Raw genomic sequence first — 57,671 nt, forward strand, 5'->3', positions numbered from 1 at the left:
GGTTTCCCGGGGTTATCCCAAAGCCTGGGGCAGGTTGCTCACGTGTTACTCACCCGTTCGCCGCTCGAGTACCCCGAAGGGCCTTTCCGCTCGACTTGCATGTGTTAAGCACGCCGCCAGCGTTCGTCCTGAGCCAGGATCAAACTCTCCAACAAAAACTTGTCGAACAGCAATCAACCTGACAACAAAAGTGTTGCCAAAGGAATCCCAACCAGCAACCATCCCAAAGAACAGCCACCAGTCCGGGGTATAAAACAATTGGCACTGGCTTTACAAGCACCCTGTTGAGTTCTCAAAGAACAACCACACACCAACCGCAAGCCCCACACCGTGGAACCCCGACCGGGGCATTTCGTCCGCTCACCCGCCGCTCTCGCGCCGGGCACTTTTACTACGTTACCGCACCGTCTCCGCCGTGTCAAACCGTGTGTCCCGGTCTGTCATGCTTCGTACGGGTTGGCGCCGATGAGCACGCGCAGCAGTCACCCGTCGCGCTTGATCATCGGATTTGGCAGGCCGGCCGCTGCGGTTTCCCGCCAGCTCGCCCGGTGCCCTGCCGGTCGACAACCTTACCCGGTCGGTTCCGCTCCGCCAAATCCGCCCTGCGGCGTTTCGGCGAGCCCCACCCGGACCGCGTCCTTCAAGACCTGAAGCCTTGGTCGGACCCGACACCAGCCCTGCTCGGCGCTCCCGGTCTTTCGTCCCGTTTGCCCCGTTCCGCGCTGGCAGAGAGAAAGTTACGCGTCCCCAGGTTTGATCGTCAAATCGACGGGTGGCGGCGCGCGTCACACCCGTCCCGCCGCGCGTCGACCAAGGAGTTGACCAAGGAGGTGACGTCCCGATCCGGGGCCCTCGGGGACACAAACTCCTTGATCACCGGAGCGAGGGCCGCGGCGGTGAGGGCGCGGGAGGGCTGGAAGGGCGGCGGGCGACGCGGTAGGCCCTGATGCCCAGGACTCCCACCGTCGTGCCGATGGCCAGGGACGCCGCGATCAGCAGGGCGTGTACCCACAGGAAGCCGGTCGGGCTGCCCTCGCCGACGGCACCGGCCGACCAGGCGCGCTCGTCGTTCCAGATGGCGACCGCGAACCTCGGCCAGATCGCCCACGTCCAGGCGCCGACGGCGACCAGGAACAGCGACCAACCACGTGACAGAACCATGGTCGGCCAGTATGCCAGCGCGCCGACCGCCCAGGTCAGGCCCGCGCTCCACGCGGCGCACGTTTCCGTTCCCGCCCCCGGGGCACTTTCCTGTCGAGCCGACTCGACGGAGGTGCCACCGATGCAGCCGTTCAACCCGTGGACCTGGCGGGATCCGTCCGCCCTGGCCGGTGGGTACGACCAGACCCGGCCGGGAGACGTGCCGGAACAGCGCACCGGCGAGGCGGACGACGGCCCGGACGCCCCCGGCCCGGGTACGCCGATCGACCTCACCGGCTACCGGGTGGAGGCGACGGACGGCCGGATCGGCTCCATCGACGAGGCGAGCGACGACGCCGACGCGCGGTACCTGGTGGTGGACACCGGCCCGTGGATCTTCGGCAAGAAGGTGCTGCTGCCGGCCGGGACGGTGGCCCAGGTCGACCACCTGGAGCGCGTGGTGCACGTGGACCGCACCCGCGAGCAGGTGAAGGAGTCCCCCGCGTTCGACAGCGACCACTTCGCGCACCCCGACTACCGGGAGCGGGTCGGCAGCTACTACACCGAAAGCTATCGACAGTAGTGAGTCCGGCAGGAGGCAGCGACGCGGGCCGGTGAGCGGATACCGTGTGAGCCATGGTCCGGCCGCGCAGCTGCCTCCCGGAGACCCGCAGCGGTCTCCCGGGCCACGCTGTCGACGGCCGGGAGCAGATCCTCGACGTACTCCGTGCCGGCGGACTCCGTTTCCGCGTCGGCGGGCGATGGCGGCGCTCGTTCTGACGAGCCCGCTCCACCGACCCGGGCGACCCTCGAAAGCCGCTGGTGACGGCGCTCGACCGGTTCCTGGACCCGATCCGGGAGCGCCGGGCCCGCTTCGAGGCGCAGCCCGGCCTGGTCGACGAACTGATCGTCACCGGCACCGAGCGGACCCGCGCCGAGGTGCGTCGCACGCTCGTCGAGGTGCGCCGGGCGATGGGTCTGAGCAGCGCGTACACCCAGGTGCGGCGCCGGGCCGAGCGCTACCGAAAGGCCGTCGCCACCTCGGCCCGACGGCGAACCGGTCCGGGGTACGCGCTTGCGCCGACCCCGGACCGGCCGGTTACGCTGACGACATGGCCAGCTCGCACGCGTACCCGATGACGTCCTCCGACGTCCGGCTCGGCGCGCTGCGACGCCGGCGGTCCCGCGACCGCCTGCGCTGAGCCTTCCCTCCTGCGACCGGCGGATCGAGCCGCCGGTCGTCATCGATCGTCCTCGCTCCGCCGTCGCGTTCCCGTCAGGTGATCCGCGCGGCGGATCCACAGCGAGATCGGCGTACTCATGGATCTTGAAAGGTTGCTTGCCGACCGGCTGGCGCCCGCGTTCGCGGCGGTGGCCGGCGGGCCGGTGGACCCGGCCGTGCGGCGCTCGCAGCACGCGGACTTCCAGTCGGACGCGGCGCTGGGGCTGGCTCGTCGGCTCGGCCGGCCACCGCGGGAGATCGCCGCGGAGGTACGGGAGCGCGCGTCGCTGGCCGACGTCTGCGCGGCGGTCGAGGTGTCCGGTCCGGGTTTCCTGAACCTGACGGTGGCCGGGCACGCGCTCGGCGGGCTGGTGTCCGCACTGGCCGCCGATCCGCGGCTCGGTGTGCCGGTGGTGGCCGAGCCGGAGACGGTGGTGGTCGACTACTCGGGGCCGAACGTGGCGAAGGAGATGCACGTCGGGCACCTGCGGTCGACTGTGATCGGGGACGCGGCGGCGCGGACGCTGGAGTGGCTCGGGCACCGGGTGCTGCGCGCGAACCACCTCGGCGACTGGGGCACTCCGTTCGGCATGCTGATCGAGCACCTGCTCGACCTGGGCGAAGCCGGGGCGGCGCAGGAGCTGTCGATGGGTGACCTGGACGGGTTCTACCGGGCGGCGCGGGCGAAGTTCGACGACGACCCGGCGTTCCAGGAACGGTCGCGGCAGCGGGTGGTGGCGTTGCAGGGCGGCGACCCGGCGACGCTGCGGCTGTGGCGGCTGCTGGTGACGCAGTCGGAGAGCTATTTCCTGACTGTGTACGACCTGCTCGACGTGACGCTGACCGGCGACGACTTCCGGGGTGAGAGCAGCTACCACGACCAGCTCGCGCCGACTGTCGAGGAGCTGGACCGGCTCGGGCTGCTGCGGCGAAGCGACGGCGCGGACTGCGTGTTCCCGCCCGGCTCGGTGGGGCGGGACGGCGAGCCGTTGCCGCTGATCGTGCGCAAGTCCGACGGCGGGTACGGCTATCCGGCCACCGATCTGGCCGCGCTGCGGCACCGGACCGGCGCGCTCGGCGCCACCCGGCTGCTCTACGTGGTGGGGCTGCCGCAGCGGCGGCACTTCGAGATGGTGTTCGCGGTCGGCGCGCAGGCCGGCTGGCTGGCCGCGCCGGTGCGGGCCGAGCACGTCGGGTTCGGTTCGATCCTCGGTCCGGACGGGCGGATGCTGCGCAGCCGGGCCGGCGGGTCGGTGAAGCTGGTCGGGCTGCTGACCGAGGCGGTCCAGCGGGCCACCGCGCTGGCCCGGGAGCGCAACCCGGAGCTGGGCGTGGCCGAGGCCGCCGCTGTGGGGCGCGCGGTGGGCATCGGCGCGGTCCTGTACGCCGACCTGTCCGGGGACCGGCACAAGGACTACGTGCTGGACTGGGAGCGGATGCTGTCGCTGGACGGGAACACCGCGCCGTACCTCCAGTACGCGTACTCCCGGGTCCGGTCGATCTTCCGGCGGGCCGGCGCGGCGGCGCGGCCGGACGCGGAGGTCTCGCTCGCCGAGCCGGCCGAGCGGGCGCTCGCGATGGAGCTGGTCGGCTTCGCCGCTGTGGTCGAGGAGGTGGCGGGCAGCCTGGAGTTCCACCGCCTGACCGCCTACCTGCACCGGCTGGCGGTCGCGTTCAGCGCGTTCTACGAGCGCTGCCCGGTGCTGCGGGCGGAGGGACCGGTGCGGGAGAGCCGGCTCGTGTTGTGCGAGCTGACCGGGCAGGTGCTGCGGCAGGGCCTGGACCTACTCGGCATCCGTACCCCGGAACGGCTCTGAGGCCGAGGGGTCACCGGAAAACCGTGCAGCGGCTAGCGTGACGCATCGACCGAACGAGAGGGAGGCGACGATGGCGGATCGGCGCGCGGTACTCGCTCGGCCGAGGCGCTCGGGCGGGTCTGCACGGCGGTGGAGGAGTTCGTCGCCGGCCACTGACGGGTCAGCGGCGACTCCGCCGCGTCCACACCACCGCCACCACTGCCGCGATGAGCGGCAGCAGGCAGCAGAGCGCCAGGACGGACAGCTGCCACGGCTTGATCGCTCCCATGGCGGGAATGATAGAACGCTCTCGCTAGGCTGACGCCCGGGCGGCCCTGCCGTCCAGCCACAGCGTGTCGCTGTCGTCGCGGTGGGAGCCGGTGGATCCGACGTGCTTGGCGCTGATCTTCGGCCCGTTCCTGATCACGTGCACGAGGGCCATCGCGTGTCCCCGGCCGAGGCCGTACTCGTCCTTGAGCCAGCCCACGATCACGCCCGCCTTGACGTCGGCCGCGTCGTAGCCGCGCTCCCTGGCCTCGTCGACCAGGACGCGCGGGGTCTTGCCGGTCTTGTCCTCGATCGCGTCGAGGTACGCCTGGAAGGACATCTGCCCAACCTTTCGCTCGGTGGTGACGGCCTCCACCCTCCCGGGGTGGGCGGCTCCGATCAACGACGGACCGGATCACCGTCGTTGTCTCCGGGGCAACGATCGGGCTCACCGGATCTCGGTTGTACGCGCTCAGCGCTGGCGGGTGAGGAGTCCGAGGCCCCTCCGCTGACCAGGGGATTCGGGGTGGACGATTTCTGGCGAAGTCTGAACTTTTGATTCGTGGCCTAGATAGGCAAAAAGGCGCATAATTGATCCCTTACGGTCGCTCCCCCGGGCGACGACGACGCCGGCCGGCGAACCGTCCAAAAGGCACCCTCTCCCCACCGGTGGGTCGATGGCGCTGGATTCCCAAAGCCACTAGGTTGGCCGTCGCCGCTGTGCTCGGCCGGCGCATTCACGAACCTAAGGAACACTCATGACAACCGCACCCGTGCGCCAGGATGAGCCCCCGGTCTCGCTGGGCAGGGTCCGCGCGGAGCCGCTCGACCGGCTGTCCGCCGCGGACATCTCCCCCATCGTGCGCCGGGTGATGGCGGCTCACCTCGATCAGACCCGCATCCCGGCGGCGAAGTTCTCGTCGTTCATCTGATCCGCGATGCCTCCGGGGCCCGCCCGCGCGGCGCTCACCGAGTTCGTCCTCAAGGTGCACGCCAGGTGTGACCTGGCGTGCGACCACTGCTACGTCTACGAACACGCCGACCAGAGCTGGCGCCGCCGCCCGGTGCGGATGACGCCGGAGGTGCTCCGGGCCGCGGCCGGGCGGATCGCCGGACACGCTGCGGCCCACGGCCTGCCGGACGTCACGGTGATCCTGCACGGCGGGGAACCGCTGCTGCTCGGCGCCGAGCGGCTGGGCGAGGTGCTCGCGGGCCTCCGGCGCGTCATCGACCCGGTCACCCGGCTCCGGCTCGGCATGCAGACCAACGGCGTCCTGCTCTCCGAGCGGCTCTGCGACCTGCTCGCCGACCACGACGTCGCGGTCGGCGTGTCGCTCGACGGCGACCGGGCCGCCAACGACCGGCACCGGCGCTTCCGGTCCGGCGCCGGCAGCTACGACCAGGTGCTGCGCGCGCTCGCCCTGCTGCGCCGCCCGGAATACCGGCGGATCTACTCCGGCCTGCTCTGCACAGTGGACGTGCGCAACGACCCGATCGCGGTGTACGAGTCCCTGCTCGCCCAGAATCCTCCGCGGATCGACTTCCTGCTCCCGCACGCCACCTGGGACGACCCGCCGTGGCGGCCGGCCGGCGGCGGCACCGCGTACGCGGGCTGGCTGCGCGCCGTCTACGACCGCTGGCGGGCCGACGGACGGCCCGTGTCCGTGCGTCTCTTCGACTCGCTGCTGTCCACCGCCGGGGGCGGACCCAGCGGCACCGAGTGGCTCGGTCTCGACCCGGTCGACCTGGCGGTGATCGAGACGGACGGCGAGTGGGAGCAGGCGGACTCGCTCAAGACCGCGTACGACGGCGCGCCCGCCACCGGCATGACCGTCTTCTCGCACGCGGCCGACGACGTGGCGGCCAACCCGCTCCTGGCCCGCCGCCGCTCCGGCCGGGCCGGGCTCAGCGACGAGTGCCGGCGGTGCCCGGTGGTCGACCAGTGCGGTGGCGGACTCTTCGCCCACCGGTACGGCGCCGGGCACTTCGACCATCCGAGTGTCTACTGCGCCGATCTGAAAGAGCTGGTCGTGCACGTGAACGAGAACCCACCGGCACCCGTCCGGCTCGACGCCGGCCTGCCCGACGACTTCATCGACCGCCTCGCGGCCCTGACCGGCGACCGGGTCGCCATCGGCCGGCTCGTGGAGGCACAGATCGCCATCGTCCGCGCGCTGCTCGCCGAGGTGGCCGACCGGCTGCCCGCCGGTGGGGCCGGAGCCGACGGCTGGGCGGCGCTGACCGCCCTCGACCGCGGTGCGCCGGAGTCCGTGGCGCGGATCGCGGCGCACCCGTACGTGCGGGCCTGGGCCGTGGACTGCCTCGCCGGCACCGGCACCGGCGCCCGGCTGGGACCGGACCACCTCAACGCGCTCGCCGTCGCCGCCGCGCTCGACGCCGGCACCCCGGTACGCCTCGACGTACCGGTGCGGTCCGGCCGCCTGCACCTGCCGACAGTGGGCACCGTCCTGCTGCCCGAGGTGGGCGACGGCGCCGCCCGGGTCGAGACCGGCCCGGGTTCGCTGCGGGTGACCGCCGGGGACGTGACGGCGGTGATCCGTCCCGGCACGCCAGGCGACGCGCCGAGGTGGTGGCCGGCCCGCGCCCTCACCACGCCGGACGTGAGCGTCCTGCTGGAGGACGCCGACCCGCACCGCGACTGCCACCGGCTGCCCGCCGGTGACCGCCTCGACGACGCCGCGGCCGGGCGCTGGGCCGAGACGTTCGCGGCGGCGTGGCAGGTGATCCGGGACGAGGTGCCGGGCCATGCCGAGGAACTGCGTACCGGGCTGCGGGCCGTGGTCCCGTTACGGCGCAGCGGCGCGGGTGTCAGCGAGGCGTCGACCGCGCGGCAGGCGTTCGGCGGTGTCGCGGCCACGGAGACCGACGCCGGTTCGCTCGCGGTGCTGCTCGTGCACGAGTTCCAGCACAGCAAGATGAACGCGCTGCTGGACATCTGCGACCTGGTCGACGGCACCCGGACGATCGGCATCACGGTGGGCTGGCGGCCCGACCCGCGGCCCGCGGAGGCCGTCCTGCACGGCATCTACGCGCACGCGGCGGTGGCCGGCATCTGGCGGATCCGGGCCGACCGCCAGGTCGACGGCGCGCAGGCGGTCTACCGCCGGTACCGCGACTGGACGGCCGAGGCGATCGGCGCGCTGCAGCGGGCGGACGCGCTCACCCCGGCGGGCTCGCGGCTGGTCCGGCAGGTCGAGCGTTCGATGTCCGGGTGGCCGGCGTGACCGCCGCCCGCACCGCTGACCGGACCGGCACGCTCGCCGCCGACCTGCGCGCGCTCGGGCTCGGCCCCGGTGACGTGGTGCTCGTGCACTGCTCCCTGCGCGCCCTCGGGCCGGTCGACGGTGGCGCGGGCGCCCTGGCCGCGGCGCTGCGCACGGCCGTGGGTCCGGCCGGCACCGTCGTGGTTCCGGCGCAGACCCCCGACAACTCGGTGAGCAGCGCCGCGTACCGCGCCGCGACCGCCGGGCTGACCGACGAGGAACGTCTGGCGTACGAGGACCGGATGCCCGGCTTCGACCCGGCCGTCACACCGTCGTTCGGGGTCGGCGCATTCGCCGAGCACGTACGCCGGCTGCCCGGCGCGGTCCGCAGCCGGCACCCGCAGACGTCGTTCAGCGCGTGGGGGCCGCGGGCGCAGGAGCTGATGCGCGTCCACGACCTGGACTCCCATCTCGGGGAGCGGTCCCCGCTGGCCGCCCTGGAGGCGGCCGGGGCGTGGACGCTGTTGCTCGGTGTCGGCTATGCGACATGCACCGCGCTGCACCTCGCCGAGTACCGGTCGCGCCGGCCGGCGCCGCGTCGCCCGTACCGCTGCTACGTGCTGCGCGACGGTCGCCGGGAACGGCTGGACTTCGAGGCCCCGCACCTGGATGCGGCCCCTTTTCCCGCGATCGGCGCGGAACTCGACCGGGCGGCGTTCACCCGGCACGGAACGGTCGGCGGCGCACCGGCCCGGCTGCTGCCGATATCCGACGCGGTAAACGCCGCCGTCGCCTGGATGGACGCCCACATCGGACGGTGAGGGCCTGGTAACCCGAGCGCAACCTCTCTACCCTGATCGATAGGCGCCGTATCGTGTCGACCGGGGAGCAGCGCGTGATCATTGACGGTTGGGGGTCAGGCGCACTTCCCGTGGAACGGTCGTGCCGTCGTGACCTCTGAGCGGCCCGCGCTGCCGGGCCCGCCCTATTTCTTCCTCAGCTACGTTCCCCCACCGACCCACAACGACCGCACCCCGGGCGACCACTGGGTCCGCCGCTTCTACCACGATCTCAACCTGGCGATCGACGGCCGGCCCGGCGACCGGTTACGCCGGCAGGGTTTCGCCGACTTCATGGTGCGGCCCCCGGACGACCGGACGGAACGAAAACGCACAGCGCTCGCCGAGGCCGAGGTGTTCGTGCCGTTGTACTCACCGGACTATCTCAACCGCGACGACTCGCGCCGGGAACGGGAGTGGTTCCGGCAACGGCTGATCCGGGCCGGCCGCCCGCCCGACGGCGACAACATCCTGCCGGTCCTGTGGATCCCGTCGCCCGCCGCCGTGCACGCGCCGGACCAGGCCCGGGCCGTGGCGATGGCCGCCGACGTGGACGCGTACGCCGCCAACGGCATGAGCGCGCTCTGCCGGCTCCAGAAGTTCCAGCACGCCTACAAGGAGGTGCTGGGCCGACTCGCCCAGCACATCGTCGACACCGCCGAGCAGACACCACTGCAACCGGCCGAGCCGCCGACCGGCCCGACCGACCTGCCGTCGTCGCCGACCAGCGAGGTGCCGTTCCGGGCGGTGGTGATCGCGCCCGGGGAACCGGCCGACCCGGGCCGGCTCAACGGGCGGTCCGACACCCACGCCGGCCGGTGGCGCCCGTTCCGCGACCGGCCGCCGGTGGTCGACGACGTGACCGACGCGGTCCAACGGCTGCGGATGCCGATCGACGTCCGCGACTTCGTGCCGGACGCCGGGCTGTTCCGGGGCTGCCCGGGCGTACTCCTGATCGATCCTCGGGTGGTCGAGACGCCGGACGGCGCGGAGGCCGTCCGCGCGGCGGTCGCCTCACTGCACCGCTGGGTGGGGGTCGTGGTGATCATCGAAGACTCGGCACCCGGCCGCCGCTCGCACGCGGCGGTGCTGCTCGACCGGGCCATCGAGATCTTCCCGGCCGCGGCACGCCCGCTGGCGATCACCACGTACGACGACTGGCGGGCCGGGATCCACGGCCTGGTCGACCGGATGCGCCGCCGCTACCTGGAGGCGAGACCGGCCTACCCGCCGCCGGGACGGCCGATCAGCAAACCCCGGCTCTGGGAGAACCCGCCGCCCGACGAGGGAGTGGACACATGACCCGACGCGAGGGACAGGTCGTCACCTTCTACTCCTACAAGGGCGGCACCGGCCGGACGATGGCGCTGGCGAACGTCGCCTGGATCCTCGCCGCCAACGGCAAGCGGGTGCTCGCCGTCGACTGGGACCTGGAATCCCCCGGCCTGTCGCGCTTCTTCGCGCCGTTCATCGACCGGGACGCGCTGGAGAGCACCGGCGGGGTGATCGACCTGATCCGGGAGTACGAGTGGGCCACCACCACCAAGCAGGACAAGGGCGACGACCGCTGGCACGAGCAGTACGCCCGCGTGCACAAGTACTCGTTCTCGCTGAACTGGTCCAACTTCCCCGGTGACGGGACGCTCGACTTCCTCGGCGCGGGCCAGCAGAACAACGACTACGCCGGCGCGCTCGCCGGGATGAACTGGGACGAGTTCTACGAGCGGCAGGGCGGCGGCTACTTCTTCGACGCGCTTCGCGCCGACATGAAACGCAACTACGACTACGTGCTGATCGACAGCCGGACCGGGTTCTCCGACGTCGCCGACATCTGCACCATCCAACTGCCGGACGTGCTGGTCACCTGCTTCACCCTCAGCGAGCAGGGCATCACCGGCGCCGCCAAGGTGGCGCGGCTGGTCGAGCACCGCTACGGGTCGCGGCGGATCCGGGTGCTGCCCGTGCCGATGCGGATCGACCCGGCGGAGAAGGTCAAGGCGGACACCGGGCGGGCGGTGGCGCGCCAGCGTTTCAGCGGCCTGCCGAGCGGGATGAGCGAGGCCGACCGGGACCGGTACTGGGCCCGGATGCAGGTGCCCTACCAGGCGTTCTACGCGTACGAGGAACTGCTCGCCACGTTCGCAGACCAGCCCGGCGTCAACGGGTCGCTGCTGTCCGCGTACGAGGTGCTGGCCCGGGAGATCACCCGGGGCGAGGTGGAGTCGCTGCCGCCGATGAGCAGCGCGGTACGCGAGCGGGTCAACGCCCGGTTCACCCGTACCTCCACCTCGGTGGAGAACGAGATCCTGCTCCGGCACGCCCCGTACGACCGGGTGTGGGCGGAGTGGATCGGGCACCTGCTGGTCTCGGCCGACGTCCGGGTCACCGATCCGTGGTTCGCCGAGGACGAGACGCCCCGGACGGCCCGGGAGCTGATCATCGTGTCGGAGTCCAACGCCACCGAGGAGGCGGTGCTCGCCGCGCCGGACCGCTCGCCCGACCAGGTGCCGCTCGTCGTGTACGTCGCGGACGTGCGGCGCCTGGCGAACGTGCCCGCCGCGCACACCGTCTCGGTGGCCGGCCTGGAGGCCCGGACCGCCGCCGCGCGGATCCTGCGCCTGGTCGGCCGCGAGGGGGTGCCGGCCGACCTGGAACTGCCGACCGGTCCCCGGTTCCCCGGCCGCGACAACACGGTGTTCGAGGTGCCGGGCCGCAACAAGCGCTTCACCGGCCGGGAGGCGGACCTGCGCGAGCTGCGGACACTGCTGCGCAGCAGCCCCAAGGTGGTGCTCTCCGGCACCGGGCCGGTGGCGTTGCAGGGCATGGGCGGCATCGGCAAGAGCCAGCTCGCGCTGGAGTACGCCCACCGCTACCGCGCCGCGTACGACATGGTGTGGTGGATCGACGCCGACCAGGTGCCGTTCATCGAGTCGGCCATCGGTGACCTGGCGCCCTACCTGGGCGTACCGTCGTCGGAATCGAACCGGGAGAACGCCCGGCTGGTGCTCCAGGCGCTGCGCCGCACCGACCTCCGCTGGCTACTGATCATGGACAACGCGGACGAGGTCGAGGGCGTCCTGCCGTACGTGCCGGACGGCAAGGGCCACGTCCTGATCACCTCCCGGAACCTGCAGTGGGTGGAGCGGGCCACCACCGTCCAGGTCGACGTGTTCAAGCGCGCGGAAAGCATCCAGCACCTCACCGAGCGGGTGCCGACCATGCGCGTCGACCAGGCCGACCGGATCGCCGCCCTGCTCGGTGACCTGCCGATCGCGGTGACCGCCGCCGCGGCCTGGCTGGCCGACACCGGCCACTCGGTGGACAGCTACCTCACCGAGATCGCCAGGTTCGGGCCGGGCGCGGTGATGGAGCCGAACAGCAACGTCTCCGTGGAGGCCACCTGGGAGCTGTCACTCAACCACCTGCGGACCCGCAACCCGGCCGCCTACCGGGTACTGCAACTCTGCTCGGTGTTCGCGCCGGAGATCTCCGCCGACCTGGTCTACAGCGACGAGTTCGCCGAGGCGCTGGTGCCGTTCCACCCGCAGGCGAAGGAGCGGCTGGTCCGCCAGCAACTGGTGCAGCAGGCCAACCGGCTCGCCCTCCTCCGGGTCGACCTGCGGGCCGAGAACCCGTCCGGCGGCGAGCGGGGCCGAGGCGGCCTGGTGCTCATGCACCGCCTGCTCCAGCACGCCGTCCGGTCCCGGATGACGGAGGCGGAACTCGACGAGGCCCGCAGGCAGGTCCACCTGGTGCTCGCCGCCGCCCGGCCGGAGGGCGAGGTCGACGACCCCGACGGCTGGCCCAGGTTCCGGGTCATCTGGCCGCACCTGGAGGCGGCGAAGGCGCCGCTGAGCCGCAAGGTGGAGGTGCGGGCCCTCATGATCGACCGGGTCCGTTACCTCCAGTTGCGCGGCGACCTGGAGACCGGCCGGCGGCTCGGGCAGGAGGTCGCGCGGACCTGGGAGCAGATGCTCGCGGAGGAGACCGACCCGCGGGCGCGCGACGACCTGCGCCGGCAGTTGCTGCACCTCCAGTTCAACCTCGCCAACATCCTCGCCTTCCTCGGGCAGTTCACCGAGTCGCGGGCGCTGGACGAGGAGGTGCTGGCGGCCCAGCGGGACCTGCTCGGCGAGGACCACCCGCACACGCTGATGACCGCCGGCGGGCTCGCCCGCGACCTGCGCGGCATGGGCATGTACAGCGAGGCGCTGCGCCTGGACGAGATCACGTTCAACGCGTGGAAGCGGAACTTCACCGAGGAGCACCCGCGTACCCTCGCCGCGCTCAACAACCTCGCCAGCACCCAGCGCCTGATGGGTGACTTCCGGGAGGCCCGCAAGAACGACGAGATGGTGCTGGCCGGGCGCCGCGCGATCCTCGGGGAGAACCACCCGGACACGCTCGCCTCCTCCGCGTACGTCGGCATCGACATGCGCGACGCGGGCGACTTCGAGCAGTCGGTCGCCCGCCTGCGCAGCGTCCACCGGGACCTGCTGCACACGGCCGGGGCCGAGCACCTGATCACCCTGCGGACGCAGACGAACCTGGCGGTGTCGCTGCGCGCGGCCGGGCACGCGGTCGAGGCGGGCAAGCTCCTCGAAGCCGCGTACGAGCTGCTGAACGAGCGGTTCGGGCCGGACAACCCGGAGACGCTCACCTGCCGGCTGAGCCTGTCGATCAACCTGCTCACCGTCGACCTGTTCCAGCGCGCCAGCCGGGAACTCACCGAGGTGCACCGCATCTACCAGCGCAACCTCGGCCCGGCGCACCCGCTGACCCTGGTCTGCATGGTCAACCTGGCCATGGTGGCCCGCCGCGCCGGGGACTTCGCCGAGGCGCGGCAGCTCGCCGGCCGGTCCGCCGACGCGCTCGCCGGGGTGCTCGGCAGCGGGCACCCGTACCCGCTCTCCGGCTGGATGAACCAGGGCATCTGCATCGCCGAACAGCCCGACCCGCCGGAGGGCCGGGAGGCCGCGGACCTGGAGGCGCTGAGCCTGCTGGGGCGCGCCCACGACGGGCTGGTCCGGATCCTCGGTCGCGACCACACGAACACGCTGCGCTGCCGGGCGAACCTGGTGGTGATGCAGGAGCGGGTGGAGAGCGGCCGGCGGGCGGAGGTGGAGGCGGTCACCCGCGAGCTGGCCTACCGGCTGGGCGAGAACCACCCGGCGGTCGAGGCCGTCCGGGAGAGCCGGTTGCAGCGGCGCATCATCGACCCGCATCCGATCTGACCGCGGCCCGCTCCACCGGGTCGGCCAGCCACGCGAGGATCTCCGGCAGCACCTCCACCGCGCCGAAGTGTGCGCTGCGCGGCTGCACGTGCAGTTGCGCGCCGGGGATCTGCTCGGCCAGCCAGCGGGTGTGGCTGGCCGGGGCGAAGTTGTCGTCGGCGCCGTGCCACAGCCGGACCGGCATCCGGATGTCCGCGAGCGTGATCCCCCAGTCGGCGCGCAACGCCAGCACGTCGTCGATCCAGCCGTGCGGCCCCTGGCGCAGCGCCTCGGCATAGGCGTCGGTGAGCTGCCGGCGGATCGGCACGCCCGCCACCACCCGGCGGTCGGCCGCGGTCATCTGCTCGACCAGCAGCGCCAGCAGCGAGCCCGGGTCGTCCATGGTCCGTTCGGCCCGCAACCGCAACTGCTCGGCGAGCACCGGCACGTCGTGCTCGGCGGCACCGTAGTCCCGGACGTTGGCGTCGGTCATGCCACCGAACCAGTCCAGCCCGGCCGCCCCGGCCGGGGCGAGACCGACCAGGACGGCGGTCCGTCGTACCCGCTCCGGCAACAGCGCGGCGCAGGCCAGGGCGTGCGGGCCGCCGCCGGAGCGTCCCACCACCGAGAACCCGTCCAGGCCGAGGTCGTCGGCGATGGCCGCGACGTCCGCCGCGGCGTCCGCGACCCGGCGGCCGGGCAGCCGGCTGGAACCGCCGTAACCCGGCCGGTCGTACGAGATCAGCCGTACGCCGAGCCGGTGCAGCACGATGGACCGTGGTCGTGGACCGTTGCGGCTGCCGGGTGTGCCGTGCATCAGGAACACCGGCCAGCCGCGTTGCGCCCCGGCGATGTCGACCGCCAGGTTCCTCCTTCCCGTCCGGACGATGTGCTCTCGGTGCCGGGGCGAGTGTGCCAATCGGGGCCTCCGAACGGGTGGTGGCGGTACGGGTGGCGTGGTCAGACCGCCTCGGCGGCCGGGAGCTGGCCGGGCCGGTCGAGGTGACCGGACTGGTCGGCGGGCGGGTCCGACGCGGCGAGGACGCGCAGCGTGTCGAGGGCTGATGCCAGCGAGACCTCGGCCGGCACCCGGTCGTAGGCCCGCAGGTAGTCCAGGAGCAGCCGGCACAGGCTCGCCTCGTCGAGGAACTCGTCCGGCAGCCGGTGCGCGAGCAGGGCGTGCATCGTCCTCGGCGGGATCTTCGGCCAGGCCAGGTCGGCGTACTCGTTCAGCGCCATCAGCAGCCACAGCGCGGTGCGGTTGTCGACCCGGGCGGCCGCGAACTGCTCGGCCATCTCGGCCGACACCACGCCGTCCTCCAGCGGCAGCTCCGCGAGCCGGTCCTCGATGTCGGCGAGCACCCGGCGGACCCGGGGCACGTACCGCTGCGGCAGCCGGTGGAGCCCGTGCCGCAGGATGAGCGCGTGCAGCACCGCGTGGTCGTCGGTCGTGCCGAGCGAGTCGACCAGTTCCGGGAACTCGTCGATCAGGTACGGGCACGAGATGATCAGCTCGGGCGGGGCGGTCGGCGAGTCGGGCAGCCGGCTCAGCGCCACCCGGGTCAGCCCGCACACCACCTCGCGGGGCAACTGCGCGCCGTCCTCGGCGAGACATTCCAGCAGGACCGTGGCGCTCGTGCTGGACACCGCCTCCGGTGACTCGACGGCGCGCGCCCACAGCCGCCGGTAGCTTCGCTCGTCGTACAGGATGAGCTGGTGCAGGGACGGCACCGGCCAGCGGCGGGTGGCGAGCGAGACCAGGTCGGCGTGGAAGCGGCCGGCCTCGAAGCTGTCCGGCTGCTGGCCGCGCCACGTCCGCGCGCCCGCCTGCAGCTGGCCGTAGGTGGTGATGTCGCCGAGCAGCCGCGCCTCCTCGGCGGCCACGTTCACCGTCTCGCCCCGGCCCTCGCGCCGCCGCTCGGCGACGATCCGGCCGTCGGCGTCCCGGTCGAGCCAACTGATCATCGCGAGCTGGCCCTTCTCGTCCAGCCCCGCCCGCCACAGCCGGACCGTGGACACCCAGGTCGCCTCGTCCATCAGGTCGGTGTGGCGTACGCCGTCCGGTGACACCAGCGCGGCGAGCGCGACCAGGTTCGCGGTGTACGCGGCGAGCAGCCGCACCGGGTCGTACGGCGCGGGCCGGTAGCCGTCCACGCCGGCCAGGTCGGTCCGCTGCCGGGCCTCGGCCAGCAGGCCGGCGATGGTCTCCACGATCCCGTCCCGCTCCTGCGGGTGACGGGAGCTGAGTTCACGGGCGAAGCCGACGACCGCCTCCCGCTTCACCAGCGGCTGGTGGGAGAGCAGCGCCCGGAACTGGCCGGTGTCCAGCTGGTAGCCGAAGCCGGCCGGGCTGCGGGTGTGCCGGCGCAGCTCGGCCAGGCTCCGCAGCGCCCCGATGACGTACTCGGCGATCAGGAAGTCGCCGATCGTGGTGTGCAGGAACTCGTACGTGCGCCGGGCGTCCTCGCCCTGCACGTCGTCCGGGCCGTACACCACGAAGAACGCGGCCGTGACCAGCTGTTCCGGGCCGAGCACGTCGCCGAGTTCGAACCGGGAGCCGTCGCCGGCCCCGGCCCGGAAGCAGTCGAGGTCGAGGCGGAGCGCGGCCCGGTTCACCAGTTCCCGGTTGCGGTTGAACATGGCGAACGCGGTGATCGCCAGGTCGCGCCGGAGCTGGTGCTCGCGGGCCTCCCGCTCGTGGGGCGGAAGCGCGATCGGCGCCTTCTCGCTCACCTGCCGCCTGATGAACGCGGTGAGCAGGCCGGTGAACAGGTCGGACCGGGAGATGGCGGCGCCGGGACGGCGGTCGGCCCAGTGCTCGTTGTAGTAGATCGCCAGCAGCGTGAGCAGCAGCGGCTGGCGGGCCAGCTCGCCGTGCGACAGCAGTTCCCGGGCGGACAGGAGGCGGTAGCCGGGCCGGTCCTCGTTCGCCGCGTTCACGGCGGCCAGCCAGGCCGTCACCTGGGCGTCGGTCAGGTCCTCCAGGCGGACCAGCACGGTGCCCTGCGGCACGCTGGCGCGGTCCATCACCAGGATCCGGGACGTGATGATCGGGATTACCGAGTAGCCCAGGTCCCACTGGGTCTCCTGGAACTCGGCCACCCGGTCGATGTACTGCGAGTGGGCTGTGCCGGTGACCTGGACGAGTTCGTCGAACCCGTCGAAGATCACTACGACGGTCGTGTGCCGGGTGGCCCGGCGCAGGTCCGCCCAGCGGATGCGCTCGTCCATCACCTGCTCGATCGCGGCCTCGATCTGCTCCGTCGGCGACGTGTCCCCGGACATCCGGCGCAGCGGCACCACGATCGCGGTGAACCGGCTCGCCGGCAGCCGGGCCGCGATCACCCGGGTCAGCAGCGTCTTGCCGGCGCCCGGCTGGCCGAGGAGCAGCAGCGGACGGTGCAGGCTCGCCGGGTCGGTCAGGTATTCGGAGAGGAACCCGACGAGGTCACCCCGGCGCGGCTGGTCCTCCCACCAGCGCTCCCGCTCCGGTGACGTGTGCTTGCCGTACTCGGCGGCCCGGAAGTCGGGGCTGATGAAGCCGCTGTCCACGTTCGGCAGCCGCAGGTGGAAGTCGACGTCCTTGATCCGCAGCAGCGGCTGCCGGAACACCGCCGCCAGCGAGCCGGTGAGCCGGTCGAGTGATTCGCGGAGCAGATCGGGCCGGTCCGCGGGCACCGGGCCGGGCAGCTCGGCGAGGTTGCGGTAGAGCTGCGCCAGCGCGTCCAGCCGGGCCGACACCTCGGTGGTCAGTTTCCGGTTGTCGATCAGGTTGTGCTCGATCGCCTGCCGGATCATCCGGAACCCGAACTCGGGAAGGTCAGCGGCGAGCCGGTCGAAGCGGTCCTCGTAGTGCCACATGGCCCGGCCCACCACACGGGTGCGCATCGAGGTGAGGTCGAGCCCGCGCCGCACCGACGGCCAGGCGGCCAGGCCCGCGCAGAAGGCGATGGTGGCGTCGTAGAGCTTGACGTACGCGGCCTCGACGTCCCGCCGGGTGTCGTCCATCCCGTGCACGGAGGAGGGCAGCGGGAAGTAGCCGCCGTCGATCTCCTGGGGGAGCGTGTGGTGCCGCCGTTCGGCCGGCAGCATGCCGACCTTCTCCTCGTCGGTCAGTTCCAGCCGGTCGAAACCCGGCCCGACCTCGTCGCGGAAACCGTCGAAGAATGCGGAGAGGGCCAGCACGGTATGGCTGGCCTCCAGCAGCTCGTAATACGATTTCCCGCCGGTCGCCCGGATGCGCCCGGCCTGGTTTCCGGTGGCGTCCCGGACGAGCTGCATGAGTGCGTTCTTCGGGCCGAGCAGCGCCAGCGCCGTACCGCTGGTGAGGGCCCCGGCGCCCAGGATCCCCGCGCTGACGACCTTGTCGGTCTCGGTGATGCGCGCGCTGCCCGGGGCCAGCAGTCGTAACGCATCTCGATAGCTGAGGCTCGAACGGCGCGGCATGCCGCCCCTTCCGCTGCTGGCGATCGGGATTCTTCAAGGATAGAAACTTCAGTGACGGAAAGCTATCGATCCCGCACCGGGCGGCGGCCCTGCGCCGACTTTTCCATTCATTCACCTCATTCAACCGGCAATGCGGCCAAGGCGTCCCGGCCGCTATCGTCGACGGGTGGACCACACACGGGTACGGCAGGCGTACGGGGCGGTCGCGACGCTCTACATCGAACTGATCGGCACCACCGGGCAGGTGCACGCGGACGACCTCGCCCTCATCGGCCGCCACCTGGCCGTCCGGACCGGTCCGGTGCTCGACCTGGGATGCGGACCCGGTCACCTCACCGGCCATCTCCGCTCGCTGGGCGTCGACGCCACCGGAATCGACATGGTTCCCGAGTTCGTCGCGCACGCGCGGGCGACGCATCCGGACGGCGCGTACCGGCTCGGGTCGCTGGACGACCTCGACGTCCCGGACCACTCCGTCGCCGGCATCCTCGCCTGGTACTCGCTGATCCACCTCCCACCACCTGATCTCGACGCCGTGCTGGCGGAGTTCCACCGCGCGATCGTGCCGGGTGGGCCGCTCGTGGCCGGCATCTTCGTCGGCGACGAGGTGGGCGCCTTCGACCACAAGGTCACCACCGCGTACCGCTGGCCGTTGGACGAGTTCTCCGCGCGGCTGCGACAGGCCGGGTTCGCCGAGGTCGAGCGCCTGACGCGCCTGGACAACAAGGCCCACCGGCCGCACGCCGCCGTCGCGGCCGTCGCGGCCGTCGCGTCCGGCGGCTGATCGGCCGACCGTCCGGGCGAGCGCGGATGCTCACCGCCGTGCCAGGATCGGCGTTCGGAGCCCGACGGCCGGAAGGACACCATGCCCGCGTACGCCATCGCCCATCTCCAGGACGCCGTACCGCACCGGGACATCGCCGAGTACATCGAGCGGCTTCCGGGCACGCTCGCCCCGCACGGCGGCCGTATCCTCGTGCACGCCACCCCGCACGAGGTGAAGGAGGGCACCTGGCCCGGCGCCGTCGTGATGCTCGGCTTCCCGGGGATCGCCGAGGCGCGGGCGTGGTGGGACTCGCCCGCCTACCAGGAGATCGCGCCGTTGCGCTCCCGGCACATCGAGGGCGACATCATCCTGGTCGAGGGCGTCCCCGAGGACTACGCCCCGACCGGCATCGTGCAGGCGATCCGGGCGGCGGCCTCCTGAGCCGTCCCGGCCGGCGCGCCCGCGACCTGGGGATCGTCGTCGGATCGCTGCCCACCGGGCCGCACAACGCCATCACCGACGTTCCCGGCGTCCTGGTGGGCCACACCACCGTCGACGACGGCGCCGACCTGCACACCGGCGTCACCGCGATCGTGCCGGGGCAGCTCGGCGCCGGGCGGTGGACGCTGCCCGCCGCGGTGTACGCCGGCAACGGCCACGGCAAGCTCGTCGGCTCGACCCAGGTGGACGAACTCGGCGTGCTGGAGTCTCCGGTCGTGCTGACCGCCACGCTGTCGGTGTTCCGGGCGGCGGACGCGCTGCTCGGGCACCTGATGGGGCGCCGGCCGGACGGGCTGTCGTTCAACCCGCTGGTCGGCGAGACGAACGACGGGCACCTGTCGGACATCCGGCGGCGCCCGATCAACGAGGCCCACGTCCTGGCCGCCGTCGCGGGAGCGACCGGCGGTCTGCCCGCGGAGGGCTGCGTCGGGGCCGGTACCGGCACCACCGCCCTCGGCTACAAGGCGGGCGTCGGCACCTCGTCCCGCACGGTCCGAGCCGACGGCCGTACGCGGACGGTCGGCGTGCTGGTGCAGTCCAACTTCGGTGGCGTCCTCACCGCACTCGGTGTGCCGCTACCGGTCGACGAACTGGTCCCGGCCGCCGGCCGGACCGAACCGCCCGGCAACTCGTGCATGATCGTGGTGGCGTGCGACGTACCCCTGGACGCGCGCCAGCTCCGGCGGCTCGCCCGCCGGGCGGTGTTCGCGATGGCCCGGGTGGGTGCGTCGTTCAGCAACACCAGCGGGGACTACGCGATCGCGTTCACCACGTCGGACCAGCCACCGATCCCGGACGGCGCGATCGATCCGGTGTTCACCGCCGTACTGGACGCGGTGGAGGAAGCGCTGCTCAACTCGCTGTTCACCGCCGTCACCACCACCGGCGTGGGCGGTCGTACCAGTCACGCGGTTCCCCACCGGGCGGCGGTCGAGCGGCTGGCGGCGGCGGGACGGCTCACCGCCCGGCCGTACGCTAAATCCACTGTCGACGGACCGCGGTGACCGACGGACGACAGTCGTGTTGACAGCGGTGATCGATACGGCGCACGCTTCCGGTGGACGTCGCGGGGGGCGCTCGTCATCAACGTCCGCCTGGCGGGAGCCATCGCCTACCTGCGGGGCTACGACCTCGACGACCCGCACACGCAGGCGATGATCCCGCTCGTCGCGGTGGGCTCGAACATCCAGTCGACGCTGACCGGCGCGGCCGGCCGGTCCGCCAACAAGCTGTTCACCCCGCTGCAGTCCTCGTAGCGCTTACCCGGGAAGACCGGGCAGGCGTCGCCGCTTCCCATGGTGACGATGACGTCGGAGGACTCGGCGGTGGCGTACTCCAGTAGTTTGGGGTCTGGTCGGTGATGTCGATGCCGACCTCGCGCACGGCCTCGACGGCGGCGGGGTTGACGGTCGCGGCCGGGGGCCGAGCGGATGACCGCGGCCCTCCTGGCGAGATCGCTGCCCACGTCCGTGCTGTCGAACGGAGGATGTCGATGCTCGCGGTGATGGGAGGGCGACGTGGCTGACCCGGAGCCTCGCTCGGGCAACCCCGCCTCCACAGTCGGCATGTCGGGTCCGGTGCCGGTCATCGCGCTGACCGGCTACCTGGGCGCGGGAAAGACGAGCCTGCTCAACCACCTGCTGCGTCGGCCCGGCGCTCGCCTGGGCGTTGTCGTGAACGACTTCGGTACGTTGAACGTGGACGCAGCCCTCGTGACCGGGCAGGTCGACGAAGCCGCAGTCATCTCCGGTGGCTGCATCTGCCACCTCCCGGACGCAGGTGGTCTGCACGACGCGCTCCATCGCCTTTCCCGGCCTCGGCTGCGGCTGGACGCGATCCTGGTCGAGGCCAGCGGTGTGGCCGAACCGGTCGACCTCGCTCGTCTCATCAGGCTCGGCAACCCCAAGGAGATCCGGCCCGGCGGTCTCATCGAGGTGATCGATGCGGTCGAACATTTCCATACCGTTGACCTGCGGCCGGAGCCACCCGTCCGCTATGCGGCGGCGACGCTCGTCGTCATCAACAAGACGGACCTGTTGCCGCCCACGGACCGTGACCGGGTGCTCGACCGGATCCAGGAACGGGTACGGCGACGCAACTCCCACGTGCAGATCGTCACTGCCCGGCACAGCCGGATCGATCCGACGCTCGTGTTCGACACCGCCGTCGACAAGGATCCGGTCGACGAACTCCCGCTCGCCCAGCTTGTCCGTGAGCGCCACCACGACCATGACCACGACCATGCGCGAGCGGCCTCTGCGGAACTGGCACAGCCCGTTTCTCCGAGCATGCTGATCGACCTGGTCGAAGATCCTCCTTCTGGTGCCTACCGGCTCAAGGGCCGGGTGCGGGTACGCGGTCACCGTGCCGAGCAGGGCTTCGCCGTGCATGTCGTCGGAAGTCTGATCCATGTCACCCCGCTACCGGAGCCGCCGCCGGTCGGCGAACTCGTCGCGATCGGCATGCACCTGGACGAGTTCGCCACGCAACAGCGGTTGGACGCTGTTGCGACCACGCCGGCGGACCGGCCCGACGTTGCCGGGCTCCGACGGTTGCACCGCTACCGCACGCTCAGTGGACGACGTCTGGCTCAGGGGTCTGGCTAGGTGGCGGAGCACACGATGGCCGAATAGCCGGCCGGGCCGCTACGGGCCGGCATCTTGCCATCAGGACGCTCCTGATGGTCACGGGTGCCCAGATGCGCATTTGACAATGACTTTCGTTTTGGGCGAGGGTCGTGGGTCGTGACGCCCTCCAGAGCCGCCGACCTCGCCGCCGGACCGGATGTCCCCGCCGCCGGCACCCCGGCTCGAGAGAACCTACGTCCGTCGGTTCCCACTCGTGGCGCGGTTGCTGTCCTGCTGGTCCTGCTCGCCGTTTCGCTCGTGGTGACGATCGGGCTCGGCCCGGCCACCATCCCACCCGGCGAGACGGCCCGGTACCTCTGGGCCGCGGTCACCGGTGGGCGCATCGCCGCCGAGGAGGTGACCACGTACCAGATCATCTGGCAGATCCGTACGCCTCGGGTGTTGCTTGCCGCGCTCGTAGGTGCGGGCCTGGCCGCGGTCGGGGTGGCGATCCAGTCCCTGGTGCGCAACGTCCTGGCCGATCCGTACGTGTTGGGGGTCTCCTCCGGGGCTTCGGTGGGCGCCGTCGCAGTCACGGTCGCCGGAGGTCTCGGTGCGCTGGGCATCTACGCGGTCTCCGCCGGTGCCTTTGTCGGCGCGATGGCCGCCGCGGTGCTGGTCTACCTGGCCGCGTACAGCCGCGCGGGTGTCACGCCGCTGCGTCTCGTGTTGACCGGCGTAGTCATGTCGTTCGGGTTCCAGGCCTTGATGGCGGTGATCATCTACTTCACGCCGGACAGCGAGGCCACCGCCACGATGCTTTTCTGGTCGATGGGCAGCTTCGGCGCCGCGACCTGGGGGGGCCTGCCGCTGGTGGCGGGCACCGTCGTGATCGGCGTACTCGTCCTGTACCGGCACAGCCGTACCCTCGACGTGCTGACCTTCGGTGACGAGGCATCCACCAGCCTGGGTGTCGACCCGACCCGCATGCGTCGGCGGCTGTTCGTCATCACCTCGCTTGTCACCGGTGCGATGGTGGCGGTCAGCGGGGCGGTCGCCTTCGTCGGCCTGGTGTTACCGCACCTGGTCCGCATCGTGGTCGGCGCCTCGCACCAGCGGGTGCTGGTCGTCGCGCCGCTGGCCGGGGCCGTCTTCATGGTCTGGGTCGACCTGATCTCCCGCACTCTGGTGGCACCCCGGGAGCTACCGCTGGGTGTGATCACCGCCCTGCTCGGCGTACCGGTGTTCCTCGCGCTGATGCGTCGCCGTGGCTACCTGTTCGGCGGCCGATGATGGATCTTCGATTCGACGACGTCACGGTGGCGATCGACGGCACCGTGATCGTCCGTGATCTGTCGCTCGACGTGCCGGACGGGCAGGTCGTCGGGCTGATCGGACCGAACGGATCCGGCAAGTCGACAGCACTGCGCTGTGTGTACCGGGCCCTACGGCCCAGCCGTGGAACGGTCTGGGTCGGCTCCGACGACCTGGCCACCCTGCCGCTGCGCCGCAGCGCGCGGTCGGTCGCCGCGTTGACCCAGGACGGCGGCACCGACCTCGACTTCACCGTCGCCGAGACGGTGGCGCTCGGTCGCGCCCCTCACCTCCGCGGCAACCAGCCGCTCAGCGAACGGGAGCTGGCCCTGTGCCGCCGGGCGATGGCCCGGCTCGACCTGCTGCACCTGGCCGACCGCGGGATGCTCAGCTTGTCCGGCGGTGAGCGGCAGCGGGTGTTCGTCGCCCGCGCCCTCGTGCAGGAACCGCAGATCCTGGTGCTCGACGAGCCAACCAACCACCTCGACGTCCGGCACCAGATCGAGCTGCTGTCGCTGCTGCGCGGGTCAGGGCTGACCGTGCTCGTCGTCCTGCACGACCTGAACCTCGCCGCTGCCGCCTGCGACCGGATAGGCGTGCTGTCACACGGACGGCTCGTCGCCGCCGGGACCCCGGCCGACGTCCTGACCGCTGACCTGATCCGGACGGTGTTCGGCGTCGCGGTCAGCGTCGTGCCGCACCCACTGACCGGCGACCCACAGCTGCTCTACTCCCTCGACTCCGCACCCTCTCCGGAAGGACACTTCAGATGAACGGGACCACGCGCCGGCCCGCCGCGCTCCGTACCGCGCTGGCGTCGTTGGCCGCCTCAGCGCTGCTCGCCGGGTGTGGTGCCGAGGTCGAACCGAGTGGAAGCGACGTACGGAAGGTCACCGTCAACCGGTGCGGCGAACCCGTCGAGTACACCCTTCCGCAACGCACGGTCGTCTACGAGGGCGGCAGCGCCGACAAGATGTTCGCCCTCGGCCTCACCGACCACGTCCACGGCTACGTCATGCCGCCGGCCAACCCGCCCGTGACCGAATCGCCCTGGGCCGCCGAGTACGCCAAGGTCGAGTTCCTCAGCGACGACCTGCTCAACCGGGAACTCCTCGTCCAGGCCAAGGCCGACTTCGTGGTCGCCGGCTGGAACTCTGGACTCAGCGACAAGCGTGGCACCTCCCCGGAGATCCTCGACGGGCTCGGCATCCAGAGCTTCATGCACGCTGAATCCTGCTTCAACTACCCGAACCATCCCGAGCGGCACGCCCCGTTCGACGGCCTCTACACCGACCTGGAGCGGCTCGGCGAGATCTTCGGCGTGCAGGACCGCGCCGCCACAATGGTCACCGACCTGAAGCGCCGGGTCGAGGCGGTCAAGGCACAGGCACCGGAGACCCAGACCCCGGTGTTCCTCTACGACTCCGGCACCGACCAGCCGTTCACCGCCGGCAAGCAGGTGCCCCCGAACGACATCATCACCTTCGCCGGAGGTCGGAACATCTTCGCCGACCTGGACGCCCGGTGGACGCAGGTCGGCTGGGAAGCGGTGGTCCAGGCCCGGCCCGAGGTGATCATCATCCTCGACTACCAGGACCAACCGGCCGAGGAAAAAATCAAGTTCCTGAAGACCTCGCCCACCACGAAGAGCCTGCCCGCGGTGGTCAACAACCGCTTCTTCGTCCTCGACTACAACGAGGGCATCAGCAGCCCGCGCAACATCGACGGGCTGGAGAAGTTCGCCGCGTACCTGCGGGACCTGAACTCCTGACCGGCAGCGAACGAGCATCCACGCCCGCGGGTGCCGGGCCCGGCACCCGGCGCTCCCGGCGGGGGGTGGTGCTCTGGTCCGGGCTGGCCGCCGCAGCGGCCAGCCCGGACCTCGCCGCCGGGGTGGGCCGGTCGGTCGCTGTGACGGCGGTCGCGGCGACCGTGGTGGGCGCCGGTCAGAGCGCCTGCCGGCCGGCCTCACCTCTGCTCGGGCTCTCACTGGCGGCCGGCTGGCGGATGGGACCGACTGCGCCTGCGGTCAACGGATCAGCAGGCCGATCTCCGGCGAGCCCGGCACGCCCGATCCGCCGAGCGGGCGGGCCGTCATTCCCGATTCGTCCGCCAGTTCCTCGAGGCTCAGCGTCGCCCAGTCGTAGGTGTCTTCCACGGTCCTGACGACCTCGCTGCCGGACAGCACCTTCCAGGTTGTCCGCCAGCGCATCAGCTTGGGTGCGGCCACCTCGGCCGAGGTCCACCATTCGTACGTCTGCGTGCCGATCGTCTCGCGGAGCATGCGGATGGGAGGTAACGGACGGGCCTCGTGCCCGCCCATCAGTTCGACGGCCACCGGCGCTCCCACCGGCAGGCGGGAACGCAGAAGTTCCCACAGCCGGCCCCGGTCCGTGGCGTCCAGGTGGCCCAGCACGCCGAAGATGACGGCAGTGCTGATTCGGTCGGGCAGCCGTAGGTCCGGTGCCTGATCAGCGACGACGGTGACCCGCCTACGCAGGTCCGGATCGTTCAGTACCCGGCTGGTCAGGATCGCGCGCATGGGGGTGGAGGGCTCGACGGCCAGGATGGTGGCGGCACGCAGCCGGTTCGCGATGAGTTCGGTCAGCCGGCCGGTGCCGGCCCCGATCTCGACGACCGGTCCATGTGACGGATCGACGGACCGTAATGCTGTCACCAGCGGGCCGGAGCTGGTGCGGACGTGCCGCTGCGCGACCATCTCGTAGAACTCCGCCGAGGTGCTGTAGAAGTCGGTGGCCATGAAACTCTCCGATCCGATCAGGGGGTGCTGGGCCAGGCGTTGACCGCCGGTAGGCCGAGCCGGGAGAGCACCGCGGCGACGACCTCGCGGCGCCGCGGCGTGAGGAAGAAGTGGTCGCCGGAGAACGTGGACACCGTGGTGTGGCCGGTGGTCACGGTCGCCCAGCCGGCACCGTCCGCGGCGCTGCATTCCGGGTCGGCATCGCCGACGAGCACCATGATCGGGCATTCCAGCGGTGGTGCGGGCCGCGCGACGTAGGTCTCTGACAGCCGATAATCGTTGCGGACCACGTTCAGCACGGCACGGCGCAGGTCCGGGTCCGCGAGCACCTCCGATGGAGTCCCGCCCAGGCGCCGCAGCTCTGCGATGAGCACGTCGTCGTCCCCGCGATGCACCTCGCCCCGGCGCGGCTCCGTCGGCGACTGCCGTGCGCAGGGAACCAGGAGATCCGGACCCGGTCGCCCTCGGCGCCGTAGCTCCTGTGCCACCTCGTAGGCGACGGCTGCTCCCAGGCTGTGGCCGAGCAGCACGTATGGCTGGCGAAGGCCTTGAGACATCAGTTCGTCGGTGAGCAGCCGAACCAGGTCCGGCATCCGGTCGATCAGCGGTTCGCCGAACCGGGACTCCCGTCCCGGGTACTGCAAGACGTGCAACGCGACGTTCGGTGGCATGACCGCACGCCACGGGCGGAAGGCGCTCGCGCTTCCACCGGCGTGCGGGAAGCAGATCAAGCGATGCATCGATTTCCATTTCTGGGCAGCACTGAATTGCCCTTCGGGCCTCTTGGGAATGGTGCGTAATTCATTTTTCAGCGGTAGACTGGAGCCTCCAGTAAGGGGAGGTTGATAGTTTCATGGAAAAGGCCAGGACATTTCCGATGCCCCGCGCCTGCCCTTTCTCGGCACCGACGGAATACGCCGATCTGCGCAGCGAGGGGGCAGCTTCCCGCGTGGTGCTGCCGACCGGCAGGCACGCCTGGGTGGTCACCGGATACTCCGACGTTCGCGCGCTGCTGGCCGACCGGCGGGTCAGCGCGGACGTGCGGCACCCCAATTTCCCCGCGTTGACCGAGGGTGAGCAGGAGGTGGGCGCCCGAATCCGGCCGTTCATCCGGATGGATCCGCCGGAGCACACCGCACACCGCAGGATGCTGTTGCCGGAGATGACCGTCCGCAAGGCTCGCGCGATGCGGCGGGCGGTGCAGCGCATCGCCGACGAGCGGGTGGACGAGTTGCTGCGGCACGGCCCGCCGGTCGACCTGTTGCCCCAGTATGCTCACACCGTCTCCAGCACGGTGATGTGCGAGATGATCGGGGTGCGCCGGGCCGATCCGTTCTTCCGCCGCATCACCGGAGCGCTGGGATCTCAGCAGATCGGTGGCGGCGCCAGTGACGCCAGCAGCGCGACCGAGGGCCTCGATGCATTGTTCGAGGTCTTCGACGACCTGGTCACCGAACGAGAACGCGACCTCGGTGACGACCTGCTCAGCCAGCTCATCGCCGATCAGCTGCACACTGGAGCGGTGACTCGCGACGATCTGCTCGCCACTGTGGCGATCACCGTCGTGGCCGGGCGGGAGACGACCACCAACATGATCGGTCTCAGTGTGCTGGCGTTGCTCGACGACGACCGGAGGCTGTGGAAGCAGCTCGACGCCGATCCCACCCTGATGCCGGCCGCTGTCGAGGAATTGCTGCGCGCCCTGTCGGTCGGTGACTCCATCGCGTTGCGGACCGTGACCGAGGACATCACGATCGGTGACGTCGTGATCCCGGCCGGCGACGGGGTGATACCGCTTCTGGCCGGCGCCAATCACGACCCGGCGGTGTTTCCGGAGCCGTCGGTCATCGATTTTCAACGCGAAGGCCGTACCCACATCGGCTTTGGATATGGCGTTCATCAGTGCGTAGGACAGAACCTCGCCCGGGTCGAGTTGCAGATCGCATTGGGCACGCTGATCGACCGCGTTCCCGGCATGCGCCTGGACACAGCGTTGTCCGACATCGCTTTCAAACACGACGGAATCGCCTACGGCCCGGTCCGGGTTCCGGTTACGTGGTGAGCGGGACACGCAGCACCGCGGCGTAGGGCAGGCCGTCGAGTGGCTCGCAGGTGAGGCCGGCCTCGGCCGCGACCTGCTCGACGGTCAAGGTGTGCCACAGGTACGAGTCACGGACCTCCCGCTGCATTTCGCCGTCCCGGAGAACTCGCCAGGCCGTGTCCAGCCGCATCCGGCCGGGGCCGGCCGGCTCGCCCGACATCCACCACTCGTACCGCTGCGCCCCGAGTATCCGGGTGGCCAGCCGCACCGGGGGCATGGTCACCGGCGTCGTGAGACCCATGAGCTCCACCACGATCGGTGCGCCGGGCGCCAGCCTCCTGCCCAGCGACAGCAGCAGCTCGCGCCGGGCGTCGGCGTCCAGGTGACCGAGCACGCCGCACAGCACCGCCGCCGACAGCCGGGGCGGTAGCGGCAACTCCTCGGCGCTCGCCGCGACCACCGTCACCCGTTCACGCAGAGCGGGAACGCTGTCGACGCGGCTGGTCAGCACGGCGCGCATAGCCGGGTCCGGCTCGCTCGCCAGAACGGTGGCCGCCGGAAAGGCACGCGCCACCGCCTCGGTGACCAACCCCGTGCCGGCTCCGATGTCGAGGATCGGGCCGTCGGCCGGGTCGATCGCGGCCAGGGCCGCGACCACCGCCGGCCCGCTGCGCCCGGCGTGGTCGCGGGCGGCCAGGTCGAAGAACTCCGCTGACGCGGTGTAGCCGGACGCCGCCGGCTCCGGATTGCCCAGCCGATCGGCGGTCAGCGGCACGGGCCTCGGTGGGCTGATCAGCTCGGGCGGCCCGAGCAGGGCGGCGAGGTCACGCCACCAGCCCGCCATGGCCAGGTCCGGTTGCCCGCCGCGCAGCGGGTCCGTGCCGGCCTCTACGGCCGCCGCGAACTCGGTGAGCGCCGAACCGATCGCATCGGGCCACAGATGGTCGAAGGCCTGCAGGTACGTCGGCTGCCGGGTCGCCCCGAGCACCGACGTGGTAGGCAGGTCCAGCGCCGGGTCGGTCACCACGAGTCGACCGTGGGCGTCGCGCGGCGCGTGCAGGCGGGGACTCCACAACACCGGGCCGTGCGTATCGGCCAGGGTCAGCACCCCTCCGTCGCTGCCGAGCGAGATGCGGTGCCAGAACAAGGCGTGGTTGTCTCGATCGGCAGGGTCGAGCTGGTTCTGCACCCGCAGCGTGAGCGGAACCCCGGCCAGCTCACCATGCAGGGTGCGCAGCGGCACCGAGTCTGACACCGGTGAGAACCTGCGGGGGCGGGCCGCGCCCAGCGCCCGTACGAGGATGTCGGCCAAGGGCTGCAGCACATGAACCGCCGAGGCGGCGTCGGCGAACAGCAGGCCGCGCTGCTCCCGCAACCGGGCGGCGGCACTCAGGAAGGTGCGCACGGCGGGCAGGTGCCGGTAGTGGGTGTTGACACGGTACTGCACCCCGCCGGCCCGCGCCGCTCGCAGGCAGGCCGCGATCTCGTCGGGATGCGCCGGGTGCTCCTGCAACACGTGTACGCCCCGGGCAAGGAGAGCCCGCGCGAGGTCGGTTCCCGGGCCTCCGCTCACCGCGCCCGGCACGACCACACATGCCACCTGGATGTTCTCCGGAAGCCGGTCGACAGCGGTGTACGACGGCACGCCCAGGGAACGCGCGTACTCCTTGGAGTACGCGCTCCCGGTGGACAGCACTCCGGCGAGTTCGAAGCCGGGGTGCTCGCGGATCGCCCGGATGTAGAACCGTCCGAAGTTCGTGCCGCACACGATGGTCCGCAGCCGCGTCACAGGACGCCCTCGTCGACATCGTCGAGGACGGCGATCTCTGCGGCACCGGTCCGGTTGATCTCCTCGACCGCCCAGCCGGGATCGAGGACGTCTCCGCCGAAGTGCAGTCCTGCGGGGAGCGCGCCGTCCATGACGGCCCGGACCGCCAGCACACCGACCGCGGCAGTGAGCCGGTAACTGGAATCGGCCGAGACGACGGCCGTGTGCCCACCGCCCGGCCCGCCGAGAGTGAACCTCATGCGGTAGTAGGGATCCCGTCCGGCCAGATCCACGTCACCCGCAGTGACGATCCGCTGGACCAGGTCGTCGCGTCCCTCGACGGCCAGCGAGGGCAGCCGCGCGAACAGGGCCCGGACCCGCGGCCCGGGATACACATTGAAGAAGTCGAGTTCGTCGAGCCTCAGCATGACCGCCAGCCGCTCGGACTCGGCGGTCAGGATGGGCTGCAGCATCGCCCGGTCGGGGAAGTCGGGCAGCTCCTCGTCCTCCACGGTGCGCAGCGCCCGCAGCGCCCTCCGGCCGTTGCGCCATGCCGCCAGTGGCGTGCCGAACGGTTCGCCGTGCGCCCCGCCCACGGACAGCGACAGCAGGATCTCCTCGGCCACCGTCGGGGTGCATTTCTCCAGCCCACCGGCGTGACACACCAGACGGTCGCCGTCCGGCCACCGGGCCGCCAGCCATCGCGGGACCAGAGCCGACAATCCCGGCAGAGCGCCCGCCGAAAGCACCACCGTCGCGTCCCCGCTGACGGCCCCGGCCGCGGCCAGTTTCTCGTGTACCGGGTCGTCACCGCCCACGTCCACGTAGTGCGCGCCGGCGGCCAGGGCTGACAGCGCCATCCGCTCCTGCAGCGCGTACGTCGGCCCCGCGCAGTTGATCAACACGGTCAGCCCGGCACAGAATTCCTTCAGCGATCCGGCGTCGGTCACGTCGACCGTACGCACCTCACCATCGGCAGCGGACAACGACGAGGTACGCCGGGCGCCCAGACGCAGTGGGCCGGTGCCGCTGTTCCGCAACGCCCGCACCGCCTCCCGCCCCACCGCACCGGACGCACCCAGTACGCCGATCATGCGCGGTCCAGCCCGTCCACGAGCTGGGTCAGGTGGCCGAAGACCGTCGAGACGTGCGCGCCGGTCATGCAGGTGAAGTGCTGGCCGGGAATGTCGCGGCTGGACAGGTCACCCAGGCACAGTTTGGCCCAGTGCTCGGTGATGGTCGTCGCGCTTCCCGGGAACGGGTACGCGCCGTTGTGCCGCAGGAATGTGATGTCCCCGGCGTAGGGCTCGGTCCTGTGCCTGCTCAGCGCGAAGATGCTCTGCTGGTAGGTACGCAGGGTACGCAGCAGGCCCTCCGGCTCGTACGAGCCGGCCAGGTCCGGCGGCAACGCCTCGACCATCCGCGCCACCCGGCGCATGCGCGGCATGCTCTCCAGAGCCGCGAAGGCGGCGGCCACGTCCGCGAACTCCCCCTCCAGGTCGGCCAGGGAACCGTTGGCGATGGCGCCCGGTGAGGCAGCGAGCACCGCTCCGGCAGCCGCGCCGACCCGCTCGTCGTCGGTGGGAAACCCGATGGTCGCCAGGTCCATGCCCATCATCAGCGCGAAGCTGTACTCCGACAGCAGGTCGTCGTCGATGCGGAAGCTGGGGCTGTGACTGGAGATGACGGTCAGGCTGCGCACCGTGGCGCCGGACTCGGCCAGGCCGCGGGCCACCTCGGTGGCGATGATGCCACCGACGCAGTAGCCGACCACGTCGAACTCCCGCGCACCGGTGTCGAGCAGTGCCGTGGCGTACTGGGCGGCGAGCCGGTCGACGAGGCCGTCCGGGTCGGCGTTGAGGAACTCGTCCAGGGCCGGGATCTCCAGTCCCAGCAGCCCGTTGCGGCCGCCGGCACGGCGGATCTCGGTGATCAACGGCCGGTACGGCAGCAGGGTTCCGGTGCCGGCGTGGACCAGCACGGTCACCGGTCCGGACAGATCATCGATCAGCCGGACCACTGGGGACACCGTGTCCTGGCTGCCTGCCGTTCCGCTGGCCGCGTTGTCGCGCAGGTAGGCGGCCAGCCCTGCGACGGTCGGCGTGCGCAGCAGGTGGCGCAGCACGATCTCCCACTCGAGATCCCAGTCGCCGGGCAGGCCGTCGAGTCCCTCCCGTAGCTGCCCGACGAGACGGGCGACCAGTAGTGAATCGCCGCCCAGCGCGAACAGGTCGTCGTTACGGCCTACCCGCTCGATACCGAGTAGTTCCTGCCACAGCTGGGCGAGGCGGATCTCCAGCTCGTCCACCGGCTGTTCGTCCGCCTGTGGTGCGGCGCCGTCCGGGGCCAGCCAGGACAGCAGTGCGGCGCGGTCGATCTTGCCGTTGGCGGTCGTCGGCAGGGCGTCGACCACCTGCCACACCGCGGGCACCATGTACTCCGGCAGGCGTGCCGCGGCGTGGCGGGTGAGAGCGGCGAGGTCGACCGGCGACCGATCGGCCTTGAGGCGTACGGCGAACAGGCGCTGCCCGGCGCGGGCCAGCGGGCTTCCGTCTGCCGGCAGCTCGGCGACGACCTCACCACCCACGCCGTGCAACGCGTCGGTCCACTGACGAGGTTCGAGGAACGACTGGCCTGCGGCTGCGCGGGCGTCGGTGAACGGCCCGGCGTGCTCGGCCAGGAACTCGGTGGAGATTCGCACCGCCGGTGAGGCGTCGTCGGTGTTCTCCAGAATCAGCATCCATCCGCCCGGAGCCACCAGTTCCCGGAGCCGGGTCAGGGCCGCGTCGACGTCGGCGCTGTTGTTGAGCACCGAGGCGCAGATGACGACGTCCGCGGAGCCCGGCTGGAATCCCTGCTGACGAAATTCCCCGCCGAGGTCGAGCGTCGCGAACCGAGCGTCGTCACCGATGAGGTTTCGCGAGGCCGCCAGCCGCAGGGGTGAACTGTCGGTGCACAGATAGTCGACGTCGTATCCGGCGAGCGCGGGCAGCAGATCGGCCGCCGCGCCACCGCTGCGGACACCGACCTCCACGATGCGCAGGGTTCCGGAGTGCGCGTCCGCCAGCGCCCGGACGGTGTCGGCCAAGGTGCCGTGGAGCACCCGGGAGACCGCGTTGCCGCGGTACGCGTCCTCGTGTGCCTCAGGCGACAGCAGAGCACCGACCTCGATCTCGGCGCGCAGCAACGGCAGAAGCTGCTCGGAGCAGGCGCGTACCGCGGCGAACAGGTCCTGGCTCCAGCCGCACTCCTTCTCCAGGGCTTCGGCCCGGTCCCACGCGGCGGCGAGATCACCGTCGGACGGTGCCGGACCGTCCGGAACGGACGCGACCCAGCGGTGCACCAGACGGCGGTGCCGATCGTGCACGCCGAGTTCGTCGCAGAGCTGGTCGGTGGAGCCGGTCCGGCCGGCCACGATCCGGGCCACCGACATCAGCGCGGCCCGGTGGAAGGCGTCGTAGAAGGCCACGAGGCGCTCGGTGTCACCGTCGGGCACCGTCAGCCGCAGCGCCGCCGTGACTGCCGCCGGCACCGGAGGGGGCGTGATCCTGGCCGGTTCGACGAAGGCGGCCAGCCGACGGAGCGCTGCCTGCGCGGCCGCGCCGGACTCGCCCTCGACCACGACCGCGCTCGCACCGACCGCCGGCACGGCGTCGAGGACCGCCTGGATCTCTCCGAGTTCGATGCGGTAACCACGGATCTTCACCTGGTGGTCGGCCCGACCGAGGAACTCGATGATCCCGTCCGGCCGGTACCGGCCCAGGTCACCGGTGCGGTAGAGCCGCCGTCCGTCCGGGTGCGTCACAAACCGCTCGGCGGTGCGCCGCGGATCACCGAGATACCCGTCGGCGAGTCCGAGACCACCGATGTACAGCTCGCCGACGACGTGGTCCGGGCAGGGGCGCATCGCGGAGTCCAGAACATCGAACGTCTGGTTGAGCAGCGGGGTGCCGTAGGGGATGCTCGCCCACCCGGGATTCACCGCACCGATCGGGAAGTGGATGGACCAGATCGACGCCTCGGTGGCGCCGCCCAGGGAGTGGACCTCCAGTCCGGGCAGAAGCGCCCGGATCTGGTCGGGCAGTTGCAACGGAATCCAGTCGCCGGACAGCATCGCCAGTCGCAGGCTCGGCAACCGATCCGGGGTGGTGCTCAGGTAGTCATGGAGCATCTGCAGCTGGCTGGGCACGGAATTCCAGAGCGTGACGCCCTCGGCGGCCACCGTCTCGGCCCACGCGGACGGATCGCCGCGCCGGGCCGGATCGGGCAGTACGACAGTGCCACCGGCAGCGAGCACACCGAAGATGTCGTACACGGACAGGTCGAATCCGAGCTGTGCCAGCGCGAGGATCCGGTCGCCGGACCCGACGGTGAAACGCTGGTTGATGTCGGCGACGGTGTTCAGCGCGGCACGATGGCTGATCATCACGCCCTTCGGCGTGCCGGTGGATCCGGAGGTGTAGATGACGTACGCCAGATCGGCCGGATCGGTGACCGGGGTGGGGATCGGGGCACCGGTCGGCGGCAGGGTGTCCACCGCGATCGGCTGGACTCCGGCGGGCAGCTCCAGTTCGGCGGTGAGCCAGCTCTGTGTCAGCGTGACACGGACCGCCGCGTCACTCAGGATCGCCTGCCGCCGCAGCGGTGGCTGGGTCAGATCCACCGGCAGGTACGCCCCGCCCGCGAGCAGGACGCCGAGCACTCCGGCGACCTGTTCCCAGCCTTTCTCCATGGTCACCGCGACGAGTTCGCCGGAGCCGATGCCGTGTGCGTCAAGTGCCTGGGCCACGACCGCGGCGCGGTCCAGCAGTTCCCGGTAGGTCAGCGACGCGTCGCCCGAGCGGACGGCGACCGCGTCCGGTGTTCGCGCTGCCGTGGCCACCACGGCGTCGGTGAGCAGCCCTGCCGGTGCCGGCGCCTCGGTCGCGTTGACCTTCGCACGCACCCGCGCGGTGCGCGCCGGCAGCCGGACCGTGGCCGGCGCCGTCCAGGTCTCCTCATCGGCGAGCGTTCCGACCAGGACGACGAACGCCTCGAACATGTCGGCCGCGGTGTCACCCGCGAGGACCCCGTCGCGCACGTCCCAGCTCAGTGACAGCCCGCCGGCACGTTCCATCACCTGGCAGTCCAGCCACACCTGCGGTGTGCGGCTGACGGCGTGCCGGACGGCAGCGCGGGTCTGCCGGGTGGTCGCCGAACCCAGAGTGCTGGTGAACACCACGGGCATCAGCACGGTCTCCGACTCGCTGCGCCGGGTCAGCTCGGCCAGCACGTCGCTGCCGGAGAACAACGGGTGCGCGAGGTCCTCCAGGAGGGTGCCGTTGATCTCGCGGACCCGGTCGGCGAACGGGCGAGACGCGGTCAGATCGACCTCCAGCAGCTCCACCGCGGTGAAGTCGCCGACGAGACGGCCGACGTCCGGATGCAGCGGCAGCCGGTCGAACACCGGCACATTAAGCAGGAACCGGGGGTTACGGCTCCACCGGCCGACCACCTCGGCGTACGCCGCGAGAACGGCCGACGACACCGAAACTCCGTGTGCGGCCGCCCGGTTCTGGATGGCCGCCCAGGTCTGCGGGTCGATCGCCGCCGCCAGGTGCGCGAAGGTGGCCGGTCCGTACGGGTCGCCGGTGACCGGCAGGTCAGGCGCTCCGGGCAGGGCGTCGATGCGACCCAGCCAGTAGTCACGGTCGCGGGCGTACGCGGGGGTCTGCCGCTGTCCGCGCCGCGCCAGGACGTAGTCACGGAAGGTCGCATCGAGGGCCGGCAGTTGCTCACCGTGGTACAGGTCCTCCACCTCGGCCAACACCCGCTGCAGGCTCGCGTAGTCGACGACGAGCAGGTCGACGGACAGGTGCAGGAGCAGTTCGGTGTCGGTGACGGTGACGCGTACCTCGTGCAGCGGCCAGCGATCGGTGACCGCGACGTGCTCACTTAGTTCGCGACGCACCCTCTCGATGGCGGCACCGACCAGGTCGCTGTCCTGCCCGCGTAGGTCCGCGACGGGAATGTGCGGCGTGGTGGGATCGGCGAGGACCTGCTGATACCCGTCGCGGTGCACGATCGCGCGCAGCATGTCGTGGCGTTGCACGACGGCGTGCCATGCGGCGACGAGCCGTCCGGCGTCGGTGCCGGCCGGGAACGCCAACTCCACGTAGGTCTGGCACGGCACGTTGCCGTACGGGTACGCACCGGTGCGCCCCACCAGGTAGGCGCCCTGGATGTCGGTCAGCGGGAACGGCTCGTGCCGGTTCTCCGGGTCCGGCGTCAGCACGGACCTGTCCCGCTGGTCGCGCAGCGCGGCGAGAACTGCTTCCTTGTTGGCGCGCAACAGTGCTTTGCGTTCGTCGGTCAGCGCGCCCTGCACGGCACGGAAACGCAGTTGACCGTCTTCTTCCCAGAGCCGGATGCCCTTCGCGGCGAAGTCGGCGATGAGAGTGCTGGCGTTCATATGGTCCCGGTCTCCAGAGGGGTCTCGGTGCGGGCGGTTGCGATGTGGGCGGCCAGGGCGGCCGTCGTCGGGGCGGAGAGGAACAGACGGACCGGGATGTCGACGGCGAAGGCCTCGTTGACTGCCGCCACCAGGCGCAGGGCGAGCAGGCTGTCGCCGCCAGCGGTGAAGAAGTTGGCGGTACGGTCGGTGACCGGCTCACCGACCTGGTCGGCCCAGAGCCGGGCGACCTCGGTCTCGATCGGCCCGTCCGGTGGGCGTACCGGCTCGGCGTCGCCGTCGGCCCGTGCGCTCAGCGCGGCCCGGTCGACCTTGCCGTTCGGGGTCAGTGGCAGCGCGTCTATCCGGACGATGCGGTGCGGGACGGCGTGCGCCGGCAGACGGTCGGCGAGATGTGCGGCGAGGCCGTCCAGCGGATCGTCGGCGACGACGAACGCGTGCAGCCGGCGTGTGCCCCGTCCGCCGGGAGCCAGCACCACCACGTCGGACACCGCGTCGTACGCGCGGAAGGCCGCTTCGATCTCGCCCAGTTCGACCCGGTGGCCACCGATCTTGACCTGGTGGTCGGCTCGGCCGAGGAACTCGAGCGTGCCGTCGCTCCAGTAGCGACCCCGGTCCCCGGTGCGGTACCAGCGGGTGCCGTCCGCCATGACGAACCGTTGTGCGGTGCGCTCCGGGTCGCCGTGGTAGCCGGCCGCCACCCCGGCTCCGCCGATCCACAACTCGCCGGGTGCCAGGTCGGGGCAGTCCTGTCCGAAGTCGTCGACCACGCGGTAGCGCTGGTTGGTCAGCGGCAGCCCGTACGGTATGGACGTCCAGTGCGCCGGCACCTGCTCGACCTCGCAAGCGTTGGACCAGATGGACGCCTCGGTGGCGCCGCCCAGCGCGGTGAACCGGCAGCCGGGCACCCGGTCGCGCAGCCGACCCGGCAGGTCGAGACCGACCCAGTCACCGGACACCAGCACGGCCCGAAGCCCGCTGATCCCCTTGTCCGGGGCATCCGGCTGCTCGGCCGCGGTGAGCAGCATGTCCAGCAGGACCGGCGCCGAGTTCCACAGCGTGACGGGATGCTCGGCGGCCAGGTCGAGCCAGGCGGCCGGATCCCGGCGGTCGGCGTCAGCCGGCAGCACCAGCGCTCCACCGGCGCCGAGCAGTCCGAAGATGTCGTACACGGACAGGTCGAAGTCGAGCGCGGAGACCGCGAGCACCCGGTCGCCCGGCCCGACCCGCCAGCGGGAGTTCACGTCAGCAACAGTGTTGAGCGCTGCCTCGTGGGTGATCGCCACCGCCTTGGGCTCACCGGTCGACCCCGACGTGAAGATCAGGTAGGCGAGTTCGCCGGGTGCCCGCTCGACGGGCCGCGGCAGTGGGGTGTGTGCCCGCGCGGCGGTGACATCGACGTCGTCGCCTATCACCGCGCGCAGGCCGGCGACGTGGTGCATCCGTGCCCGGCGCAGCGCCGGCTGATCGACGCCGATCGGCACGTAGATCCCACCGGCGGCGAGTACGCCGAGCACAGCCGAGATCTGGTCGGGACCTTTGGGCAGGGTCACCCCGACGGTGTCACCGGGCCGCACGCCACGGTCGGCCAGTGCCGCGGCGATGCGCAGGGCCGCGTCGGCCAACTCGCCTCGGGAGAGGCGACCGCCGCGCCACAGCAGCGCCTCAGCCTCCGGTTCCCGCGCGGCCAGCGCGAAGAAGCGATCGTGCAGCAGGCCTGCCGGGAGGACGCCGGCGGTGCTGTTGACGGCGCGGCGCACCGCGGCCTGGCTCTCGGGCAGCACCGGCGGCGGTGGAGCGGTCCAGTCCGCGTCGGCCAGCCGGTCCACCAACGAGGTGTAGGCGCCGAACATGGCGTCGAGAACCCCGGGAGCGAAGAGTTCCTCGACCGCGTCCCAGGAGATCTGAAGGCGGCCGTCCGCTTCGATGACCTGGTTGTCGAGCAACACCTGGGGTGACTGGGACACTCCCCGCACCTGCTCGCCGAAGGCCGGGGACAGCAGGGTACCGGCGTCGCCACCGACACCGATCGCGCTGGTGAAGACGACCGGGACGCCCGCGCCGACCGATCCGGTACGCCGGGCCAGCTCCCGCATCAGCCAGCCCGCCGTGACCGCTCGGTGGTCCAGGTCCTCGCCCATCGTGCGCTGGAGCCGCTCGGCCAGGTCCACAAAGGAGTCACCGTCCGCACGGCGGTGCCCGATGAGCGACAGCGAGGTGAAGTCGCCGATGACCCGGTCGATGTGCGGGTGCAGGGGCAGCCGGTTGAACAGGGTGAGGGTGACGGCGACGGCGGGCTGGCCGCTCCAGGCCCGCAGGATCTCGGTGTAGCAGGCCAGCAGAACGGTGGACGGGGTGACGCCGTGCCGGCGGGCGGCCTCGCGGACAGCCCGCCAGCGCTCACCGTCGAGCACATGCCGGCGGCGGGTGAAGCGGGGCCGCAGCAGCGTGGCCGGGTCGCCCGCGAGTGGGAGCGCCGGTGCGGGCGGCAGTTCGTCGAGCCGCCGGGACCAGTGGCTCCGCGACTGGTCCACGGCCTCCGGGCTGGGCTCGGCGGCCGGTACGTAGTCGCGGAACGACACGTCGATCGCGGGCAACCGCGTGCCCGGCTCGGTGTAGAGGGCGTCCAGCTCCCGGTAGAGAAGCATGATGGACAGGGCGTCGAACACGACGTAGTCGAGCCCGACCGCGATCCGGGTCCGCCGACGTCCGCCTTCCTGATAGCGCACCGCCCGCACGTCGAACAACGGCCACCGGGTCACGTCGAGCCGCTGGTGCGACATGTCCTCGTACAGCCGTGCCAACTCGTCCGCGCCGTCGCCGGCGGCGTCCACCACGGTCACGGTGAACTCGGGCACGGACGGCAGGATCCGTTGCCGGCCGTCGTCGTCGAAGACCGCCCGCAGCATCTCGTGCCGGGCGATGAGTGTGCGCCAGGCGTTCTGGAAGCGCGCGAGGTCGACGTCGGCGCCGTCGAACTCGGTGTAGTGGTAGGTGCCGACGCCGCCCAGGGCCAGCCGGTCGTCGCGACCGATCAGGTAGGCGGTCTGCACATCGGTGGCGGGGAACGGCTCGTACCGGTGCTCGAGGTCGGCGACCAGCCGACCGTCCTCGGCGGCCTCCTCGCCGGTCAGCGTGGCGACGAAGTCCCGCAGTACCGGAGCGGTGAACAGGGCCACGACCCGCGCGCCACCGATGCCCCGTTCCCGGAGCCGGCTCACCAGCCGAGTCGCCAGCAGAGAGTCACCGCCGAGAGCGAAGAAGGAGTCGTCGCGGCCGATCCTCTCGGTGCCCAGCAACTCGGCCCACACCTCGGCGACCAGACGTTCCCTGCCGTCCCGCGGCGGGTCGGCCGGTGCGGGCGCGGCCACCGTCGAGGCGAATGCGGCAGCCACCGCGGCCCGGTCGAGTTTGCCGTTGGCGGTCAGTGGCATGTCGTCGGCGATGATCAGGTGCTCGGGCACCATGTAGACCGCGAGCCGGTCGGCCAGCCATTGCCTGAGCGCCGCCGGCTCCAGCACGGTGCCGCCGGTCGCCACATAGAGGCCCAGTTGCCGGGTGGCGCCGGTGACCACGGTCGCCACGGCGTGCGTGACCACGGGATGGGTGTCGGCGGTGGCTTCGACCTCGCCGAGCTCGATGCGATGGCCGCGGATCTTCACCTGGTGGTCCGCGCGGCCGAGGAACTCGAGCAGGCCGTCGCCATGGAATCGGGCCCGGTCGCCGGTGCGGTACCAGCGCCGGCCGTCGTACTCGACGAACTTCTCCGCGGTACGCTCCGGGTCGTTCCGGTAGCCGTGCGCGACACCGGGGCCGCTGACCCACAGTTCGCCGGGAACGAAGTCGGGCCGATCGCGCGACCGGTCGTCGGCCACCCGCAGGCGCATGTTGCGCAGCGGCACGCCGTACGGAATCGAGCGCCACGCCGGGTCGACGTCACCGACCTCGAAGACCGTGGAGTGGATGGCCGCCTCGGTCATGCCGCCCAGCGCGGCGAACCGGGCACCGGGAACGAGCGCCCGCAGCCGGGCGGGCTGGTCCAGGCCCACCCAGTCGCCGCCCAGCATCACCAGGCGCAGGCTAGGCGGCAGGCCCGCATCGGACGCCGCGGTCAACAGCATGTCGAGCAATGCCGGTACGCAGCTGACCACGGTGACCCGGTGGGCACGGATCAACTCGGCCCAGCGGTGCGCGTCACGGCGAGCCGCTTCATCCACGACGACGACCGAGCCACCGGTTCCCAGCAGCGCGAACATGTCGTATGCCGAGAGGTCGAAGTCCAAGGAGGACAACGCGATCGTACGGTCGTCGCGCCCGACGTCGAACACGCCGGCGACAGCGTCGAGGGTGTTGACGACGGCGCGGTGCGGAACCTCCACTCCCTTGGGCTCGCCGGTCGACCCGGAGGTGAAGATGATGTACGCGCATGTCTCCGGGTCGACGCCGGTGATCTCGGCGGGCGTTTCCCCGTCGGCCCGGCGGACGTCCACCAGAGGCGGACCGCCGTCCAGGGGCCGGTGGGCGCTGTTGGTCAGCACGGCGGAGACAGCGGCGAGACTGTACAGCCGCTGCTGCCGGGCGGGGGGATGGTCGACGCCCACGGGTACATAGGTGGCGCCGGTCGCGAGTACGCCGAGCACCGCCACGATCTGGGCGTTGCCTTTGGGCAGAGTGACGGCGACGGTGTCGCCCGGTGTCACTCCGTGGCGGCGCAGCAGGGTGCTCACGCGGCGGGCGGCGGTGGCGAGTTGCCCGTACGTCATGTCGCCGTCATGTCCGCCGACCAGCGCGATGCGGTCGGGTTCCCGCTCGGCCCACGCGAAGAAGCGGGTGTGCAGGGTGTCGGCGGGTACGTCGTCGCCGGTGTCGTTGATGCGTTCCCGCACCGCGAGTTGCGTGGCCGGGACGAGTTGCCCGACCGGTTTCGTCCAGGCGTCCGGGTGACGGAGCAGGTCGTCGATCAGTGTCGTGTACGCCGTGAAGGCGGCCTCCACCACGCCGGGTTCGAACACGTCGCGCCGGACGTCCCAGTTGAGCAGCAGGCCGCCGTCGAGTTCGGTCACCTGGGCGTCGAGCCAGACCTGCGGGCCTTGCGAGATGATCCAGACCGGTTTGCCGAAGCGGCTCTGAACCCGTTCGTCATAGATCTCGCCCAGCCCGAGCGCGCTGGTGTAGACGACGGGGGCGAGCACCGGGCTGCCGTCACCGAGTCGCGACAGGTCTCGCAACACCTCGACACCGGGGTAGGCGCCGTGGGCGATCGCCTGGCGCAGCGTGCCCTGCAGCCGGTGCGCCTGCTCGGCGAAGGGCAGCGCCTCGGTGAGGTCGGCGTCGAGCAGGACGGAGCTGCTGAAGTCGCCGACCAGACCCGCCGCACCGGGAATGCCGAGGTCGCGGTCGAACAGTGGCAGGTTGAGCAGAAAGCGTTGCTGTCCGCTCCAGACGGCGAGCACTTCGGCGAACACCGTGGCCAGCACGGCGGCGGGGGTGAGCGAGTGTTGCCGGGCCAGTTCGCTCAGCCGGGCACGTCCCGCGGGCGAGATGCTGTGGTGCCACCGTGTGGTGCGGTGGTACGCCGGGGTCGCGGATTCCGCCTGCAGTGCCGCGATCCTGGTGGGAAGCTCGGGTGCCCGGCTCATCTCCGGCAGTCGTCGGTGCCACCAGTCCCGAGCCGCCGCGCGCTCGCCGGCGCGCTGGGCAGTGCGACGTGCCAGGTATCCGGCGTAGCTGCCGACGATGGCCGGCAGCGCGGTGTCCGGTGAGTCGTAGAAGTGGCGGAGTTCGTTCATGAGCACCCGCAGGCTCGCCGCGTCTGCCGCGATCATGTCCAGGTCGATGTGCAGGCGGGTGGCACCGCCGGGCAGCAGGGACAGCTCGACGACGAGGACCTCTCCGTCCTCGACCCGCATCCGCCGGTGGGTGCCGGTGTCACGCAGCCGGTCGAGCCGGATCCGCAGTTCGTCGTCGCCGAGGGTGCGCAGATCGTGCACGGCGAGGTCGGCGGTGATCTCGGAAGCCGGCCGGATGCGTTGGGTTCCGTCGTCGAGGATGAGCGTGCGCAGCATGGCGTGGCGCCGCCGCAGCAGGGTGAGAGCGGTACGCAACCGGTCGGGCTCCACCGCGTGGCCGTCGAACTCGACGTAGAAGTGCGCCCCGACGCCGCCCAGCGGCTGGCCGTCCTGGCGTCCGATCCAGTAGGCGTGCTGCATCAGACCGAGTGGGAAGCGTTCGTCGTCGGCCGGCGGGGCGGACGATGGCTCAGTGGCCGACAGTGTGGTCGCTCCGGTGCTGAGCAGACGGTGCCAGGCGTCGATGGTCGGCGTCTCGGCGAGGGTGTCGAACCCGACCTCCAATCCGAGCCTGCGCCAGGCGGACGCGAGTTTGATCAATCGGAGGGAGTCCAGTCCGAGTTCGAAGAGGTCGTCGTCGAAGGCGATCTCCTCCGCGGGAAGGCCCAGTTCCGCTGCCGTGGCGGCACGGATGTCGGCCTCGGTCAGGGAGGTCGTTCGGAGTTGTGGTGCCTGCGGCACGATCCGGTTCACCCTTCCGTCGTTGCAAATGAACATCATTCTCGACTAGCGTCACTGTAAGGGTCGCGACGGTAGTTTCGCCACCCTCGGGCGGCGCTGAGGAGGATCGATGTCACAGGTGACTGTGGACTGGCCGGGCTGGCCTGCGGAAATCGCCGAGAGTTACCGGGCAGCGGGATGGTGGCGCGGCGAGACGTTCGGCCAGCAGCTGTCCGGATGGGCGGAACACTTCGGCCCCCGCACCGCCCTGATCGACGGCGAAGTTCGCATGACGTACGCCGAACTGGACGCGACCGCACACCGGCTCTCCCGCGCCCTGCACAAGCTCGGACTGCGCCGTGGCGACCGGGTCGTCGTCCAGTTGCCGAACCGGGCCGAGTTCGTAGTCCTGTGGTTCGCCCTCGTTCGCCTCGGGGTCGTCCCGGTGCACGCCATGCCCGGGCATCGGCGCTCCGAGGTGGGCCACCTGATAGCCCAGTCGCACGCCGTCGCGTACGTCGGCCCGGATCGGCATGCCCGCTTCGACCACCGGCAGCTCGCTGCCGAGTTGCAAGCGACGTTTCCGCACCTCGCATACGTGGTCATCGACGGTGAAACTGGAGGCTGGGACGGTTTCCGGTCACTGCGTGAGCTGCTGCAGACGGAGGCGGCTCCCATCGACCACCCCGACCCTCCCACCGCCTCGGACATGGCCTTGCTGCTGCTCTCGGGCGGCACGACGGGGACACCCAAGCTCATCCCGCGTACACACGACGACTACGCCTGCAACGCCCGGCTGGCCGCGGAGATCTGCGAGCTCGGGCCGGGCAGTGTCTATCTGGCGGTGCTGCCGATGCCGTTCAACTTCACCATGAGCTGCCCGGGGATTCTCGGAGTACTGCAGGCCGGCGGGACCGTCGTGGTCGCACGCGATCCCAGCCCCACCACGGCGTTCCGGCTGATCGAGCGGGAGCGGGTCACGATCACCGCACTCAACCCGCCGCTGGTGCCTCTGTGGCTGCAGGAGCGGACGGAGTCGGCAGCGGATCTGTCCAGCCTGGAACTGCTCCAGGTAGGCGCCGCACGGTTGAGCGACGACCTCGCCCGCCGCATCCGCCCCGAGCTGGGCTGCCGGCTGCAGCAGGTCTTCGGCATGGCGGAAGGACTGCTCAACCTCACCCGCTCCGAGGACAGCGAGGAACTCGTCTGCACGACGCAGGGACGGCCGATCTGCCCCGACGACGAGGTGCTGGTGGTGGACGAGGCCGGCGCCGAGGTGCCGGCCGGAGAGGTAGGCGAACTGCTCACCCGGGGGCCGTACACGATCCGGGGCTATTACCGGGCCGAGGAGGTGAACCGCACCGGCTTCACCCCGGACGGCTACTACCGCACCGGCGATCAGGTGCGCCGCCTGCCGTCCGGGCACCTGAGTGTCGTCGGCCGGATCAAGGACCAGATCAACCGGGGCGGCGAGAAGATCGACGCGACCGAGGTGGAAGGACACCTCGCCGCCTACCCGGGGGTGCTGGCCGCCGCGCTGGTCGGCGCACCCGATCGAGACCTGGGTGAACGACCGGTCGCCTTTCTCGTCTGCGCCGGGGAGCCTCCCACGGTCCGCGCGATCGGCGCTTTCCTCCGCGATCGGGGGGTCGCGGCGTACAAGCACCCCGACCGGATCGGCACCGTTCCGGCGATGCCTCTCACCGCGGTCGGAAAGATCGACAAAAGGGCACTCGTAGGTCTGCTCTGATCGATCCTTGTTGAGAATGACAACGATTTTTGTCTAGGCTGCCGACAACACCGGCGCCGGTCCGGACTTGCCGAGGAGCAGACCGATGCGGGTCACCGCGAATGCCGACATCTGCGTTGGTGCGGGGCAGTGCGTGCTCGCCGCACCGACGGTCTTCGACCAGTCCGATAAGGATGGCCGAGTGCAAGTGATCACTGCCGACGTCACCGACGAGCACGCCGAGGCCGTGCGGACCGCCGCCGACTGGTGCCCGTCCGGCGCTGTCGTACTGCTCTCCCGGTGATCCCGCCCGGGGAAAGTTCCCACACCCTGAGGAGCCCTTGCGTGTCCACACCCCCGACTGCCCCGAGCCGGCAGGTGCTGTTCGACGGCGACCGCTTCGTGGCGGCTGCCGCGCTCGCGGCCACCGCCCGGGAGCCGTACGTGGCATACGAATACCCCGAGGCGATGTGCTTCGCCGAGGGCGAGCAGGCGAGCATCACCGTGTCCGGCGGGATGACGACCCTGACCACAGACGAAGGACAGCGAACCTTCCCGGCGGGTTCCGGCCTGTTCGACGGTGTACGACAGGCGATCGAGGCACTACCGGGTGGCGCACGGCGTGTCTACGGCTGGGCCTCCTTCGAGCTGATCGGCGAACCGGAAGCCGGCGAGGTCGTGCATCTGATGGTGCCGCGCCGAGAGATCCGGATCTACAACGGATGCGCCCTTCTGGCAGCGGAGACCGAGGTCGCACTGGACGAACTGAGCGATCGCCTGACGACGGCGGGCACCGCCACCGGGCAGGTCGTGCCACCGCGACGTGTCGAGGTCGAGCTGGCCGGGGAAGAAGCGGTGCTCTACCGCAAAGCGGTCACCGAGGCGATCGAGTCGATCCATGAGGGCGCCCTGGAGAAAGTGATCCTCTCGCGTGTCGTTGCCGTGCGGGACGAGATCGATCTTCCCGCAACCTATCTCGCGGGCCGCCGAGGCAACCGCCCCGCACGTTCCTTCCTCTTCGACCTGGGCGGCTGGGAGGCGGCGGGCTTCAGCCCGGAGATCGTCGCCCGGGTCACGGCGGACCGAACCGTCGTCACCCAGCCTCTGGCCGGCACCAGGGCGCTGGGCGGCAGCGCCGTCCACGACGCGGCCCGGCGCGAGGAGCTCTACCGCGACGCCAAAGAGGTGTTCGAGCACGCCATCTCCGTGCGTCTCGCCGCAACCGAGATGACCCGGGTCTGCACCCCGGGCACCGTCGGGGTCCGCGACTTCATGTCCGTCAAGGAACGTGGCAGCGTACAGCACCTGGCCTCCGAAGTCGTCGGCAGGCTGGCGGACGGCGTCTCCGCTTGGGACGCGTTGTCGGAGCTCTTTCCGGCCATCACCGCCTCCGGCGTCCCGAAGGCACCGGCCTGCGACCTGATCCGCACCGTCGAGCCCGAACGGGGCCTCTACAGCGGGGCGATCCTGACGGCCGACGCGGACGGCACCCTCGACGCGGCTCTTGTTCTGCGCAGTGTGTTCCGGCACGGCGGACGGACCTGGTTACGCGCCGGGGCCGGCATCGTCGCCCGGTCGAATCCGGAACGGGAGCTTGAGGAGACCCGGGAGAAACTGCTCAGCGTGTCGCGATTCCTGGTCCCGGCCGGCGCGACGCCGGCAGAAGCCGCCTGAGGCTCTCGCAGGCCGCCCCGACCGGGCGCCCTGGTCCTGGAACCAGGGCGCCGACGTGCTCGACAACATCATCTTCCTGCGGCGGCAACCGTCCGGGGCCGACCCGAATCAGAAGCGCTGACCGGCGGAGATCAGTTTCCGGTAGAGCCCCGGGACGTCCTTCAACTCCTCATGCGTGCCGCGCTGGACCAGGCGCCCACGCTCGAGGACCAGAATCTGATCCGCGCCGGCGATCGTTTCCAGGTTGTGGGCGATGACCAGGACCATGCCCCGCTCCGCCAGCAGCCGGGCGGCGTCGAGCACCAGTCGGCTGTTCTCCGGGTCGAGGGCGGAGGTGGCTTCGTCGAGCAACGTCAGCCGGGCTCGTTTCAGCAGGGCCCGGGCGACGCAGACCCGTTGCCGCTGCCCCCCGGACAACCGGCTCCCGCCGGGGCCGACGGGATAGTCGAGGCCACCTGGAAGTGCAGCCACCATCGCTTCCAGGCCGGCGGCGCGGACGGCCTCGGTGACCTCCGCAGCGGTCGCGCCGGGCCGGGCGGTGCGAATGTTCTCCCCGATCGTCGTGTCCAGCAGGTAATCGTCCTGGAGAACAGTCGCCAGTTGCGCATAGAGCTGCTCGGCCGACATCGATCTCAGATCACGGCCGGCCAGTTCGACGCGCCCGGCGGTGGGATCCCAGAACCGGGCCAGGAGCCGGGCGACAGTGGTCTTGCCGGAGCCGGACGGGCCGACGAGAGCGGTGAGACCGCGGTCCGGCAGCGTGAACGAGACATCGTCGAGCACGAGAGCACCGTCGTCATAGCGGAATCCCAGATCATGCACGGTGATCCCGGAACAATCGACGGGGTCCTGTCGCCCGGCGGGTCGTCCGGTCGTCAGCGGCTCGGCGTCGAGGACTTCGACGATCCGATCAAGTGTGGCGCGCTGCAGGCGCAGCCCGGCGGCGAGCTCGGCACCGGTGGAGCCGACCGCGGTCAGCCGGGCAGCGACCACCAGAACACCGACCAGGACGTCGGCGGTGAGTGTCGCCTGGGCCAGCCACATGACGCCCAGGCCCGCGAGACAGGCGAAGAGCACGTTCATCGTGAAGCCGAACAGCAGCAGGCCGGGCAGCACCGTGCCGGCCGACCTTCGGGATGCAGCGGCGACCTCGTCGAGGGCACGGCTCAGGTCACCGGCGTCATCCGGGCGCTGGTCGGTGCGGATCACCGGCTGCCGGGTCGCGTACTCCATGATGCGGCTGGTCGCTTCGACCTCGACGGCATGCCGACGGGCGTCGACGGTGCGGGCGAGCCGGCCGCTGAACCGGCTGGTGTACCAGCCGATCGCGGTGGCGGCGAGGAGTGCGAGCGAGTAGCGCCAGTCGAGCAACGCGATGGTGAGGGCGGCGGCGAGCGGGGTCACCACGGCGGTGATCGTGGGGCGTAGCAGCAACGCGGGATAGGACATGATCTGCGGTACGCCGGTGGTGGCCAGGTCGACGACCTTCGCCTGCCGGATCGGTGTGAACCACCCGAGGGGCAGCCCGGCGAGATGGTCACCCATGCGGACGTGCAGGGCCCGCGCGGTCTCGCTGCCGACCCGGAAAGCGATCATCTGGGCGATCCACTGCACGACGAGGAACACCGCAACCGCGGCCAGGAGCGCGCTCAACCACGGCAGGATCCCCGTCGTGTCGGCGAGGAAGGCAGTGATCGTGGCGCCGGTGAGCCCGAGAGCGACACCGTGCAGGACCGCAGCGAGAGCCAGCCAGCAGGTCAGCAGGATCAGCTGGCGGGCCTCCCGGCGGGGCAGCAGCCGGTACAGCGTACGCAACATCAGTGACGTCCTTCGGCATGGGCGGTGCTGTCGCCGGTGAGGGCCTGGTAGGCCGGGCAGGTCATCGACAATTCAGCGGCGGTGCCGTCTCCGGCGAGCCGGCCGTCGGCGAGGACGAGGACCCGGTCGGCCCGGGCTGCGATGTCGAGCTGATGAGTGATCAGCAGAACGGACCGGTGCTCGGCCTGTGCCTCGAGCATGTCCAGCAGCACACTTCGGGAGGCCGCATCGACCGCGGAGAGCGCCTCGTCGAGCACCAGCAGACGGGGGGAACGCACCAGCGCGCGGGCCAGGCAGAGGCGCTGGATCTGCCCGCCGGACAGCTCGGTGTCGACGCCGAGTACGGTGTCGTAGCCGTGGGCAAGGGCGGTTATCTCGTCATGGATCGCGGCATCGCGGGCCGCGCCGGCCATTTCCTCGTCGGTGACTGCCCGCCCGCCGGTGAGGTTGTCCCGGACGCTCGCACGGCGCATCCCGGTGTCCTGGAACACGAAGGCGGTGTGGTCGTACAGAGCTTTCTCGGTGAGATCCGTTAGCGCGGTCCCGCCGATCAGAATCCGCCCCGAGGTGGGGTCGGCGAACCGCGCGAGCAGCGCGGCAAGGGTGCTCTTGCCGCTGCCGGAGGCCCCGACCACAGCGACCAGCCCGGTGGGGGGCAGGTCGAACGACACGTCGTCGAGGGCGAGCCGGTCGCCGTCGTAACGGTGGCTGATCCGCTCCAGCCGGACGGACCCCGCCGGCGCCGAGCCGCGCGTGCCGAACCGGAGCGCGGGCTGCTCGAGGAATTCCCGGATCGAGCTGAGCGCCGAAAGACCGGTGCGGATCGCCTGCAGACGCGGGCCGGCCACTGCGACCGGGGCGCTGATCGCCGGTCCGAGCAGCACACCCGCGACCATCGCCGACGGTGTCAACCACCCGGCGGTGACTCCGATCACGCCGAGGACGGTCAGACCTGTTGCGGTCAGCCCCGGGGTGACGACGAGCCAGGACGCGGTCGTGACCACGGCGGTGCCGGACGACCACGCCCGGAAGAAATCGTGGAAACCGGTCGCCGCGCTCAGGAAACGGGTTCGCGCACCGCCGGGCCCGCCGTAGACCTTCGCGACGGGTAGGCCCCGGACATAGTCGACGACGGCGGCGTTGATGCGCTGCTGCGCGACGGCGTACTCGGCGAACTGCGCACCCGACCCCCGCATCGCGCGTGCGTAGAACAGAACACCGGCCACCAGTGGTACCAGACTGCAGAGGGCGAGCCGCCAGTCGAAGGCGGCGAGGACGGCGAAACCGGCGATCGGGACCACCACGAGAGCCACTACATCGAGCAACGTATGCGCGACGAGATAGTGCAGAGCTCCGGTGTCGTCCTGCACGACCTTCTTGATGCGGGCGGCGCCCTGCCCCTGGACTGCCGGCACCGGCGCGTGACGGATCGTCTCGGCGAGCCGGCGCTGCAGGTGAAGGCTCAGGTCGGCGTCGGCTCGATGAGTGATCCAGGTGGCCGCTGCGGCGGCCAGGGCAGCGCCGACGGTACCGGCGACGGCCGTGACCACGATCGTAGTGCCCGGCAAGGCGTCGCCGGAGGCCCAGGCGCCGGCGAACCGGGCCAGCGCGAGCAGCGGGAGCAGCGCCGACACCCCGGCCAGCGCCTGGAGGACGGCGGCCGGCACGAGCCGGCCCAGCACGGGCCGAAGCAGTTCTGGCGAGGTCATCGCAGCTGTCCTTCGTGAATGGTCAGGACCCGGTCCGCTCGGGCCGCGACGCGATCGGAGTGGGTGACGAGCAGGATCGCGGTTCCGTCGCGCCGGAGGCCGTCGAGAGTCTTGAGAACGCGGGTCTCAGTGTCGTGGTCGAGAGACGCTGTTGACTCGTCGCAGACCACCACAGCGGGGGCCGCGGCGACCGCTCGGGCCAGCGCGGCGCGGTGGCGTTGACCACCGCTGAGCCGCTCGGGCGTCCGGTCGAGCAGCTCGGGTGCCAGCGCGAACCGGTCAGCGATCTCCTCGACCGACCAGGTTCCGCCGGACCGGCCCCGCCGGACCGCCGCGCCGAGCGAACGGGCGAGCGCACGGCGGACCGTCTCGCGCGGGTTGAGCGCCGTCCGGGCGTCCTGCCCGACATAGGCGAGGTACGGCTGTCCGGCCCGTACCCGCGCCGCCGCATCCCAGCTGACGGGCGCGCCGTGCACCAGCAGGCGCCCGGCGGCCGGCGGGGCCAGGCCGCAGAGCGCTCGCGCGAGCGATGTCTTTCCGCTGCCGGATGCTCCTCTGATGCCTACCATCTCGCCGGCGGCGACCTGTCCGGAGACGCTACGCAGCACGTACAACGGGCCGTGGCGAACGGTGACGTCCTCGAATGACAACGCCCCGGTGCCATCGCCGTTCGGGGACGGCCCGCCGGTCGGGGACGGTACGGGGACGGCGATCGCACGGCCGGAACCGGACAGCCGCCCGCGGTCCATCGACTGGGTCACATCGGCGACGCGATCGACGAGGGCGATGTCGTGGCTGATCAGCAGCACCGCGGGCCGCCACGTGAGCGTGGTGAACCGTTCACCGATCCGGTACGCGGTGTCCGCGTCCAGGCCGCTGGTGGGTTCGTCGAGGACGATCAGCTCCGGCCGGGTGACCAGCGTCCAGGCCAGCACCGCCCGCTGAGCCTGTCCACCGGACAGCTGCCCCGGATAGCGGCGTAACAGGGCCAGGTCGAGAGCGGCGTCGCGGGCGGCCTGTTCGACCCGTGTGCGCCGGGCGGCACGGTCCTCATGCGGCCGGGCGATGCGCGCCGCAGTGTCCAGTTGGGCCGCGAGCTGCCGGCGCGGATCGAGCGCGCTGTGCGGATCCTGCGGAAGGTACCCCGTTACCCGGCCGCGCAGGCGCCGCCGGACGGCGGGCTGAAAGGGATCGGCGCCCGTCACCTCGACTGTCCCAGCCGTGCGGCGCAGCCCGCGACCGAGGTGGCCGAGCAGGCACAGCGCAAGCGTGGTCTTGCCGGATCCGGAGGGTCCGACGAGGCCGGTGACCCTGCCGCGGACCAGCTCCAAGCCGACGGCGTCCAGCACCGCGCTGCCGTCCGCGGCGGTGACGGTGAGCCCACGGACTTCGGCGACGACGGTCATCGGGCCACTCCCACCATGTCGGGTCCGACCCGATCTCGTTCACCCAGGAGCGGTCCGGTGATGTGGTCGAGAAGGAAGGTGACCCCGACGGCGAGAACGACGAGCAGGGCCGCCGGGACCAGCACCGGCAGCGGGTTGACGGTGATGCCCGCGCTGTTCTCCTGAACCATGCGCCCCCAGTTGGCCGTCGGCGCGCTGGCTCCGAGGCCGAGGAAGCCCGCCGTCGCCGCCACTTGGACCGCCGCCACCAAGCGGATCCCGGCCTCGGCGAGCGCGGCCGGGGCGAGCGCGGGTAGGACGTCGTATCTGAGTCGAACCGTCAGTGCGTCACCCCTGGCCAGCGCCGATCGGGCATGGTCGGTGGCGACGATCGCGGTGGCGCGCTCCCTGATCACCCGGACCGAGAACGGCACGCTCACCAGGACACTCGCCGCCACGACCGCCGCCCCGCCTCCAGGCAGTCCTGCGGCGAGTACGAGGAGCAGCAGCATCGCCGGAAAGACGGCGAGGGCGTCGACACCCAGGACCGCGAACCGGGCAGCTGTGCGCCGTCGGGTCATCGAGACCCACAGGCCCACAGTCAGGCCGATCATGCTCCCCAGCACGGTCGCCACGGCGGCCTGCGTGATCAGCGCACGACCGCCGACGAGCACGCGGGCCAGGGTGTCCCGGCCCAGCACGTCCGTGCCGAGCAGGTGCACGCCGGATGACGTTTCGAACGGTCCGGCGACCGGAGTATCCGGGTCGACCGCTGACAGCCACGGACCGCAGACTGCGATGATCAGAACGAGCGACGACATCATCAGGACCGGCAGGCGTCGCAGAGTCATCAGGCAACCCCCGGTGGATGCGCCTGATGCCGTCCGAGCATCGCGGCGCACAGATCACCGGCCAGCAGGATCGTCAGTGTCGCGGCGCCGAGGGTCAGGCTGAGGCCCTGCACCAGTGGCACGTCCCGCTCCGCCACTGCCTGCGAGAGCTCGAAGCCGATCCCGGGTACGTTGAACAACGTCTCCACGACGATGCTCCCGCCGAGCAGGCCGGCGAGCACGATGGAGAGTCCGTGCAGGGCCGATGGGGCGGCATTCGCCACCACCATCCAGACGTAACGGACGCCTCGGATTCCGTTGAGCCGGGCGAACTCGGCGAAGCCGGTATCCGCCGTCTGTGCGACGGAGGCGCGCAGTAACCGCATGGCCGCGCCGAACCCGCCGAGGGCCAGCGCGATCGCCGGTAACGCCACGAGATCCGGGTGCTCCCAGAGTTCCTCTCCGGCAGGCACCAGCGCCACCGCCGGAAGCACCGGCCACCATGCGGTGAACACTACGAGGAGGGCCGTGGCCAGCAGGAAGTCCGACGAACCGACCAGGCCGAGCGTGATCGCGCTCAGTGCACGATCCCACCGGCCGCCGACCCGCAGGCCTGCGGCGGCGCCCAGACCAACGGCGAGAACCACGATCACCACCGCAGCCGGGAGCAGTACGGCAGCGCTCGTCGACAGCCGGTCACCGATGATCTCGCCGACGTCTCGGCCGGTGAGAAGCGATTCGCCGAGGTCACCTCGCATGGCCTGTCCGATCCATTCGAGGTAACGCTCGCCCGCCGGGCGGTCGAGTCCGAGGGAGACGCGGATCGCGGCCCTCTCGGCGTCCGTGGCGTTCGGGCCCGCCGACGTGCCCACCGCATCGCCGGGAAGCTCCTCGGTCGCCCAGAAAACGACGGCGGAGAGAGCGATGAGGGTCGCCGCCGCGGCGGCGACCCTCATCGTCAGCCAACCGGCCAATCGCACCGGTCAGTTCCGCAGGGTGACGCGGGACAGGTCGGGGAACTGGAGTTCCCGCACGCCGTCCACACGATCGGAGGCGGCGTTGATCGTAGGCACGAACACCGGAGCGATCTGGTTGCCCTTCTCCCACAGCAACTTCTGCGCCTGGTGCGACGCGGTGAGCCGCTCCTGGCCGGTCACGGCGCTCCGGGCGGTCAGCACCAGAGCGTCGACGTCCGGGAAGGTGCCCGGGGCGTGGTTGATCTCGAAGTACGCCGGCGGGGTGTAGCCCGCTTTGAACGGCCAGGACAGATAGGCCGGGTAGTCGGCGAACAACTGTCCGGCGGGCAGCTCCCGCAGCGTGGCCTGGACACCGATCGCCTTGAGATCCTCGATGATCAGCGTGGCGGTCTCCACCATGCCGGGCATCTCCGGGCCGGCGGTCAGCTCGACCTTGATCCCAGCTGCCCCGGCCTCGGTCAGCAGTTGCTTCGCTCGCTCGGGATCATGGCCGCGCTGGGCCAGAGCGGTGTTGTAGGAGGGGAAGCCGAGGGCGGGAATGTCGTTGCCCACGAAAGCTCGCCCGTAATAGACGTTCTGCACGATCCGTTTCCGATCGACCGCCAGCCGGAAGGCTTCCCGGACCCGGGGATCATCGAACGGTTTGGCCTTGATGTTCATCGTGTACTGCAGGTAGGAGGCGTACGGCAGCTCACTGTTCGTGACCTTGAGGCCGTCGGCGGTCTCCAGGGTCTTCGCCTCGGCGGGACCGACCGCGCTGATGAAGTCGACCTGACCCTGCCGGAGCGCGTTCACACGTGCTGAGCCGTCTGGGATCGAGCGCAGCTCGATCTTCTCCAGCGCCGGCGCCTGCCCGTAATAGCTGTCGTTGCGCTTGAGCAGCGTGGACTGCCCCGGCTCGAAGGACTCGATGGTGAACGGGCCGGACGACGGTGTGCTCGTGGTGAACTCCGTCGTCTTGTCCGGGATCGCGAGCGTCGTCTGGCAAATCACCTCCCGTCCGTCGGCGATCGGCGACTTTGCCGGGAGGATCACCGTCGATGCATCCGGGGCGGAGGCCGCATCCATGTCGAAGTTCCGGGAGATGAGCATCGTGAAGGGAAGGCCCTTCAACAGCATCGGCGCACGCAACGAATACAGCACATCCGCCGAGGTCAGCAACTTACCGTCAGTGAACTTGACGCCGTCACGGACGCGGAGGGTGTAGGTCTTCAGATCCTCGGAGGCCGTGATCGTCTCGACCACGCCGTACGACACGCCGTCCGGCGCCTTCGGGTCCAGCTCGCACAGCGGGGCGTGCACGAGCTTCGCCCGGACGAAGTCGAGGGCGGTGGGACCGGCCAGGTAATTGAGCGTCTCACTCGATCCGCCGCCCGCGAATGCCGCGCGCAGGGTCCTCTCGGCGGACTTCGAGCTGCCCGCCGGATCGCCTTCGGAGCACCCCGCTGCGGCAAGGAGTGCCCCCACGGTGACGGCCGCGGCCAGGTTACGTGCCGTGGTCGATTTCATCCAATATCATCACTTTCTGCCATCAGGGCATTCAATCGTGTCGTAGGTTTACTACGTATACCACTTCTTGAAAACGATTGTCACCTCCTACTGGTCGGGAGTGCGATGAAAACTCCGGCGCCGTTGACCCGCGACGCGATCGTGGGCAAGGCACTCGACATCGCCCACCGCGAAGGTCTGGGCGCCGTGACCATGCGCGCCGTAGCCGGCAGCCTCGGGGTCACTGCCATGGCGCTCTATCGCCATGTGACGGACCACGAGCAGCTCGTGCGACTGGTTGCCGACCGCATCGGTGGGCTGGTTCGGCCGCGTTCGGCTGCGGACGCCTCGTGGGAGCAGCGCGCCCGGGCCTGGGCGCAGACACAGCGCGAAACACTCCGGCAGTACCCCGGCGTGGCGGCGTGGCTGATCAACAACGGTCCGGCCGGCCCAGAGGCCTACCGTCTACTCGACAACCTGCTTGAGACACTCCACGACGCCGGATTCGACGACGCGACAGCCATCAGCGGCGCCGCGACGATCATGAGCTGGACGTTCACGCGGGTCGCGATCGAGGACTCCGCGGATGACCGCGTTCGTCGCCGTTCACCGGTGCGCACCGCAGCGTTCTTGGACGGCCTGTCCGGCGTCGACGCCGCCGTACATCCGTTCGCCACCGGGATGGGACCCACATTCTTCACCCTGCCGCCGCCTGAGATCTTCGACACCGGCCTCGACTGGATCCTGACCGGATTCGGCCAGAGCTTGAATTAGAGCTGACGGCTTCCCGACTCGGCATGCGCGCAGCCGATCGCGACACGGCAGGACTACGCCGTCGACAGCACCAACCGCTCGTTCTGTGCGCCCACGCCCACGTCGACGTCACCGCCGCGCTGGCAAGAGGAGGCGCCGAATCCGATGCCGGCCCGACTCCCCTCACCCTCGGCGGGACCCTTCAGACGCGGGCCAGCACAGGCCACCGCCGAAACAGGCGAGCACCAACGTCCCACCAAGCCGGACCGACGACCAGGAGGATGGGAGAGAAGAAGGCCGCGACCCCGGTTCTAGTGTTCTGTCTCAGTTCTGACTAGCCGTTTGCTGGAGGGCGGCTCGTCCATGTCGGACCTTGGCCAGGATCGACTCGGCGGTGGCGGTCCACACGAACGGCTCCGGTTGCAGTGCGAAGGTGCAGACGACACCATCGCCCACCGACTGACCGGCGTGTCCGGGGTGCGCTACATCGCGGGGGAGGCAAGCTGCACCCTCCGAACTCACGGCGCCCGTGGAGCCGATGCCCACTCCGCGCCCGGCGCGGGTCACGGGACCAGCAGTAGCTTCCCTGCGGCGCGGCGTGCCTGCAATTCCTCGTGCAGTGACCCTTTCGCCAAGCATTCGGTCAGGAGCCTCCTGCGGTGGGAAGCCGCAGGAGGCTCGCCGGTGGGCGGTTCGACGAGCAGGAGGCGGAACGCTACCTGCCGGCGCGACCGATCATGCGGACGGGTGCGTGAAGTAGTGGCCCTGCTCGAGGTCCTCGATGAGCCCCGGCTGGACCGGCCGCCACCCGAGCAGCTCGCGGGTGAACGCGCTAGTTGCCGGCTGATCGCCCGCGAGGACCATCCCGAGAAAGCCGTAATCCTCGGCCGGGACGGAGGCCGTCGGCAGGTCAAGGTGGCGGCCGATCACTGCGGCGATGTCGCGGATCGGCACGCCCTCGTCGGCGACCGCATGCAGCGTCGATCCCGCCGGGGCCTGCTCCAGCGCCAGGCGGAACAGGTGCGCGGCATCGAGCCGGTGCACGGCGGGCCAGCGGTGCGACCCATCGCCGACGTAGCCGGAGACGCCCTTGTCGCGGGCGATACCAACCAGCATCGCGATGAAGCCGGGATCTCCTTCGCCGTGCACTGTCCGGGGCAGCCCCACGACGGACGAGCGAACGCCGCGTGCCGCCATGCCGAGGGCCAACTCGGCGTTCGCGGCCCGGCCCGCTGCCGGACCGGCGGAAGCGTGCTTGTCGCGCTCGGTCGCCACGCGTCCGGGCACTGCAGGCGTCCCGGAGGCGATGACGAGGGGCTTGCCGGTGCCCACGAGCGCGGCGCCCAGTGTCTCGATGGCGCGCGCATCGGCCTGCACCGAGGCCTCGAACTGGGTGAAATCGTGGATGAAGGCGAGGTGGATGACCCCGTCGGAGCTGGCGGCCCCGGCGCGCAGGGTGTCCGAGTCGTCCAGGTCGCCGCGGAGCACCTCGGCTCCATTGGCGGCGATAGCGGCGGCCGAGGAATCCGATCGAGCGAGCCCCACAACCTGATGACCCGCGCCGATGAGCTCGGGAACGACCGCGGAGCCGATCCAGCCGGACGCGCCGGTGACAAACACACGCATGAGAAGACCTCCAGGTGACCGACTTCGCTGGCGCCGGGCTTGCGCCGAGACTGTCGATGTCAGTTGCTGTCATCAGCGTATCACCTGATGTCAGTCTCTGTCATCAAGTAGGATCGGGGGCATGGGGCGATGGGAGCCAAACGCGCGCGGCCGACTGGAGCAGGCCGCACTGGAGCTCTACATCGAGCGCGGGTTCGAACAGACCACGGTCGCGGAGATCGCCAAGCGGGCGGGGCTTGCGGAGCGAACCTTCTTCCGGCACTTCGCCGACAAGCGCGAAGTTCTGTTCGGGGGCGCGGGCACACTGCAGGAGTTCCTCGTGAGTGCCCTCGCCGACGCATCCGATGCCGCCACGCCGATCGACGCGGTCGCGGCGGCCTTCGAGGCCGCCGGCACCCTGCTCCAGGAGCGTCGCGAGACCGCCCGACAGCGCCAGGCGGTCATTGCCGCGAACGCAGAGCTTCGAGAGCGTGAGTTGATCAAGCTCGCATCGCTCGCCTCGGCACTCGCCGACGCATTACGCCAGCGCGGCGTGACAGACTCAGCCGCGAGCCTGGCCGCTGAGGCAGGGAGCGCCATCTTCAGGATCGCGTTCGAGCGCTGGATCAACGAAGCCGGCCAGCCAGACTTGCCGCACCTCATCCGAGAGTCGCTCGACGAACTCAAAGCCCTGACCGCGGGCAAATAACGGCAGGCCCAAGCGCTGGCTCGCTCGCGCAGCGGGTGCCGTCCGCGTTCGTCCGTGTCGGTCGCCGTTCGCGGTGCGTCTTTCCGGGGCTGGGTACCGGTGATTCCGTTCGGGTTCACGCTGTCGCCGGTCTGGGTCCGCACCGGGCACACCGCCGGTGGCGGTCGCA

General features: G+C 71.0%; 37 protein-coding genes, 1 rRNA gene and 2 pseudogenes. 21 read left to right on the plus strand and 19 right to left on the minus strand.

Annotated elements, in window-relative coordinates:
- Together GA0070215_RS23580 and GA0070215_RS23585 are read right to left on the minus strand one after the other, a co-directional pair.
- Positions 1 to 155 (minus strand): 16S ribosomal RNA (locus GA0070215_RS23580); the annotation flags it as partial.
- A gap of 718 nt (positions 156 to 873) precedes the next feature.
- Positions 874 to 1,161: an SCO4848 family membrane protein gene (locus GA0070215_RS23585; RefSeq protein WP_018788086.1), complete on the minus strand. Its 288-nt coding sequence runs from the start codon at positions 1,159 to 1,161 to the stop codon at positions 874 to 876.
- Positions 1,162 to 1,282: 121 nt separating this feature from the next.
- Between GA0070215_RS23585 and GA0070215_RS23590 the strand changes: the two genes are divergently transcribed.
- The 3 genes and pseudogenes from GA0070215_RS23590 to argS all read left to right on the plus strand — a co-directional run bounded on the left by GA0070215_RS23590 (position 1,283) and on the right by argS (position 4,179).
- Positions 1,283 to 1,723 carry a PRC-barrel domain-containing protein gene (locus tag GA0070215_RS23590; RefSeq protein ID WP_018788085.1) on the plus strand — a complete coding sequence of 147 codons (441 nt, stop codon included), beginning with the start codon at positions 1,283 to 1,285 and terminating at the stop codon, positions 1,721 to 1,723.
- 227 nt (positions 1,724 to 1,950) lie between these two features.
- Positions 1,951 to 2,187, plus strand: a pseudogene (locus GA0070215_RS23595) (tryptophan--tRNA ligase); the annotation flags it as partial.
- Positions 2,188 to 2,460: 273 nt separating this feature from the next.
- Positions 2,461 to 4,179, plus strand: a complete 1,719-nt coding sequence (gene argS, locus GA0070215_RS23600) for an arginine--tRNA ligase (protein ID WP_091049932.1) — start codon at positions 2,461 to 2,463, stop codon at positions 4,177 to 4,179.
- A 292-nt stretch (positions 4,180 to 4,471) separates the two neighbouring features.
- On the opposite strand, the gene GA0070215_RS23605 is transcribed toward argS, so the two are convergent.
- Positions 4,472 to 4,765: a DUF4287 domain-containing protein gene (locus tag GA0070215_RS23605; RefSeq protein ID WP_091050138.1), complete on the minus strand. Its 294-nt coding sequence runs from the start codon at positions 4,763 to 4,765 to the stop codon at positions 4,472 to 4,474.
- Positions 4,766 to 5,183: 418 nt separating this feature from the next.
- Here GA0070215_RS23605 and GA0070215_RS28545 point away from each other — a divergent pair, with 418 nt between their 5' ends.
- The 5 genes from GA0070215_RS28545 (at position 5,184) to fxsT (ending at position 13,722) form a co-directional block, all read left to right on the plus strand.
- Entirely contained in the window at positions 5,184 to 5,357 is a 174-nt protein-coding gene (locus GA0070215_RS28545) for a hypothetical protein (protein WP_167361554.1), read from the plus strand.
- A gap of 6 nt (positions 5,358 to 5,363) precedes the next feature.
- Entirely contained in the window at positions 5,364 to 7,670 is a 2,307-nt protein-coding gene (locus GA0070215_RS23610) for an FxsB family cyclophane-forming radical SAM/SPASM peptide maturase (protein ID WP_091049935.1), read from the plus strand.
- On the plus strand, positions 7,658 to 8,470 hold the full coding sequence (locus GA0070215_RS23615; RefSeq protein ID WP_244167114.1) for an AAC(3) family N-acetyltransferase: 813 nt from the start codon (positions 7,658 to 7,660) through the stop codon (positions 8,468 to 8,470). Before GA0070215_RS23610 ends, GA0070215_RS23615 begins: the two co-directional genes overlap by 13 nt.
- Positions 8,471 to 8,599: 129 nt before the next feature.
- Positions 8,600 to 9,790 carry a TIR-like protein FxsC gene (locus tag GA0070215_RS23620; RefSeq protein ID WP_091049937.1) on the plus strand — a complete coding sequence of 397 codons (1,191 nt, stop codon included), beginning with the start codon at positions 8,600 to 8,602 and terminating at the stop codon, positions 9,788 to 9,790.
- Positions 9,787 to 13,722: an FxSxx-COOH system tetratricopeptide repeat protein gene (fxsT, locus tag GA0070215_RS23625; protein ID WP_091049939.1), complete on the plus strand. Its 3,936-nt coding sequence runs from the start codon at positions 9,787 to 9,789 to the stop codon at positions 13,720 to 13,722. Before GA0070215_RS23620 ends, fxsT begins: the two co-directional genes overlap by 4 nt.
- Here fxsT and GA0070215_RS23630 read toward each other — a convergent pair.
- On the minus strand, positions 13,700 to 14,620 hold the full coding sequence (locus GA0070215_RS23630) for an alpha/beta fold hydrolase (protein WP_036346619.1): 921 nt from the start codon (positions 14,618 to 14,620) through the stop codon (positions 13,700 to 13,702). The genes fxsT and GA0070215_RS23630 overlap by 23 nt on opposite strands.
- 41 nt (positions 14,621 to 14,661) lie before the next feature.
- The gene (locus GA0070215_RS23635; RefSeq protein WP_091049941.1) at positions 14,662 to 18,147 is read right to left on the minus strand and encodes an NACHT domain-containing protein; all 3,486 of its coding nucleotides are present in this window, start codon (positions 18,145 to 18,147) and stop codon (positions 14,662 to 14,664) included.
- A gap of 130 nt (positions 18,148 to 18,277) precedes the next feature.
- Between GA0070215_RS23635 and GA0070215_RS23640 the strand changes: the two genes are divergently transcribed.
- From GA0070215_RS23640 to GA0070215_RS23650, 3 genes are all read left to right on the plus strand, one after another.
- Positions 18,278 to 18,931 (plus strand): class I SAM-dependent DNA methyltransferase, encoded by a 654-nt coding sequence (locus tag GA0070215_RS23640; RefSeq protein ID WP_091049943.1) that lies wholly within the window; start codon positions 18,278 to 18,280, stop codon positions 18,929 to 18,931.
- Between the two features lie 81 nt (positions 18,932 to 19,012).
- Positions 19,013 to 19,354 carry a DUF1330 domain-containing protein gene (locus tag GA0070215_RS23645; RefSeq protein WP_091049945.1) on the plus strand — a complete coding sequence of 114 codons (342 nt, stop codon included), beginning with the start codon at positions 19,013 to 19,015 and terminating at the stop codon, positions 19,352 to 19,354.
- 47 nt (positions 19,355 to 19,401) lie between these two features.
- Positions 19,402 to 20,418, plus strand: coding sequence for a P1 family peptidase (locus tag GA0070215_RS23650; RefSeq protein ID WP_208600414.1), 1,017 nt, complete (start codon positions 19,402 to 19,404; stop codon positions 20,416 to 20,418).
- Positions 20,419 to 20,537: 119 nt separating this feature from the next.
- Here the strand turns inward: GA0070215_RS23650 and GA0070215_RS29895 are convergent.
- Positions 20,538 to 20,833 (minus strand): annotated as a pseudogene (locus GA0070215_RS29895) (low molecular weight phosphatase family protein); the annotation flags it as partial.
- 98 nt (positions 20,834 to 20,931) lie between these two features.
- On the opposite strand from GA0070215_RS29895, the gene GA0070215_RS23660 reads away from it, so the two are divergent.
- The 4 genes from GA0070215_RS23660 (at position 20,932) to GA0070215_RS23675 (ending at position 25,066) form a co-directional block, all read left to right on the plus strand.
- Positions 20,932 to 22,020, plus strand: coding sequence for a CobW family GTP-binding protein (locus tag GA0070215_RS23660; protein WP_091049948.1), 1,089 nt, complete (start codon positions 20,932 to 20,934; stop codon positions 22,018 to 22,020).
- Positions 22,021 to 22,158: 138 nt separating this feature from the next.
- Positions 22,159 to 23,274 carry a FecCD family ABC transporter permease gene (locus tag GA0070215_RS23665; protein ID WP_244167116.1) on the plus strand — a complete coding sequence of 372 codons (1,116 nt, stop codon included), beginning with the start codon at positions 22,159 to 22,161 and terminating at the stop codon, positions 23,272 to 23,274.
- Positions 23,271 to 24,068, plus strand: coding sequence for an ABC transporter ATP-binding protein (locus GA0070215_RS23670; RefSeq protein ID WP_231394867.1), 798 nt, complete (start codon positions 23,271 to 23,273; stop codon positions 24,066 to 24,068). Before GA0070215_RS23665 ends, GA0070215_RS23670 begins: the two co-directional genes overlap by 4 nt.
- Entirely contained in the window at positions 24,065 to 25,066 is a 1,002-nt protein-coding gene (locus tag GA0070215_RS23675; RefSeq protein WP_091049952.1) for an ABC transporter substrate-binding protein, read from the plus strand. Before GA0070215_RS23670 ends, GA0070215_RS23675 begins: the two co-directional genes overlap by 4 nt.
- Positions 25,067 to 25,324: 258 nt before the next feature.
- Here GA0070215_RS23675 and GA0070215_RS23680 read toward each other — a convergent pair whose 3' ends face one another.
- Together GA0070215_RS23680 and GA0070215_RS23685 are read right to left on the minus strand one after the other, a co-directional pair.
- Positions 25,325 to 26,056, minus strand: a complete 732-nt coding sequence (locus tag GA0070215_RS23680; protein WP_091049955.1) for a class I SAM-dependent methyltransferase — start codon at positions 26,054 to 26,056, stop codon at positions 25,325 to 25,327.
- A 17-nt stretch (positions 26,057 to 26,073) separates the two neighbouring features.
- A complete protein-coding gene (locus GA0070215_RS23685; protein WP_091049958.1) occupies positions 26,074 to 26,796 on the minus strand; it encodes a thioesterase II family protein in 723 nt (240 codons plus the stop codon).
- A 113-nt stretch (positions 26,797 to 26,909) separates the two neighbouring features.
- On the opposite strand from GA0070215_RS23685, the gene GA0070215_RS23690 reads away from it, so the two are divergent.
- The gene (locus GA0070215_RS23690; protein WP_244167117.1) at positions 26,910 to 28,118 is read left to right on the plus strand and encodes a cytochrome P450; all 1,209 of its coding nucleotides are present in this window, start codon (positions 26,910 to 26,912) and stop codon (positions 28,116 to 28,118) included.
- Here the strand turns inward: GA0070215_RS23690 and GA0070215_RS23695 are convergent.
- The 4 genes from GA0070215_RS23695 to GA0070215_RS23710 are packed head-to-tail and all read right to left on the minus strand — an operon-like array spanning position 28,108 to position 42,858.
- Positions 28,108 to 29,886 carry a Gfo/Idh/MocA family oxidoreductase gene (locus GA0070215_RS23695; RefSeq protein WP_091049964.1) on the minus strand — a complete coding sequence of 593 codons (1,779 nt, stop codon included), beginning with the start codon at positions 29,884 to 29,886 and terminating at the stop codon, positions 28,108 to 28,110. The two genes, GA0070215_RS23690 and GA0070215_RS23695, sit on opposite strands and share 11 nt — an antisense overlap.
- The gene (locus GA0070215_RS23700) at positions 29,883 to 30,959 is read right to left on the minus strand and encodes a saccharopine dehydrogenase NADP-binding domain-containing protein (protein ID WP_091049968.1); all 1,077 of its coding nucleotides are present in this window, start codon (positions 30,957 to 30,959) and stop codon (positions 29,883 to 29,885) included. Before GA0070215_RS23700 ends, GA0070215_RS23695 begins: the two co-directional genes overlap by 4 nt.
- Positions 30,956 to 36,316 (minus strand): non-ribosomal peptide synthetase, encoded by a 5,361-nt coding sequence (locus GA0070215_RS23705; RefSeq protein ID WP_091049972.1) that lies wholly within the window; start codon positions 36,314 to 36,316, stop codon positions 30,956 to 30,958. Before GA0070215_RS23705 ends, GA0070215_RS23700 begins: the two co-directional genes overlap by 4 nt.
- On the minus strand, positions 36,313 to 42,858 hold the full coding sequence (locus tag GA0070215_RS23710) for a non-ribosomal peptide synthetase (protein ID WP_091049977.1): 6,546 nt from the start codon (positions 42,856 to 42,858) through the stop codon (positions 36,313 to 36,315). The genes GA0070215_RS23705 and GA0070215_RS23710 overlap by 4 nt, the downstream gene beginning before the upstream one ends.
- A 97-nt stretch (positions 42,859 to 42,955) precedes the next feature.
- Between GA0070215_RS23710 and GA0070215_RS23715 the strand changes: the two genes are divergently transcribed.
- The 3 genes from GA0070215_RS23715 to GA0070215_RS23725 all read left to right on the plus strand — a co-directional run bounded on the left by GA0070215_RS23715 (position 42,956) and on the right by GA0070215_RS23725 (position 46,228).
- The gene (locus GA0070215_RS23715) at positions 42,956 to 44,575 is read left to right on the plus strand and encodes a (2,3-dihydroxybenzoyl)adenylate synthase (RefSeq protein WP_167361555.1); all 1,620 of its coding nucleotides are present in this window, start codon (positions 42,956 to 42,958) and stop codon (positions 44,573 to 44,575) included.
- Between the two features lie 85 nt (positions 44,576 to 44,660).
- A complete protein-coding gene (locus GA0070215_RS23720) occupies positions 44,661 to 44,858 on the plus strand; it encodes a ferredoxin (protein ID WP_091049984.1) in 198 nt (65 codons plus the stop codon).
- 74 nt (positions 44,859 to 44,932) lie between these two features.
- The gene (locus GA0070215_RS23725) at positions 44,933 to 46,228 is read left to right on the plus strand and encodes a salicylate synthase (protein WP_091049989.1); all 1,296 of its coding nucleotides are present in this window, start codon (positions 44,933 to 44,935) and stop codon (positions 46,226 to 46,228) included.
- Between the two features lie 108 nt (positions 46,229 to 46,336).
- On the opposite strand, the gene GA0070215_RS23730 is transcribed toward GA0070215_RS23725, so the two are convergent.
- Genes GA0070215_RS23730 through GA0070215_RS23755 form a run of 6 tightly spaced genes read right to left on the minus strand, consistent with a single transcriptional unit; the run spans position 46,337 to position 54,456 of the window.
- Positions 46,337 to 48,046, minus strand: coding sequence for an ABC transporter ATP-binding protein (locus tag GA0070215_RS23730; RefSeq protein ID WP_091049994.1), 1,710 nt, complete (start codon positions 48,044 to 48,046; stop codon positions 46,337 to 46,339).
- Positions 48,046 to 49,728 carry an ABC transporter ATP-binding protein gene (locus GA0070215_RS23735; protein ID WP_167361556.1) on the minus strand — a complete coding sequence of 561 codons (1,683 nt, stop codon included), beginning with the start codon at positions 49,726 to 49,728 and terminating at the stop codon, positions 48,046 to 48,048. The genes GA0070215_RS23730 and GA0070215_RS23735 overlap by 1 nt, the downstream gene beginning before the upstream one ends.
- 23 nt (positions 49,729 to 49,751) lie before the next feature.
- On the minus strand, positions 49,752 to 51,161 hold the full coding sequence (locus tag GA0070215_RS23740; protein WP_091050001.1) for an ABC transporter ATP-binding protein: 1,410 nt from the start codon (positions 51,159 to 51,161) through the stop codon (positions 49,752 to 49,754).
- Positions 51,158 to 51,991 carry an ABC transporter permease subunit gene (locus GA0070215_RS23745; RefSeq protein WP_018788053.1) on the minus strand — a complete coding sequence of 278 codons (834 nt, stop codon included), beginning with the start codon at positions 51,989 to 51,991 and terminating at the stop codon, positions 51,158 to 51,160. The genes GA0070215_RS23740 and GA0070215_RS23745 overlap by 4 nt, the downstream gene beginning before the upstream one ends.
- Positions 51,991 to 52,926 (minus strand): ABC transporter permease, encoded by a 936-nt coding sequence (locus tag GA0070215_RS23750; protein ID WP_244167118.1) that lies wholly within the window; start codon positions 52,924 to 52,926, stop codon positions 51,991 to 51,993. Before GA0070215_RS23750 ends, GA0070215_RS23745 begins: the two co-directional genes overlap by 1 nt.
- A gap of 27 nt (positions 52,927 to 52,953) precedes the next feature.
- Positions 52,954 to 54,456, minus strand: a complete 1,503-nt coding sequence (locus GA0070215_RS23755; RefSeq protein WP_091050008.1) for an ABC transporter substrate-binding protein — start codon at positions 54,454 to 54,456, stop codon at positions 52,954 to 52,956.
- A gap of 123 nt (positions 54,457 to 54,579) precedes the next feature.
- Between GA0070215_RS23755 and GA0070215_RS23760 the strand changes: the two genes are divergently transcribed.
- A complete protein-coding gene (locus GA0070215_RS23760) occupies positions 54,580 to 55,209 on the plus strand; it encodes a TetR/AcrR family transcriptional regulator (protein WP_018788050.1) in 630 nt (209 codons plus the stop codon).
- A 714-nt stretch (positions 55,210 to 55,923) separates the two neighbouring features.
- On the opposite strand, the gene GA0070215_RS23765 is transcribed toward GA0070215_RS23760, so the two are convergent.
- Positions 55,924 to 56,814, minus strand: a complete 891-nt coding sequence (locus GA0070215_RS23765; protein ID WP_091050011.1) for an SDR family oxidoreductase — start codon at positions 56,812 to 56,814, stop codon at positions 55,924 to 55,926.
- Positions 56,815 to 56,935: 121 nt separating this feature from the next.
- On the opposite strand from GA0070215_RS23765, the gene GA0070215_RS23770 reads away from it, so the two are divergent.
- Positions 56,936 to 57,502, plus strand: coding sequence for a TetR/AcrR family transcriptional regulator (locus GA0070215_RS23770; RefSeq protein WP_018788048.1), 567 nt, complete (start codon positions 56,936 to 56,938; stop codon positions 57,500 to 57,502).
- Positions 57,503 to 57,671 lie beyond the last annotated feature (169 nt).

Origin of the sequence: Micromonospora marina, from assembly GCF_900091565.1 — a bacterium.
GTDB lineage: Bacteria > Actinomycetota > Actinomycetes > Mycobacteriales > Micromonosporaceae > Micromonospora > Micromonospora marina.

Bases quoted from the DNA above. Each gene is read 5' to 3' on its own strand.
- GA0070215_RS23605 (WP_091050138.1), bottom strand. From the start codon at position 4,765: ATGTCCTTCCAGGCGTACCTCGACGCGATCGAGGACAAGACCGGCAAG.
- GA0070215_RS23745 (WP_018788053.1), bottom strand. From the start codon at position 51,991: ATGACTCTGCGACGCCTGCCGGTCCTGATGATGTCGTCGCTCGTTCTG.
- GA0070215_RS23645 (WP_091049945.1), top strand. From the start codon at position 19,013: ATGCCCGCGTACGCCATCGCCCATCTCCAGGACGCCGTACCGCACCGG.
- GA0070215_RS23705 (WP_091049972.1), bottom strand. From the start codon at position 36,316: ATGAACGCCAGCACTCTCATCGCCGACTTCGCCGCGAAGGGCATCCGG.
- GA0070215_RS23590 (WP_018788085.1), top strand. From the start codon at position 1,283: ATGCAGCCGTTCAACCCGTGGACCTGGCGGGATCCGTCCGCCCTGGCC.
- GA0070215_RS23640 (WP_091049943.1), top strand. From the start codon at position 18,278: ATGCGGCCAAGGCGTCCCGGCCGCTATCGTCGACGGGTGGACCACACA.
- GA0070215_RS23765 (WP_091050011.1), bottom strand. From the start codon at position 56,814: ATGCGTGTGTTTGTCACCGGCGCGTCCGGCTGGATCGGCTCCGCGGTC.
- GA0070215_RS23700 (WP_091049968.1), bottom strand. From the start codon at position 30,959: ATGATCGGCGTACTGGGTGCGTCCGGTGCGGTGGGGCGGGAGGCGGTG.
- GA0070215_RS23690 (WP_244167117.1), top strand. From the start codon at position 26,910: ATGGAAAAGGCCAGGACATTTCCGATGCCCCGCGCCTGCCCTTTCTCG.
- GA0070215_RS23730 (WP_091049994.1), bottom strand. From the start codon at position 48,046: ATGTTGCGTACGCTGTACCGGCTGCTGCCCCGCCGGGAGGCCCGCCAG.
- GA0070215_RS23740 (WP_091050001.1), bottom strand. From the start codon at position 51,161: ATGACCGTCGTCGCCGAAGTCCGTGGGCTCACCGTCACCGCCGCGGAC.
- GA0070215_RS23635 (WP_091049941.1), bottom strand. From the start codon at position 18,147: ATGCCGCGCCGTTCGAGCCTCAGCTATCGAGATGCGTTACGACTGCTG.
- GA0070215_RS23680 (WP_091049955.1), bottom strand. From the start codon at position 26,056: ATGGCCACCGACTTCTACAGCACCTCGGCGGAGTTCTACGAGATGGTC.
- GA0070215_RS23610 (WP_091049935.1), top strand. From the start codon at position 5,364: ATGCCTCCGGGGCCCGCCCGCGCGGCGCTCACCGAGTTCGTCCTCAAG.
- GA0070215_RS23720 (WP_091049984.1), top strand. From the start codon at position 44,661: ATGCGGGTCACCGCGAATGCCGACATCTGCGTTGGTGCGGGGCAGTGC.
- GA0070215_RS23770 (WP_018788048.1), top strand. From the start codon at position 56,936: ATGGGGCGATGGGAGCCAAACGCGCGCGGCCGACTGGAGCAGGCCGCA.
- GA0070215_RS23675 (WP_091049952.1), top strand. From the start codon at position 24,065: ATGAACGGGACCACGCGCCGGCCCGCCGCGCTCCGTACCGCGCTGGCG.
- GA0070215_RS23715 (WP_167361555.1), top strand. From the start codon at position 42,956: ATGTCACAGGTGACTGTGGACTGGCCGGGCTGGCCTGCGGAAATCGCC.
- GA0070215_RS23585 (WP_018788086.1), bottom strand. From the start codon at position 1,161: ATGGTTCTGTCACGTGGTTGGTCGCTGTTCCTGGTCGCCGTCGGCGCC.
- fxsT (WP_091049939.1), top strand. From the start codon at position 9,787: ATGACCCGACGCGAGGGACAGGTCGTCACCTTCTACTCCTACAAGGGC.
- GA0070215_RS23750 (WP_244167118.1), bottom strand. From the start codon at position 52,926: ATGAGGGTCGCCGCCGCGGCGGCGACCCTCATCGCTCTCTCCGCCGTC.
- GA0070215_RS23685 (WP_091049958.1), bottom strand. From the start codon at position 26,796: ATGCATCGCTTGATCTGCTTCCCGCACGCCGGTGGAAGCGCGAGCGCC.
- GA0070215_RS23670 (WP_231394867.1), top strand. From the start codon at position 23,271: ATGATGGATCTTCGATTCGACGACGTCACGGTGGCGATCGACGGCACC.
- GA0070215_RS23755 (WP_091050008.1), bottom strand. From the start codon at position 54,456: ATGAAATCGACCACGGCACGTAACCTGGCCGCGGCCGTCACCGTGGGG.
- argS (WP_091049932.1), top strand. From the start codon at position 2,461: ATGGATCTTGAAAGGTTGCTTGCCGACCGGCTGGCGCCCGCGTTCGCG.
- GA0070215_RS28545 (WP_167361554.1), top strand. From the start codon at position 5,184: ATGACAACCGCACCCGTGCGCCAGGATGAGCCCCCGGTCTCGCTGGGC.